This is a genomic window from Bradyrhizobium sp. HKCCYLRH2047 (assembly GCF_051168175.1).
GTDB lineage: Bacteria > Pseudomonadota > Alphaproteobacteria > Rhizobiales > Xanthobacteraceae > Bradyrhizobium.
In genome coordinates, this window is the sequence record NZ_JBNPUM010000008.1 from 281,372 (window position 1) to 338,736 (window position 57,365).

At 66.7% G+C, this 57,365-nt stretch carries 46 protein-coding genes and 1 other RNA gene (1 of these 47 cut by a window edge); 31 read left to right on the forward strand and 16 right to left on the reverse strand.

Translation table 11 applies throughout. From position 1 onward, the window contains the following. Positions 1–336 carry the 3' end of an ABC transporter ATP-binding protein gene (locus ACQR1D_RS20685; RefSeq protein ID WP_316217733.1) on the forward strand. The gene continues 1,482 nt to the left of window position 1, outside the view, so 336 of the gene's 1,818 nt are visible here — the last part of the coding sequence; the start codon falls outside the window, past its left edge; its stop codon occupies positions 334–336. A gap of 48 nt (positions 337–384) precedes the next feature. On the opposite strand, the gene rnpB is transcribed toward ACQR1D_RS20685, so the two are convergent. Continuing rightward, positions 385–825, reverse strand: an RNA gene (rnpB, locus tag ACQR1D_RS20690) — RNase P RNA component class A. Positions 826–965: 140 nt separating this feature from the next. Between rnpB and ACQR1D_RS20695 the strand changes: the two genes are divergently transcribed. Continuing rightward, a complete protein-coding gene (locus ACQR1D_RS20695) occupies positions 966–1,319 on the forward strand; it encodes a YciI family protein (protein ID WP_315802106.1) in 354 nt (117 codons plus the stop codon). Between the two features lie 33 nt (positions 1,320–1,352). Continuing rightward, on the forward strand, positions 1,353–2,597 hold the full coding sequence (locus tag ACQR1D_RS20700; protein WP_316217732.1) for an RNA polymerase sigma factor: 1,245 nt from the start codon (positions 1,353–1,355) through the stop codon (positions 2,595–2,597). 4 nt (positions 2,598–2,601) lie between these two features. On the opposite strand, the gene ACQR1D_RS20705 is transcribed toward ACQR1D_RS20700, so the two are convergent. Beyond that, positions 2,602–3,453 (reverse strand): N-acetylmuramoyl-L-alanine amidase, encoded by an 852-nt coding sequence (locus ACQR1D_RS20705; RefSeq protein ID WP_315802108.1) that lies wholly within the window; start codon positions 3,451–3,453, stop codon positions 2,602–2,604. Positions 3,454–3,980: 527 nt separating this feature from the next. Here ACQR1D_RS20705 and rsmH point away from each other — a divergent pair. The 10 genes from rsmH (at position 3,981) to ACQR1D_RS20755 (ending at position 16,147) form a co-directional block, all read left to right on the forward strand. Then, the gene (gene rsmH, locus ACQR1D_RS20710) at positions 3,981–4,976 is read left to right on the forward strand and encodes a 16S rRNA (cytosine(1402)-N(4))-methyltransferase RsmH (RefSeq protein WP_315802109.1); all 996 of its coding nucleotides are present in this window, start codon (positions 3,981–3,983) and stop codon (positions 4,974–4,976) included. A 3-nt stretch (positions 4,977–4,979) separates the two neighbouring features. Next, positions 4,980–5,372 (forward strand): cell division protein FtsL, encoded by a 393-nt coding sequence (ftsL, locus tag ACQR1D_RS20715; protein ID WP_315713444.1) that lies wholly within the window; start codon positions 4,980–4,982, stop codon positions 5,370–5,372. Next, entirely contained in the window at positions 5,369–7,117 is a 1,749-nt protein-coding gene (locus ACQR1D_RS20720; RefSeq protein ID WP_315802110.1) for a peptidoglycan D,D-transpeptidase FtsI family protein, read from the forward strand. Before ftsL ends, ACQR1D_RS20720 begins: the two co-directional genes overlap by 4 nt. A 71-nt stretch (positions 7,118–7,188) precedes the next feature. Continuing rightward, positions 7,189–8,649, forward strand: a complete 1,461-nt coding sequence (locus ACQR1D_RS20725) for a UDP-N-acetylmuramoyl-L-alanyl-D-glutamate--2,6-diaminopimelate ligase (protein WP_315802111.1) — start codon at positions 7,189–7,191, stop codon at positions 8,647–8,649. Next, on the forward strand, positions 8,646–10,022 hold the full coding sequence (locus ACQR1D_RS20730; protein WP_434848480.1) for a UDP-N-acetylmuramoyl-tripeptide--D-alanyl-D-alanine ligase: 1,377 nt from the start codon (positions 8,646–8,648) through the stop codon (positions 10,020–10,022). Before ACQR1D_RS20725 ends, ACQR1D_RS20730 begins: the two co-directional genes overlap by 4 nt. Before the next feature lie 186 nt (positions 10,023–10,208). Beyond that, complete coding sequence (gene mraY / locus ACQR1D_RS20735) at positions 10,209–11,315, forward strand: phospho-N-acetylmuramoyl-pentapeptide-transferase (protein ID WP_315802113.1); 1,107 nt, start codon at positions 10,209–10,211, stop codon at positions 11,313–11,315. Between the two features lies 1 nt (position 11,316). Next, the gene (gene murD / locus ACQR1D_RS20740; protein ID WP_434893995.1) at positions 11,317–12,717 is read left to right on the forward strand and encodes a UDP-N-acetylmuramoyl-L-alanine--D-glutamate ligase; all 1,401 of its coding nucleotides are present in this window, start codon (positions 11,317–11,319) and stop codon (positions 12,715–12,717) included. A 243-nt stretch (positions 12,718–12,960) separates the two neighbouring features. Next, positions 12,961–14,112: a putative lipid II flippase FtsW gene (ftsW, locus tag ACQR1D_RS20745; protein WP_315802115.1), complete on the forward strand. Its 1,152-nt coding sequence runs from the start codon at positions 12,961–12,963 to the stop codon at positions 14,110–14,112. 47 nt (positions 14,113–14,159) lie between these two features. Continuing rightward, positions 14,160–15,263 (forward strand): undecaprenyldiphospho-muramoylpentapeptide beta-N-acetylglucosaminyltransferase, encoded by a 1,104-nt coding sequence (murG, locus tag ACQR1D_RS20750; protein ID WP_434845778.1) that lies wholly within the window; start codon positions 14,160–14,162, stop codon positions 15,261–15,263. 26 nt (positions 15,264–15,289) lie between these two features. Next, a complete protein-coding gene (locus ACQR1D_RS20755; RefSeq protein ID WP_434839308.1) occupies positions 15,290–16,147 on the forward strand; it encodes a helix-turn-helix domain-containing protein in 858 nt (285 codons plus the stop codon). Positions 16,148–16,152: 5 nt separating this feature from the next. Here ACQR1D_RS20755 and ACQR1D_RS20760 read toward each other — a convergent pair whose 3' ends face one another. After that, positions 16,153–16,890: a carbonic anhydrase gene (locus ACQR1D_RS20760; RefSeq protein ID WP_315802175.1), complete on the reverse strand. Its 738-nt coding sequence runs from the start codon at positions 16,888–16,890 to the stop codon at positions 16,153–16,155. Positions 16,891–17,250: 360 nt separating this feature from the next. Here ACQR1D_RS20760 and murC point away from each other — a divergent pair, with 360 nt between their 5' ends. The 10 genes from murC to ligA all read left to right on the forward strand — a co-directional run bounded on the left by murC (position 17,251) and on the right by ligA (position 32,091). Next, on the forward strand, positions 17,251–18,654 hold the full coding sequence (gene murC, locus ACQR1D_RS20765) for a UDP-N-acetylmuramate--L-alanine ligase (RefSeq protein ID WP_315802118.1): 1,404 nt from the start codon (positions 17,251–17,253) through the stop codon (positions 18,652–18,654). A 214-nt stretch (positions 18,655–18,868) separates the two neighbouring features. After that, positions 18,869–19,792 carry a UDP-N-acetylmuramate dehydrogenase gene (murB, locus tag ACQR1D_RS20770; RefSeq protein ID WP_315802119.1) on the forward strand — a complete coding sequence of 308 codons (924 nt, stop codon included), beginning with the start codon at positions 18,869–18,871 and terminating at the stop codon, positions 19,790–19,792. Between the two features lie 70 nt (positions 19,793–19,862). After that, positions 19,863–20,864: a D-alanine--D-alanine ligase family protein gene (locus ACQR1D_RS20775; RefSeq protein WP_434839307.1), complete on the forward strand. Its 1,002-nt coding sequence runs from the start codon at positions 19,863–19,865 to the stop codon at positions 20,862–20,864. Between the two features lie 297 nt (positions 20,865–21,161). Further along, entirely contained in the window at positions 21,162–22,208 is a 1,047-nt protein-coding gene (locus tag ACQR1D_RS20780; protein ID WP_315802121.1) for a cell division protein FtsQ/DivIB, read from the forward strand. Next, positions 22,205–23,524, forward strand: coding sequence for a cell division protein FtsA (ftsA, locus tag ACQR1D_RS20785; protein WP_008964399.1), 1,320 nt, complete (start codon positions 22,205–22,207; stop codon positions 23,522–23,524). The genes ACQR1D_RS20780 and ftsA overlap by 4 nt, the downstream gene beginning before the upstream one ends. 90 nt (positions 23,525–23,614) lie before the next feature. Then, entirely contained in the window at positions 23,615–25,450 is a 1,836-nt protein-coding gene (ftsZ, locus tag ACQR1D_RS20790) for a cell division protein FtsZ (protein WP_315802122.1), read from the forward strand. A 345-nt stretch (positions 25,451–25,795) separates the two neighbouring features. Next, positions 25,796–26,755 (forward strand): UDP-3-O-acyl-N-acetylglucosamine deacetylase, encoded by a 960-nt coding sequence (lpxC, locus tag ACQR1D_RS20795; RefSeq protein ID WP_315802123.1) that lies wholly within the window; start codon positions 25,796–25,798, stop codon positions 26,753–26,755. A gap of 393 nt (positions 26,756–27,148) precedes the next feature. Further along, positions 27,149–28,039 (forward strand): outer membrane protein assembly factor BamD, encoded by an 891-nt coding sequence (locus tag ACQR1D_RS20800; RefSeq protein WP_315802124.1) that lies wholly within the window; start codon positions 27,149–27,151, stop codon positions 28,037–28,039. A 125-nt stretch (positions 28,040–28,164) separates the two neighbouring features. After that, the gene (recN, locus tag ACQR1D_RS20805) at positions 28,165–29,838 is read left to right on the forward strand and encodes a DNA repair protein RecN (protein ID WP_316181723.1); all 1,674 of its coding nucleotides are present in this window, start codon (positions 28,165–28,167) and stop codon (positions 29,836–29,838) included. 105 nt (positions 29,839–29,943) lie between these two features. After that, on the forward strand, positions 29,944–32,091 hold the full coding sequence (gene ligA / locus ACQR1D_RS20810) for an NAD-dependent DNA ligase LigA (protein WP_434893996.1): 2,148 nt from the start codon (positions 29,944–29,946) through the stop codon (positions 32,089–32,091). Positions 32,092–32,277: 186 nt separating this feature from the next. Here ligA and ACQR1D_RS20815 read toward each other — a convergent pair whose 3' ends face one another. From ACQR1D_RS20815 to ACQR1D_RS20825, 3 genes are all read right to left on the reverse strand, one after another. Then, a complete protein-coding gene (locus tag ACQR1D_RS20815) occupies positions 32,278–33,555 on the reverse strand; it encodes a multidrug effflux MFS transporter (RefSeq protein WP_434839305.1) in 1,278 nt (425 codons plus the stop codon). A gap of 120 nt (positions 33,556–33,675) precedes the next feature. Beyond that, the gene (locus tag ACQR1D_RS20820; RefSeq protein ID WP_315802128.1) at positions 33,676–35,499 is read right to left on the reverse strand and encodes an aminopeptidase P family protein; all 1,824 of its coding nucleotides are present in this window, start codon (positions 35,497–35,499) and stop codon (positions 33,676–33,678) included. 475 nt (positions 35,500–35,974) lie between these two features. After that, positions 35,975–36,871: a 50S ribosomal protein L11 methyltransferase gene (locus tag ACQR1D_RS20825; RefSeq protein ID WP_315802176.1), complete on the reverse strand. Its 897-nt coding sequence runs from the start codon at positions 36,869–36,871 to the stop codon at positions 35,975–35,977. Between the two features lie 267 nt (positions 36,872–37,138). Here ACQR1D_RS20825 and ACQR1D_RS20830 point away from each other — a divergent pair, with 267 nt between their 5' ends. Continuing rightward, complete coding sequence (locus ACQR1D_RS20830) at positions 37,139–37,303, forward strand: Flp family type IVb pilin (RefSeq protein WP_315802129.1); 165 nt, start codon at positions 37,139–37,141, stop codon at positions 37,301–37,303. Positions 37,304–37,484: 181 nt separating this feature from the next. On the opposite strand, the gene ACQR1D_RS20835 is transcribed toward ACQR1D_RS20830, so the two are convergent. Continuing rightward, the gene (locus ACQR1D_RS20835; protein WP_316181732.1) at positions 37,485–39,086 is read right to left on the reverse strand and encodes a phytoene desaturase family protein; all 1,602 of its coding nucleotides are present in this window, start codon (positions 39,084–39,086) and stop codon (positions 37,485–37,487) included. 200 nt (positions 39,087–39,286) lie between these two features. Here ACQR1D_RS20835 and ACQR1D_RS20840 point away from each other — a divergent pair, with 200 nt between their 5' ends. From ACQR1D_RS20840 to ACQR1D_RS20855, 4 genes are all read left to right on the forward strand, one after another. Beyond that, positions 39,287–41,566 carry a spermidine synthase gene (locus tag ACQR1D_RS20840; RefSeq protein ID WP_434893997.1) on the forward strand — a complete coding sequence of 760 codons (2,280 nt, stop codon included), beginning with the start codon at positions 39,287–39,289 and terminating at the stop codon, positions 41,564–41,566. 514 nt (positions 41,567–42,080) lie between these two features. Continuing rightward, positions 42,081–43,034, forward strand: coding sequence for a sugar-binding protein (locus tag ACQR1D_RS20845; protein WP_410051968.1), 954 nt, complete (start codon positions 42,081–42,083; stop codon positions 43,032–43,034). A 13-nt stretch (positions 43,035–43,047) separates the two neighbouring features. Next, the gene (locus tag ACQR1D_RS20850) at positions 43,048–44,550 is read left to right on the forward strand and encodes a sugar ABC transporter ATP-binding protein (RefSeq protein ID WP_315802132.1); all 1,503 of its coding nucleotides are present in this window, start codon (positions 43,048–43,050) and stop codon (positions 44,548–44,550) included. Between the two features lie 12 nt (positions 44,551–44,562). Further along, positions 44,563–45,588 carry an ABC transporter permease gene (locus ACQR1D_RS20855; protein ID WP_315802133.1) on the forward strand — a complete coding sequence of 342 codons (1,026 nt, stop codon included), beginning with the start codon at positions 44,563–44,565 and terminating at the stop codon, positions 45,586–45,588. A 63-nt stretch (positions 45,589–45,651) separates the two neighbouring features. Here the strand turns inward: ACQR1D_RS20855 and ACQR1D_RS20860 are convergent, their stop codons facing one another. Then, positions 45,652–46,446: a L,D-transpeptidase gene (locus ACQR1D_RS20860; RefSeq protein ID WP_434893998.1), complete on the reverse strand. Its 795-nt coding sequence runs from the start codon at positions 46,444–46,446 to the stop codon at positions 45,652–45,654. 316 nt (positions 46,447–46,762) lie between these two features. On the opposite strand from ACQR1D_RS20860, the gene ACQR1D_RS20865 reads away from it, so the two are divergent. Continuing rightward, positions 46,763–47,113, forward strand: coding sequence for a hypothetical protein (locus tag ACQR1D_RS20865; protein WP_316181740.1), 351 nt, complete (start codon positions 46,763–46,765; stop codon positions 47,111–47,113). Positions 47,114–47,141: 28 nt separating this feature from the next. Here ACQR1D_RS20865 and ACQR1D_RS20870 read toward each other — a convergent pair whose 3' ends face one another. Next, on the reverse strand, positions 47,142–47,903 hold the full coding sequence (locus ACQR1D_RS20870; RefSeq protein WP_434893999.1) for an ABC transporter permease: 762 nt from the start codon (positions 47,901–47,903) through the stop codon (positions 47,142–47,144). Next, positions 47,900–48,820 (reverse strand): ABC transporter ATP-binding protein, encoded by a 921-nt coding sequence (locus tag ACQR1D_RS20875; RefSeq protein ID WP_315802137.1) that lies wholly within the window; start codon positions 48,818–48,820, stop codon positions 47,900–47,902. The genes ACQR1D_RS20870 and ACQR1D_RS20875 overlap by 4 nt, the downstream gene beginning before the upstream one ends. Before the next feature lie 282 nt (positions 48,821–49,102). On the opposite strand from ACQR1D_RS20875, the gene ACQR1D_RS20880 reads away from it, so the two are divergent. Then, positions 49,103–49,837 (forward strand): hypothetical protein, encoded by a 735-nt coding sequence (locus tag ACQR1D_RS20880; protein ID WP_434839304.1) that lies wholly within the window; start codon positions 49,103–49,105, stop codon positions 49,835–49,837. 122 nt (positions 49,838–49,959) lie between these two features. Then, positions 49,960–51,006, forward strand: coding sequence for an alpha/beta fold hydrolase (locus tag ACQR1D_RS20885; protein ID WP_315802139.1), 1,047 nt, complete (start codon positions 49,960–49,962; stop codon positions 51,004–51,006). Between the two features lie 6 nt (positions 51,007–51,012). Here ACQR1D_RS20885 and ACQR1D_RS20890 read toward each other — a convergent pair whose 3' ends face one another. The 6 genes from ACQR1D_RS20890 to ACQR1D_RS20915 form a co-directional block, all read right to left on the reverse strand. Continuing rightward, the gene (locus tag ACQR1D_RS20890; protein WP_434839303.1) at positions 51,013–51,636 is read right to left on the reverse strand and encodes a methyltransferase family protein; all 624 of its coding nucleotides are present in this window, start codon (positions 51,634–51,636) and stop codon (positions 51,013–51,015) included. A 41-nt stretch (positions 51,637–51,677) separates the two neighbouring features. Continuing rightward, a complete protein-coding gene (locus ACQR1D_RS20895) occupies positions 51,678–52,703 on the reverse strand; it encodes an NAD-dependent epimerase/dehydratase family protein (RefSeq protein ID WP_316181746.1) in 1,026 nt (341 codons plus the stop codon). Further along, positions 52,703–53,254: an Mpo1-like protein gene (locus tag ACQR1D_RS20900; RefSeq protein WP_434894000.1), complete on the reverse strand. Its 552-nt coding sequence runs from the start codon at positions 53,252–53,254 to the stop codon at positions 52,703–52,705. The genes ACQR1D_RS20895 and ACQR1D_RS20900 overlap by 1 nt, the downstream gene beginning before the upstream one ends. Before the next feature lie 242 nt (positions 53,255–53,496). Continuing rightward, positions 53,497–54,168, reverse strand: coding sequence for an OmpA family protein (locus ACQR1D_RS20905; RefSeq protein WP_434839301.1), 672 nt, complete (start codon positions 54,166–54,168; stop codon positions 53,497–53,499). Next, the gene (locus tag ACQR1D_RS20910) at positions 54,168–54,584 is read right to left on the reverse strand and encodes a hypothetical protein (protein ID WP_315802144.1); all 417 of its coding nucleotides are present in this window, start codon (positions 54,582–54,584) and stop codon (positions 54,168–54,170) included. The genes ACQR1D_RS20905 and ACQR1D_RS20910 overlap by 1 nt, the downstream gene beginning before the upstream one ends. Positions 54,585–54,659: 75 nt before the next feature. Further along, a complete protein-coding gene (locus tag ACQR1D_RS20915; RefSeq protein WP_315802145.1) occupies positions 54,660–57,242 on the reverse strand; it encodes an ATP-dependent helicase in 2,583 nt (860 codons plus the stop codon). Positions 57,243–57,365 lie beyond the last annotated feature (123 nt).

The following is a 57,365-nucleotide window of genomic DNA, read 5'->3' on the forward strand; positions in this document are numbered from 1 at the left end:
CTGTCGGGCGGCGAGCGGCAGCGGGTGGCGCTGGCGCGCGCGTTCCTGGCGGATGCGCGCGTGCTGATCCTGGACGAGGCGACCTCGAGCCTGGATTCGGAATCGGAGGCGCTGATCCAGGAGGCGATGGAGCGGCTGATGAAGGGCAGGACCGCGATCGTGATCGCGCATCGGCTGGCAACTGTGCGCAGCCTCGACCGCATCCTGGTGTTCGATCGTGGCCGCATCGTCGAGCAGGGCAGCCACGCCGCGCTGGTCGGCAAGCCTGGCGGACTCTATCGCAGCCTGTTCGAGCGGCAGGCCATCGAGTTCGGCCAGCTCTCGGCGGCGGGATAACACAAATGGTGAGGGGCCCGGCGCTGTCGGCGCCGAGCCCCTCATGAACATATCAGCCGGCCTGTAAGCCGGGTTCTGTAGGGCACCGCCACACTTGCGCATGACGATACGCGACGGCCATTCCTCTGGGATCGCGCTTGCGCGTGACCTCGGGCAACCTACCCGGACGGCGAGCCTGACATCGCTCCCGCGGACGTCATCGCCTGACACAAAGTGCCTGGGCGATTGTCTCCGCGTGGCCGTCCCTATTCGGTTTTGCTCCCGGTGGGGTTTACCATGCCGGTTCCGTTGCCGGCCCCGCGGTGCGCTCTTACCGCACCTTTTCACCCTTACTTGCCTCCCTCGCGGGAGGAAGCGGTTCGTTCTCTGTGGCACTGTCCCTGGGGTCGCCCCCGCCGGACGTTATCCGGCACCGCATGTCGATGGAGCCCGGACTTTCCTCCCCGGCGGCCTTTCGGCGCTTGCCGGAGCGGCCGTCCGGCCGACTGATGCGGCCTGAATGGGGCTTTCCGAGCAGCACGTCAAGCCATCGCCATGCCGGCGAAAAATATTATCCTTCGCGTGTCGTTCCATGTCGGCGCCGTTCGACTGGATGTCGGCGATCCAGCCGAACATGAGGAGCAAGTCCGATGCAGTATCTGTTGATGATCTATCTGAACGAGGTCGAATACGCGAAGATGGAGAAGGCGGCCGAAGGGAAGATGCTGGCGGAATATCAGGCCTTCACCCAGTCCATCATCTCGAGCGGCAACTACAAGGGCGGCGATCGGCTGCAGCCGACCACGACGTCGACCACCGTGCGGGTGCGGGACGGCAAGATCCTCACCACCGACGGTCCGTTCGCCGAGACCCGCGAGCAGCTCGGCGGCTACTACATGATCGAGGCCAAGAATCTCGACGAGGCGATCGGGATTGCCGCGCGGATTCCCGGCGCCCGGCTCGGCTCGATCGAGGTGCGGCCGGTCTGGCAATACAATCATTGAGACCGGTGCGGCTCGCTGCCGAGAAGGTCACCGATGACGCCCGATGCGATCGACAAGGTGTTCCGCGATGAGGCCGGCCGCGCACTCGCGACCTTGATCCGGCTCGTCGGTGACTTCGATCTGGCCGAGGACGTGCTGCAGGATGCGTTTGCTGCGGCGCTGCTCAAATGGCGGGGGTCCGACGCTCCCGCCAACCCGCGGGCGTGGCTGGTCAATGTCGCCCGCAACAAGGCCATCGATCGCATCCGGCGGCGGAGCAATTTTCGCGACAAGGAGGCGGAGATCGTTCATGCGATCGAGCGTGATGCCGCCAGCGACGACGCCGACGCGCCGGCCGATCTCGACGACGACATGCTGCGGCTGATCTTCATCTGCTGCCATCCGTCGTTCGCGCCGGAGGTCCAGGTCGCGCTGACGCTGCGCACGGTCTGCGGCCTCACCACCGCCGAGGTCGCCCGCGCTTTTGTCACCGGCGAGGAGGCGATGGCGCAGCGCCTGGTCCGCGCCAAGCAGAAGATCCGTCTCGCCGGCATTCCCTACGAGGTGCCGGGACGCGAGGCGCTCGAGGAGCGGCTGCGCGGCGTCCTGACCGTGATCTATCTGGTGTTCACCGAGGGCTATCTCGCGACCTCCGGCACGGAGCTGATTCGCGAGGATCTCGCGCGCGAGGCGATCCGGCTGGGTCGGCTGCTGCTTGGCTTGATGCCGGAGGCGCGCGACATCAAGGGCCTGCTCGCGTTGATGCTGCTGCACGATGCGCGGCGCGCCGGCCGAACCGATGCGGCGGGCGACATCGTCCTGCTGGAGGAGCAGGACCGCTCGCTGTGGAATCGCGAGCAGATCGCCGAAGGGCTGGGGCTGGTCGAACAGGCGCTGGGCATGAAGGGGCTGCCGCAGTCCTACACGGTCCAGGCGGCGATCGCCGCGCTTCATGCCCAGGCGTCCAGTTACGCTGAAACGGACTGGCGGCAGATCGTGGGCCTCTACGAGGTTCTGCTGCGGATCGCGCCTTCGCCTGTGATCGAGCTCAATCATGCAGCCGCTGTCTCGATGGTCGACGGCCCGGCGCGGGCGCTGGCGCTGGTCGATGCGCTGGCCGCCCGTGGCGGATTGAAGCAGTACGATCTGCTGCCGGCAGTGCGGGCGGACCTCCTGCGGCGGCTCGGCCGGCGCGACGAGGCAAGCGCAGCCTATCGCGAGGCGAGCGCAGCGACGCAGCTCGCGCCGCTCAGGCGTCTCTATGCACGCCGGCTCGGGGAGCTCGACGCGGAGGCCTGACGCGTCAGGCGCGCGGCGCCTGATCCTCGGCCGGAAGGCTCGTCAGCAGCGCATGCAGCGTCCACAAGGTCGAGCGGTCGGCGATGCCGTCGATCTTTTCGGGGCGGAAGTGTCGCTGGAACGCCGTGACCACATCCATGGTGATGCCGTCGAATTTGCCGGTGATCGGCACGCCATAGCCGTATTTGGCGAGCGCCTTCTGCAGGCCCTTGACGTCGTCGCCGATGCTGCCGAGCTTCAGCGTCTCGCCCTTGGTGATCGCCGCCGGCTGCACCCAATGGCCGACGCCGGAATTCGCCAGCGAATGCCACGGGAATTTCTCGCCCGGATCCTTCTTGCGCGCGGGCGCGACGTCGGAATGCCCGAGCACGCGATGCGCCGGGACGTTGCGGCGGAGCATGATGCCCCGGCACAGCGCGATCACCGCCGCGATCTGCCGCGGTGGGAAATCCGGATAGCCCCAATCGTGGCCGCGATTGACGATCTCGACGCCGATCGAGCAGGAATTGATGTCCTCCTCGCCGCCCCATGACGAGAGACCCGCGTGCCATGCGCGCAAGGCCTCCGGCACGCACTGGACGATGCGTCCGTCCTCGAGCACGACGTAATGCGCGGAGACCTCGCTGCCGGCGGTACACAGCTTGGTGATCGCCCCTTCGACATCCGGCATGCCGGTGTAGTGCAGAATGATCATGTCCGGCTGGCGCCCGCCCTTGCGCTCGCCGAAATTGGCCGACGGGATGACGTCGGAGGCGACCGACGAGTCCGGCGTAAAGACCGGCAGGTCGGCAACGCCTTTGGGGATCGGCAGCGCACGAGAACGCTTCGATTCCGGCTTGTCGGAGGGATTGGGCATGAACGACTCGAAGCGGACGGCGGCGGCGATGGCTCAAACCGGATATGGGCAGGCACTACTCTTTTACATGTCCCAGCCGCAATCGAAATCGCATGCGAGCCCTCGATATTGAGCCGACCGTTGTATCGCGACGGCACGTCCGCCGACCGGCGCGCCGGCTCTGCTTCGCACTCCAAGTGCCTAACATCCGCCATAGACCGTCAACGGTTTGTTAACGCTAAACGCCGTTACTGAGTGGTGAAGAGCCAAGCCGGCTTTCGGGACGGCAAGCCGCCACGATGCAAGGTCCTGCACGGCAGATTACGATCGAAACCGGTTCCGGGGCGCTCCGGCGCCGTGCGATCGCTGTCGGATCGAGGGTCTCGACGTGGCCGGATCGTGCTGCTGATGTCGTGACGGCTCCACGGATGACGGAGCGTCCCGAGAGATGGCTTGGCGAGTTGACGGGGCGCGAGGATCGAAGGCGCGATGGGCTCGCTGCCGACCAAAATCAGTCTGAAGCAACGGCGCGCTCGCGGAGCGGCCGCGTGAGTACGGCTGACCAGCGACACGTCCCGGTGCTCGGCCCCGAAGCGGTCGAGATGCTGGCGCCGCGCGACGGCGGAACCTACGTCGATGCGACCTTTGGCGCCGGCGGCTATACGCGCCTGATCCTGGCGACGGCGGGAACACGGGTCATAGGGATCGATCGCGACAGCACTGCAATCGCCGGCGGCGCTGGTCTCCTCGCCGAAGCGGGCGATCGCCTGAAACTGGTCGAGAACCGCTTCTCGGCATTGGCCGACATCTGTGCATCGCAAGGCCTCACGCATGTCGACGGCGTCGTGATGGATGTCGGCGTCTCCTCGATGCAGCTCGACTCCGCCGCGCGCGGCTTCTCGTTCAGGTTCGACGGCCCGCTCGACATGCGGATGGGCGGCACGGGACCGACGGCCGCCGATGTCGTCGCCCACGCTGCCGAGCGCGCTCTGGCCGACGTCATCTATATCTTTGGCGAAGAGCGGCACTCGCGCGCCGTGGCGCGGGCCATCGTGGCCGCGCGCAAGGAACAGCCGATCACGACGACGCGGCAGCTTGCCGACATCGTCGCGCGCGTGGTGAGATCCAAGCCTGGCGACATCCATCCGGCGACGCGCACGTTCCAGGCGTTGCGCATTCTCGTCAACGAGGAGCTGGACGAGCTCGAACAGGCGCTGTCGGCCGCGGAGCGCGTGTTGGCACCGGGCGGCCGGCTGGCGGTCGTCTCGTTCCATTCGCTCGAGGACCGCATCGTCAAGACGTTCCTCGCCGAGCGCAGCAGAACCGGCGGCGGCTCGCGCCATTTGCCCGAGATCGCGCAGGAGGCACCGAGCTTCCAGCTGCTCAACCGCAAGCCGGTCGTGGCCGCGGAAGCCGAGACCGAAGCCAATCCGCGGGCGCGGTCCGCCAAGCTGCGCGGTGCCGAGCGTACGGCCGCGCCGGCGCACGCTTCGGCATCTTCTTCGCCCTGGCCGCGCCTGGCCGATGTCCTGCGAGGAGGCTGACCGATGCGCCTCCTGCACCTCGTCGTGATTTGCTCGCTGATCTTCGCGGCGGCCTATGTCTATCGCATCAAGATGGACTCCACGGCACGGGTCGAGCGCGTGCTGCAATTGCGCGCCGAGATCCGCGAGCAGCGCGAGGCCATCGCAGTGTTGCGCGCGGAATGGGCCAAGCTCGACGCGCCGCTGCGGCTGCAAGGGCTGGTCGAGCGGCATCTGCCGCTGAAGCCGCTCAACGCCACGCAATACGACAGCCTGAAGAATCTGCCGGAGCGGCCCCCGCGATTTGCGCGACCGGACAATCCGGATCCGATCGGATCGATGATCGATGCGATCGACGCGATCAACGAAGAGCCCCCCGTGACCGGGTCAGTGCGTCGCCCGGAGGATCAGCAATGACCGATCAGCTTCGGCCCGACGTCAAGCCGCAGGAACCCTGGCGGCAACGTCTGGTGCGCACGCTGCTGTATGGGCGCGATGTCGATCGGACTGCCAAGGCGCGCGCGCGCGTCGGCCTCGCGATCATTGCCTTTGCCGCCGTCTACGCGGTGATCGGCGGCCGCCTCGTGATGTTCGCGATCGGCTCGGATGGTCCGAGCGCGCGGCGCGCCGCGCAGCAGGACGCCATCGCCACCGCGCGCCCCGATATCGTCGACCGCAACGGCGCCGTTCTCGCCACCGACGTGAAGACGCCGAGCCTGTTCGCCGAGCCGCGTCGCCTCATCGACAAGGACGAGGCGATCGAGCTACTGACGGCGACCTTGCCGGATCTCGATACGGGCGAGGTCCGCGACCGACTGATGTCGCGCAAGGGCTTCGTCTGGTTGAAGCGCGAGATGACGCCGAAGCAGCAGCAGGACATTCATCGCCTCGGCCTGCCGGGCATCGGCTTCCTGCGCGAGAACAAGCGTGTCTATCCGACCGGCAACGAGGTGGCGCATCTGATCGGCCTGGTGAACATCGACAACCAGGGCATCGCCGGCATGGAGAAGTGGCTCGACAATCAGGGCCTCGCCGACCTGCATCGCGCCGGCTTCGCCACCGACCGACTGCAGCGGCCGGTTGAACTGTCGGTCGACCTACGCGTCGAGCATGCGCTGCGCGACGAACTGCTCAAGGCCAAGGAGAAGTTCAAGACCAAGGCGGCCTCCGGTCTCGTCGTCAATGTCAGGACCGGCGAGATCATCGCCATGGTGTCGCTGCCGGATTTCGATCCCAACAACCCGAAGGAAGCGCACGATCCAGACCGGATCAACCGCCTCACCACGGGTGTCTACGAGATGGGCTCGACCTTCAAGGCGTTCACCCTCGCGATGGCGCTCGACACCGGCAAGTATGATCTCAACTCGCTGTGGGATGCGCGCGGGCCGCTGCACTACGGCAAGTTCGCCATTCACGACGACGAGCCGAAGGGCCGCTTCCTTACCATGAAGGAGGTGTTCACCTTCTCCTCCAACGTCGGCGCCGCCAGGATCGCTTTGACTCAGGGCGTCGAGGGCCACAAGGCATTCCTGCGCAAGATGGGCCAGTTCGACCGGTTGCGCACCGAGTTGCCGGAGAGTGCCTCGCCGATCCTGCCCAAGCGCTGGAGCGAATTGAACACGATCACGATCGCGTTTGGTCACGGCATGGCGGTGGCGCCGCTGCAGGGCGTGATGGGCGTCAGCGCGCTGGTCAATGGCGGCTATCTGATCCCGCCGACCTTCATGAAGCGCACCGAGGCGGAGGCGATGCAGGTCGCCAAGCGCGTGATCAAGCCGGAGACCTCCGAAAAGATGCGCTATCTGATGCGTCTGAACGCCGAGATCGGCACCGCGCGCAAGGCTGACGTGAAGGGCTACTACATCGGTGGCAAGACCGGCACCGCCGAGAAGGTGATCAACGGCCGCTACGCCAAGAAGAAGGTGCTGACCCTCTTCACCGCAGTGATCCCGGCGGACAAGCCAAAATACCAGCTGCTGATCATGCTGGACGAGCCGCAGCCGTTGAAGGAAACCTATGGCTTCATCACCTCGGGCTGGAACGCGGTGCCGACCGCCGGCAACGTGATCTCCCGGATCGGGCCGCTGCTGGGAATCGAGCCCCGGTTCGACCTGCCGCCGTCCGACCGCCAAATTCTTGCGGCATCGCGGCTGACACAGTAAGCCGTCGTCGAATCGCAGGCTTTGGAGCTGCCGCCATCCCCGGGCGGGGCCAGGACTGGCACGGAACCAGGATGAAACTTCACGACCTCCTGGGCGATCAGGCGACGCTCGACGCTCCCATCGCCGCAGTCGAGATATCCGGCCTCGCCGTCGACAGCCGCGCCGTGCGGCCCGGCGACCTGTTTTTTGCACTCTCCGGCACCAAGACCGATGGTTCCCGCTTCATCGCGGCGGCGATCGCGGCCGGCGCGGTTGCCGTAGCCGGTGGGGCGGGTCCTGGAACAGAGCTGGCCGTTCCATTCATCGCGCTGCCGAACCCGCGGCGGGCGCTCGCGCTGGCTGCGTCGCGGTTCTATCCGCGCCAGCCGGCAACGATTGCCGCCGTCACCGGCACCAGCGGCAAGACGTCGGTCGCCGCCTTCACGCGGCAGATCTGGCAGAAGCTCGGCCACAGCTCGGCCAGCATCGGGACCGTCGGGCTGGTGTCGGACAAGCGCACCGTCTACGGCTCGCTGACGACGCCCGATCCGATCGCGCTGCATCGGCAGATCGACGAGATCACGCAGGACGGCGTCACCCATCTGGCGTTCGAGGCCTCGTCGCACGGGCTCGATCAGTTCAGGCTCGACGGTGTCAGGGTCTCGGCCGGCGGGTTCACGAACCTGTCGCGCGACCACATGGACTATCATCCGGATATCACGCACTACCTCAACGCCAAGCTCAGGCTGTTCCGCGATCTCGTTCCGCCGGGCGGGCCTGCGGTGATCTCGGCCGATCATGAGTGCTCGCCGGAGGTCATCGCTGCGGCGCAGACGCGCGGTCTTCGCCTGATGACGGTGGGGACCCATGGCGATGGCGCGGGCGAGGGCATCCGTCTCGTGGCCGCTGCAATCGACGGCTTTGCGCAGCAGCTCCAGATCCAGCATTGCGGCCGCATGCATGCGGTCCGGCTGCCGCTGGTCGGCGCGTTTCAGATCGAGAATGCGCTGGTCGCAGCGGGCCTTGCGATCGGCACCGGCAGCGATCCGCAGGCCGTGTTCGAAGCGCTCGAGCAGCTCGAGGGCGCCAAGGGCCGGCTTGAGCTGGTCGGCGAGCACAATGGTGCGCCCATCTTCATCGACTACGCGCACAAGCCGGACGCGCTCGCCAAGGCGCTGCATGCACTGCGGCCCTATGCCGCCCGAAAACTCGTCGTCGTGTTCGGCGCCGGCGGCGACCGTGACACCGGCAAGCGTCCCTTGATGGGCGCGATCGCCGCCGAAGAGGCCGACAGCGTCATCATCACCGATGACAATCCGCGCAGCGAGGATCCGGCTGCGATCCGCGCCGCGATCCTGGCGGCCGTACCCGGGGCGCGCGAGATCGGCGACCGGGCGGAGGCGATCCGGGTCGCCATCGGCGAGCTGCAGCTCGGCGATGCGCTCGTGATCGCCGGCAAGGGCCATGAGACCGGACAGATCATCGGCAGCAATATTCTGCATTTCAGCGATCATGAAGCGGTCGCGGACGCGTTGGCATCGAGGACATCATGACGAAGGCGCTGTGGACCGTGGCAGAGGCGGCGCGCGCGCTCGGCCTCACCGGCGACTATCCGGAGACTCGAATCGACTTCGTCACGCAGGACAGCCGCGCGGTGAAGCCCGGCAGCCTGTTCGTGGCGCTGAGCGGCACGCCGAGTGGCGGCTTCGTGTCGAGCTTTGCCTCCAGCCGCGATGGCTGGGAGTTTGCGGCGAACGCCGAAGCGGCTGGCGCGGTGGCGATGATCGTGCCGCACAGGATCGATGGCGTCACCGTGCCGCAGCTCGTGGTGCCGGACACGCTGATCGATGGGCTGTGGGCGCTGGCGCGCGCCGCGCGGGCGCGCTTCCACGGCCCGGTGATCGGGTTGACCGGCAGCGCCGGCAAGACCTCGACCAAGGAATTCATCGCCGCCTATCCCGGCGCGTCCGCGAGTCCGTCCAGCTTCAACAATTTCTGGGGCGTGCCGCTGACGCTGTGCAACGCCGATCCCTCCGCTTCGGTCTGGGTCGTCGAGATGGGCATGAACCAGACAGGCGAGATCGCGCGGTTGACGGAGCTGTCGCAGCCGACGGTGGCGCTGGTCGTCAACGTCCAGCCGGTGCATCTGGAGAAGCTCGGCAGCCTGGAAGCGATCAGGAAAGAGAAGGTCTCGATCGCGCGCGGTCTGCCAGCCGATGGCGTCCTCGTGCTTCCCTCAGATCTCGCGGCGCCGGAATGGACGGGCAAACTGATCCGCTTCGGCGGCGATGCGGAGGTGCGCGAGCTCTCGCACAACTCGCGCGGCGAAGCCTGGGATGTGATCGCCGATGTCGCCGGTCGTCGCGTCGCATTCGCGCTGACGCCCGGTGCGCCGCATCGCCTGCACAATGCGCTGGCGGCGCTGGCCTCGATCGCAGCGGCCGGGCTCGATCCGGCGCTGCTCGCGCCGACGCTCGGCCATGTCGGCATCATGACGGGCCGTGGCGTCGAGCAGACCGTCGGCGACATCGTTCTCATCGACGACAGCTTCAACGGCAATCCGGCCAGCATGGCGGCAGCGCTCGACAGTCTGCAGGCGCGACCGGTGCGGGGGCGGCGCATCGCCGTGATTGGCGACATGCTCGAGCTCGGCGCCGAGGCGCCGGCCTATCATCAGGGGATGGTGGCTCATCTCGCCGGGGTCGATGGCGTCTATTGCGTCGGTCCGCTGATGCGTCACCTGTTCGACAGCCTGCCGCACGCAAAGCGGCTCGGCTGGCACGAGGATCCGGTGACGCTGGATCCCGGCCGGGTCGCGGCGCTGCTGGCGCCGGGCGACGTCGTCGTCATCAAGGGCAGCAAGAAGATCTTCTGGGTCAACAAGTTCGTGTCGAAGCTCGCCGCGGCGCTGCAGCGGCCCGCTTGAAAATCGGGCGATATCGCGGCGCGGCAGAACGATATTTTCCACTGGCGGTCGAAGCGATCGTGCCGGACGGGTCTTTCCGCCGGCCTATGATTCGCACCCGGCCCCGATCATGGTTAAAAGAGGCTGGACCGGATTCGCGAGCGAATCCGTGTTCGCGGTCTCGGTGAGGCGGCATAGGCGGGTTGGATGTTCTACTGGTTGATCGAGCTGACGAATACGTTTCCGAGCCTGTCCGTGTTTCGCGGATTGCTGAACGTGTTCCGCTACATCACGTTCCGTACGGGCGGCGCGGTCGTCACCGGGGCGCTGTTCGTGTTCCTGTTCGGGCCGTGGATCATCGATCATCTGCGCCTGCGCCAGGGCAAGGGCCAGCCGATCCGCACCGACGGCCCGCAATCGCACATCATCAGCAAGAAGGGCACGCCCACGATGGGCGGCCTGATGATCCTGTCGGGCCTCGTCGTCTCCACCGTGCTGTGGGCCAATCCGCTCAACCCCTACGTCTGGATCGTGCTCGCGGTGACGCTCGGCTTCGGCTTCGTCGGCTTCTATGACGACTATCTGAAGGTGACCAAACAGTCGCATTCCGGCTTTGCCGGCAGACTGCGTCTGCTGATCGAGGCTGCGATCGCGCTGGTCGCCTGTTATGCGCTGGTGCGGCTCGGGCGCGATCCGTCCGCGACCGGGCTTGCCATTCCGTTCTTCAAGGAACTCGTCATCAAGTTCGGCTGGCTCTACGTCATCTTCGGCGCGTTCGTCATCGTCGGCGCCGGCAATGCCGTCAACCTGACCGATGGACTCGACGGCCTGGCCATTGTCCCGGTGATGATCGCCTCCGCCAGCTTCGGTCTGATCGCCTATCTCGCCGGCAACGCGGTGTTTTCCGATTACCTGCAGATCCATTATGTCGCGGGCACTGGCGAGCTTGCCGTGCTGTGCGGCGCGGTGCTCGGCGCGGGCCTCGGCTTCCTCTGGTTCAACGCCCCGCCGGCGTCGATCTTCATGGGTGACACCGGCTCGCTGGCCCTCGGCGGCATGCTCGGATCGATCGCGGTCGCGGTGAAGCACGAGATCGTGCTGGCGGTCATCGGCGGCCTGTTCGTGCTGGAGGCCGTGTCGGTGATCGTGCAGGTGGCCTCGTTCAAGCTGACCGGCAAGCGCATCTTCAAGATGGCGCCGATCCACCATCATTTCGAGCAGCTCGGCTGGACCGAGCCGCAGATCGTGATCCGGTTCTGGATCATCTCGGTGATGCTGGCCCTGGTCGGTCTCTCGACCTTGAAGCTGCGCTGACATGATCCCCGTTACCTCATTTGCCGGCAAGACCGTCGCCGTCTTCGGGCTCGGCGGCTCGGGGCTGGCCTCCTGTCATGCTCTGCGGGCCGGCGGGGCCGAAGTGATCGCGGCCGACGACGGCGCCGATCGGATGACGGAAGCGGCGAAGGCAGGCTTCATCACCGCCGATCTGCGCACCGTCTCCTGGGCGAACTTCGCCGCGCTGGTGCTGGCGCCCGGCGTGCCGCTGACCCATCCGGTCCCGCATTGGAGCGTGTTGAAGGCGCGCGAGGCCGGGGTCGAGGTGATCGGCGACATCGAGCTGTTCTGCCGCGAGCGCAGGCGGCACGCGCCGGATGCGCCATTCGTCGCGATCACCGGTACCAATGGCAAGTCGACCACGACGGCGCTGATCGCGCATCTGATGCGCGTCGCCGGCTACGATACCCAGATGGGCGGCAATATCGGCACCGCGATCCTGTCGCTGGAGCCGCCGCGGATGGGCCGCGTCCACGTGATCGAGATGTCGTCCTACCAGATCGATCTGACGCCGTCGCTCGATCCGAGCGTCGGCATCCTGCTCAATGTCAGCGAGGACCATATCGACCGCCACGGCACGATCGAGAACTATGCGGCGGTGAAGGAGCGGCTGGTGGCGGGTGTCCAGTCCAAAGGCACTGCGATCGTCGGTGTCGACGACGGTTTTTCGCGGGCGATCGCCGATCGGCTCGACCGGGGCGGCAAGCGCGTCGTGCGCATCTCGGTGAAGAACCCGCTGGCGGATGGGCTGTACGTCGAGCACGAGACGATCGTGCGCAGCGCGGGTGGCGCGCGCAGCGAGGTCGCACGTCTCGGTGGCATCGGCTCGCTGCGCGGTCAACACAACGCCCAGAACGCCGCCTGCGCCGCCGCTGCCGCGCTCGCGATCGGGGTCAGGGAGGATGTGCTGCAGCAGGGGCTGCGCAGCTTCCCAGGTCTGGCGCACCGCATGGAGCAGGTCGGCCGCCGCGGCAACGTGCTGTTCGTGAACGACTCCAAGGGCACCAACGCAGATGCGACCGCGCATGCGCTGTCGTCCTTTGCCGACATCTTCTGGATCGCCGGGGGCAAGCCCAAGGCGGGCGGCATCACCAGCCTCGCCGGCTTCTTCCCGCGCATTCGCAAGGCCTATCTGATCGGCGAGGCGGCTTCCGAGTTCGCCGGAACGCTTGGCGACAAGGTGCCGCACGAGATGTCCGGCACGCTGGAGGTCGCGGTCGCGCAGGCTGCCGCCGATGCGGAGGCCTCGGGATTAAAGGATGCCGTCGTGCTGCTGTCGCCGGCCTGCGCTTCCTTCGATCAGTTCCGCAACTTCGAAATCCGCGGCACGCATTTCCGCGACCTGGTGCAGGCGCTGCCGGGTGTGGAGCGGGTTGTCTAGGCCGCAAACACCGCTGTCGTCCCGGCGAACGCCGGGACCCATACCCGCAGGGAGCAGCTTGAGGCACGCCGGCCATTGGCTCTTTGCCCATCACGACGGCTACGGCGTATGGGTCCCGGATCGGCGCCGCGACGCGCTGGCGCGCGCCACGGCTTGTCCGGGACAACAGTTGAGAGGCCCTTAACCCTTCGATAACCATCCTGGGCGCCAATGGGCCGATGTCTCGGCTCAGGTGGACGCCCGATGCTCTCCCGTGAAGAACGCAATCCGCTGTCCGACTGGTGGTGGACGGTCGACAAGCCGCTGCTCGGCTCCATCCTCGCGCTGATGCTGTGCGGGGTGATCCTGTCGCTCGCGGCCAGCCCGCCGGTGGCGACCCGGATCGGGCTCGATCCGTTCCACTTCTTCAACCGACACGTCCTGTTCCTGTTGCCGTCGTTCATCGTGCTGATCGGCGTGTCCTTCCTGTCGCCGCGCCAGATCCGGCGCAGCGCGCTGGTGGTGTTCACGATCGCCATCGTGCTGATCGTGCTGACGCTCGCGATCGGCCCGGAGGTGAAGGGCTCGCGGCGCTGGATCACGCTGATCGGCGTCAACATCCAGGCGTCCGAGGCGGCGAAGCCGGCCTTCGTCGTGGTGTCCGCCTGGTTGTTCTCGGAATCCGCGCGGCGGCCCGACATGCCGGCGACCACCATGGCGCTGGTGCTGCTGCTGATGCTGGTGTCGCTGTTGGTGATGGAGCCGGATTTCGGCCAGACCATGCTGATCCTGATGGTCTGGGGCTCGCTGTTCTTCATCGCCGGCATGCGCATGATCTGGGTCGCGGGTCTCGCGGGCGCCGCCGCCGCCGGCCTGTTCGGCGCCTATCTCCTGGTCCCGCACGTCGCCGGCCGCATCAAGCGCTTCATGAACCCGGCCTCGGGCGACACCTTCCAGGTCGACACCGCGATGGAGGCGTTCTCGAACGGCGGCTGGTTCGGCCTTGGGCCGGGCGAGGGCATCGCCAAGCGCAGCCTGCCGGACAGTCACACCGATTTCGTGTTCGCGGTCGCCGCCGAGGAGTTCGGCATCATCCTGTGCCTGGCGCTGGTCGCGCTGTTTGCGTTCATCGTGATCCGCACGCTGTCGCGCGCCTATGCGACCGAGGACAGCTTCGCGCGCTTCGCAGCGTCGGGCCTCGCGATCCTGTTCGGCATCCAGGCGGCCATCAACATCTCCGTCAACCTGCAGCTGATCCCGGCCAAGGGCATGACCTTGCCCTTCATCTCCTACGGCGGTTCCTCGATCGTGTCGCTCGCCTATGGCGTCGGCATGATGCTGGCGCTGACCCGGCAGCGGCCGCGGATGGAGGTCGAGGCAGGCGACGCAGCCGGCGCGGTGCGCAATTACGCTTGAGGTCGCCTTGCTCGCAATGACGACACATTGCCTGTAAACAAGCCCGCATGACCTCAACCGCGCCTCTCATTCTGCTCGCGGCCGGCGGCACCGGCGGCCATCTGTTTCCTGCTGAAGCGCTCGGCGTCGAGCTGATCAGGCGCGGCTATCGCGTCCGTCTCGTCACCGATGCGCGCGCGCTGCGCTACAGTGGCCTGTTCACCAAGGACATGATCGACGTGGTGCCGAGCGAGACGGTGCGCAGCCGCTCGCCGGTCGCACTCGCGCGGACCGCGCTGCTGCTCGGCACCGGCACCATCGCGGCCTTCAACCTGATGCGGCGGCTCAAGCCCGCGGCCGTGATCGGCTTCGGCGGCTATCCGACCGTGCCGCCGCTGCTGGCGGCACGCCTCGCCGGCGTGCCCAGCCTGATCCACGACGCCAATGCCGTGCTCGGCCGCGCCAACCGCTTCCTGTCCGCGCATGTGAAGGCGATCGCGACCTCGTTGCCGGGTGTGCTCGACCGCGATCCCGCGCTGTCGGCCAAGACGACCACGGTCGGCACCCCGATGCGACCTGCCATCCTCGAAGCCGCGGGCGTGCCCTATGTCCCGCCGGAGACCGCCGGGCCGCTGCGGCTGCTCGTGGTCGGCGGCAGCCAGGGCGCGCGCATCATGAGCGACATCGTGCCCGGCGCGATCGAGCGGCTGGAGCCGGCGCTCTGGGGCCGGCTGATGCTGACCCAGCAGGTGCGCCAGGAGGACATGGCGCGGGTGCGCGCGGTCTACGACCGGCTGAAGATCAACGCCGAGCTGCAGCCGTTCTTCACCGACCTGCCGGCGCGGCTCGCCGCCAATCATCTCGTGATCTCGCGCTCAGGCGCCGGTACCGTGGCCGAGCTCGCCGCGATCGGCCGGCCCTCGATCCTGGTGCCGCTGCCCGGCGCCATCGACCAGGACCAGTTCGCCAATGCCGGCGTGCTGTCGGATGCTAGCGCCGCGATCCGGATCGTGCAGACCGAATTCACCTCCGACAGGCTGGCCTCCGAGATCTCGGCGCTCGCCGCCGAGCCCGCGCGCCTCGCCGCCATGGCGCAGGCCGCGCGCGCGGCCGGCCGGCTCGATGCCGCGGAACGTCTGGCCGATCTCGTGATCAGGACGGCGGCGCTCTAGTCGCGCGAGCGCACGGTGATCCCAAGATGAACCGGAGCTCCGACGATGGCGGCATCCTGCCCGACGATCGTCCGATGCGCTTGCGGCGGCATCCGTCCTTCGTGCCTGTGCTCGTGGAATTCTGCGACCGGCTGATTGCGCCGCTGCGCGGCCAGCGCCTGATGATCAAGCTGTTCGGTCAGCGCGCTCCGACGGAAATCGCTGCGCATATCGTGATGATGCATATGTCGGCGCGCAAGCCGGTCGAGCGGCCGACACTGACGCGTCTGCAGATGCGGCTGCCGGGTCCGCGGCAGACGGCGGCGTTCGTCGCGGTGTTGCGCGGTCTGTCGCTGGTGACCGTCGAGCGAGATCCCGAGGACGCTCGTATCCGCTATCTGGTGCCTGGCCCCGTCATCCTCGAGGGACTGCGAGGCTGGCTTGCCATGCACCTGGATTGCCACGCGCGGTTGACGCAGTCCGATGGACTGAGCCTTCGTCTGCAGGACGACGCCGCGTTATTTGCGGAGACGATCCGGCAATGTGCGGGCTGGCTCTGCCGCGACAACCGGCCGCTGACGGGCTTTCCCGATCTCGCCTGGATCGACGAGCACGACAGCGGCATCCATCTGGCCCTGACGCTCGTCGCCCGGTCCGCGGTTGGGCGCGAGGCCATCGCGATTTCGACGGCGGAGCTTGCGACCTCGCTCGGCGTCTCGCGCTCCCATATCCGCAATCTGCTGGCGACCATGGAGGGCCGTGGTCTGCTGCGCTTCGGCGACGGGCGCCGGCATCTGACGCTGACGCCGGGTTTCGTGGCTTCCGTGGAAGCTTGGTTCTGCCACCAGGTTTGCTGGCTCGCGGCCGCAGCCGCACGTGCGGATCGCGTGCTGCGGCCGGCTTGAGGGCGTCAGATCATCGTGACCCGGCCGGTGCCGATGTCATAGATGCCGCCCACGATCTTCACCTTGCCCTCGGCGACCATGCGGCCGACGATCGGCTTGGCAGTCGAGAGGCGCCGGACATTGTTGCGGACGTTCTCCGCGGTGGCTTCGGCCAGCAGATCCTGCGGCTTCTTCGCGATCGCTGCCTCGACGCCGGGTTTGAGCGCATTGATCAATGCGGGCAGGTGGCCTGGCAGTTTGGTGCCGTCCTTGAGCACCTTGATCGTCGCATCGATGGCGCCGCAGCCGCTGTGACCGAGCACCAGCACGAGAGGCGTGCCGAGGAACTTGACGCCGTATTCGAGGCTGGCGAGGCCGTCGTCATTGACGAAATTGCCGGCGACGCGGACCACGAACAGCTCACCGGGCGCCTGATCGAACACCAGCTCGGGCGCGACCCGGGAATCTGCGCAGCTCACGATCGCGGCGATCGGGTATTGGGCCGCGGCGCGCGCCGCCCGGCCGGCCGAAAAATCCTTGTTGTCGAGATTGCCGGCGACGTAGCGCGCATTGCCATCGACGATGCGTTTCATCGCGTCATCCGGAGAGATGGCGTTGGGCGGCATTGCGCTGTCGTTCGCCTGCTTGGCTTCCTTGGCAAACGCCGGAAGTGCGCCGACCGCCGCGGCAGCCAGCACTGCGCCGCCGCCGAGCAGCCGGCGGCGGGACAATACGGGAGGGTGCGTTTCACACAGCGAGCACATCGGCGAGGGTTCTCCATCAAAGATTGAAATATGCGTGCCCGGCACGCCGGCCGCACGGCTACTCATGCCACGCGAACTGACGCAGTGAGCGCGCAAAAATTGCAGGTATCCCGTTGGGAGGGGGCGGCATGTGATCGCGCTTAATAATTCGTGAAGGGAGGGATCGAGCGGGAACTCCTGGCCGATCGCCGCCGGCCGGGCTGCCAAAATCGGCTAAAACCGGGCGAACGCCTGCGAATTTGGCACTTCTTACTGCCCGGGCGGACTTGTCCAGGTCGGCCATGTCTTGCAAGAAGGGCTGATGATTCGCGGCCGCTCCCTCCGGTGGGGACGCCCGGAACCCTTGAGACGAGACGCCCCATGAGACTGCCGCGCGAGATCGGACCCATCCACTTCGTCGGGATCGGCGGCATCGGCATGAGCGGCATCGCCGAGGTGCTGTGCAATCTCGGCTACACGGTGCAGGGCTCCGACGCCTCCGACAACGCCAATGTCGCGCGGCTGCGCGAGAAGGGCATCACCGTCAGCGTCGGGCACAAGGCCGAGAATGTCGCGGGCGCCGACGTCGTGGTGGTCTCGACCGCGATCAAGCGCGACAATCCGGAGCTGATGGCCGCGCGCGCCCAGCGCATCCCGGTCGTGCGGCGTGCCGAGATGCTGGCCGAGCTGATGCGGCTGAAGAGCTGTGTCGCGATCGCCGGCACCCATGGCAAGACCACGACGACATCGATGGTTGCGGCGCTGCTCGATGCCGGCGGCCTCGATCCGACCGTCATCAATGGCGGCATCATCAATGCCTACGGCACCAATGCGCGGCTCGGCGCCGGCGAATGGATGGTGGTCGAGGCCGACGAGAGCGACGGCACCTTCCTGAAGCTGCCGGCGGATGTCGCCATCGTCACCAATGTCGATCCCGAGCATCTCGATCACTTCAAGACCTTCGAGGCCGTGCAGGACGCGTTCCGCGCCTTCGTCGAGAACGTGCCGTTCTACGGCTTCGCGGTGATGTGCATCGATCATCCGGTGGTGCAGGCGCTGGTCGGCAAGATCGAGGACCGCCGCATCATCACCTATGGCGTGAACCCGCAGGCCGATGTCCGGCTCGTCGACCTCGCGCCGATGGGCGGCGGCTCGTCGTTCAAGGTCGTGTTCCGCGACCGCAAGAGCGGTGAGACGCACGAGATTGCCGACATCGCGCTGCCGATGCCAGGCCGGCACAATGCCTCGAACGCAACGGCGGCCATCGCGGTCGCGCGCGAGCTCGGCCTGTCCGACGAGGCCATCCGCAAGGCGATTGCCGGCTTCGGCGGCGTCAAGCGCCGCTTCACCCGCACCGGCGAGTGGAACGGCGTCACCGTGATCGACGACTACGGGCATCACCCCGTCGAGATCGCCGCCGTGCTGAAGGCGGCGCGCGAATCCACCAACGGCAAGGTCGTCGCCGTGGTGCAGCCGCATCGCTACACCCGGCTGCAGTCGCTGTTCGAGGAGTTCTGCACCTGCTTCAACGACGCGGACGCGGTCGTCGTCGCCGACGTCTATCCGGCGGGTGAGGCGCCGATCGAGGGCATCGATCGCGACCACTTCGTCCTGGGCCTGCGCGCCCACGGCCATCGCGACGTGGTGCCGCTGCCGAAGGCCGCCGATCTCGCTCGTATCGTCAAGGACCTCGCCAAGCCCGGTGACCTCGTCGTGTGCCTCGGCGCCGGCAACATCACGCAATGGGCCTACGCGCTGCCCGGCGAGTTGAAGGCACTGGGGTGAGGGCGGTGTTGAACCAGCCGTTCACCGAGAAAGTCAGGCCACTCGACGTAGCCTCTCCGTTCCCTCCCCCCTTGTGGGGGAGGGGCAGGGAGGGGGGTGAGCCGCAGACTCCGGAGTGCGTGGTCCCCCCCTCCCTAGCCCTCCCCCACAAGGGGGGAGGGAACGGAGCGTGCTACGTCGCAACGACGTCGGCCCAAACGAGGCAGGCCGCCGCATGACCTTTCCCGACATCACCCCCGATCTCAAAACGGCCATGCCGGAGCTGCGTGGGCGGCTGCTCGCCAATGAGAGTCTCGCGCCGCTGACCTGGTTTCGTGTCGGCGGACCGGCGCAGGTACTGTTCACGCCGGCGGATGCCGACGACCTCGCCTATTTCCTGAAGCACCTCCCAACGGATATCCCGCTCTATGTCATCGGCGTCGGCTCCAACCTGATCGTGCGTGATGGTGGCGTCCCCGGTGTCGTGATCCGGCTGGCGCCGCGCGCGTTCGGCGAGGTCAAGGCGGAAGGCGACATCGTCACGGCCGGCACCGCCGCGCTCGACAAGCGCGTCGCGGAGGTCGCCGCGTCGGCCAACCTCGCGGGCCTGGAATTCCTGTTCGGCATTCCCGGCACCATCGGCGGGGCGCTGCGGATGAATGCCGGCGCCAATGGCGGCGAGACCAAAGACATTCTCATTGAAGCGATCGCTGTCGACCGAAACGGCGAGACGCACCGCTTCAACAATGCCGAGATGAAGTTCACCTATCGCGCGAGCGGCGTCGATCCGGCGCTGATCTTCACGGCCGCGCGCTTCCGCGGCACGCCCTCGGCGCCGGAGGCGATCCGGGCGCGCATGGCGGAGGTGCAGGCGCATCGCGAGACGGCGCAGCCGATCCGCGAGAAGACGGGCGGCTCGACCTTCAAGAATCCGCCGGGACATTCCGCCTGGAAGCTGGTCGATGCCGCCGGCTGTCGTGGACTCAGGGTCGGCGGCGCCCAGGTCTCGGAAATGCACTGCAACTTCCTGATCAACACCGGCAGCGCTAGCGCCGACGACATCGAGACGCTCGGCGAGACCGTGCGTGAGCGGGTCAAGGCGAGCTCGGGCATCGAGCTGCAGTGGGAGATCAAGCGGATCGGAATCAAGGCGAGCTGATCGAGCCGCAGGCTTACGTGACGTCAGCGCAATCGCGACCGCGATTGTGAGATCAATCGAGAAGACATTGATGCGCACCACGATTTTGTTCGGCGGCTCCAACAAGGAGCGCCTCGTCTCGGTCGCGAGCGCGAAAGCCCTGCACGCCGCGTTGCCTGAGGCTGAGCTGTGGTTCTGGGACGTCGATGACACCGTGCATCAGGCCAGCGGCCAAGCGCTGGCCGCGCATGCCAAGCCGTTCGAGGAGCCGTTCACCGCCGATGGCGCCAGGATCGGCACGCTCAGCGAGGCTATCGATCGCGCCGGGGCCGAAGATCGGGTCCTGGTGCTCGGCCTGCATGGCGGCCGGGCGGAAAATGGCGAGCTTCAACTGATGTGCGAGCTTCGTGGTGTGCCGTTCACCGGCTCGAGCTCGGCGGCCTCGCACCTCGCCTTCGACAAGGTTGCCGCCAAGCGCTTCGCCGTGCTCGGCGGTGTCACGGCGGCCGAGGGTGTCGCGCTGGATGATGCCGAGGCTGCGCTCGCGCGCTACGGCCGGCTGATCGCGAAGCCCGTGAAGGACGGCTCGAGCTTCGGCCTCATCTTCGTCAACGCCAGCCAGGACCTCGTCGCCGTCAAGGCAGCGGCCGCGACCGAGGAGTATCTGATCGAGCCGTTCGTCATCGGGACCGAGGCGACCTGCGGCGTGCTCGAGCAGGCCGACGGCTCGCTGATCGCGCTGCCGCCGATCGAGATCCTCCCCGCCGACGGTGCCTTCAACTATTTCGCGAAGTACCTCGCGGCGGCGACGAAGGAAATCTGTCCGGGCCGCTTCAGTCCGGAGATCACTGCGGCGCTCCAGGCTGAGGCGATCAAGGCGCATCGCGCGCTGTCCTGCGGCGGCTACTCGCGCACCGACTTCATCGTCGCGGCCAACGGTCCGGTTTATCTGGAGACCAATACCCTGCCGGGCCTGACGGCCGCCTCGCTCTACCCGAAGGCTCTGGCGGCCCAGGGCATCGCCATTGTCGATTTCCTCAATCAGCAGATCGCCCTGGCCGAGAGGCGCAGCCGCCGATCCGGCGTGCGATAGGCGCACCGGAAGAACCCGGCCCGGCGTCCCCCGGTGGTTCCTGTAACCCGTAAAATGCTTAAGAATTCCGGGCAAGGTCCTCATAAATCGGAGAAAAAATTCGTCTCCTCGGACCGATTTTACTTTTTGTTTACCAGGACGTCCGAAGGTTAACGCTGGCGCCTCAGTGGTGCTCGGCTGCCAGGTCGGGCCGTCGTGACGAACCGCGTCGCGATGGTCGGAAGGGATCCGGTCGGCCGGGACCGTGGGCGTGGGTCCGCGAGTATCTGCGGGCGCAACAGTTGATGAGCTCGTGCAATGGATGGTGCAGGACGCCTCGCTCGATCGCAGAGGCCTCAAGCTGACCTGAAAGCCGCTGCCCTTGGCGCGGCAATCCTGCTGCGCGAGTATGTCTCGGCCCGTCTTCCGCGTGTCCGCTTTGCGCGAGGCACGAAGCAAGGCAGGCGATCCATCCGACGAGACCTTGCGCCGGCGCAGGCCGCGCTCGCGCCGATGGTCGAGCGCGAGGCGCCGCCGCGCGTGGTCGAACTCGTCGAGCGCTATCTGCCGCGCCGGCTCGGCACCGTGGCGACGGTGGTCCTCTTGTTCGGCAGTGTCTGGCTCGGCATCGTCAAGGGCGGCCATGCGCAGGACGTCAGTGTGGCGTTGTCCGACACCCGCAACGCGCTCGCCAATGCGGCCGGGTTCCGCATCACGGCTGTTGCGATCAACGGCCGGAAGCAGCTTACCCAGGACGAGATCCTCGCGGTCGGCGGCGTTACCGGCCGCTCCTCGTTGCTGTTCCTGGATGCCGCCGCAGTGCGTGACAGGCTCAAAGCCAACCCCTGGATCGCCGACGCCACGGTGCAGAAGTTCTTTCCGAACCAGCTGCAGATCGATGTCGTCGAGCGCAAGGCGTTCGCGCTCTGGCAGCAGGACGGTCGCCTCTCGGTCATCGCCGAGGACGGCGCCGTGCTCGAGCAATATGTCTCGCGCCGCTTCCTGACGCTGCCGCTCGTGGTCGGCAAGGGAGCCGAGAGCCGCGCGCGCGATTTCCTGGCGCTGCTCGCCCGCTACCCGCAGGTGCGCGCGGTCACCAAGGCCGCCGTGTTCGTCGGCGAGCGGCGCTGGAACCTGCGGACCAAGGACGGCCTCGACATTCGCCTGCCCGAACATGATGTCGGCAACGCGCTCGCGACCCTGACCCAGCTCGATCAGGACGACAAGCTGTTCTCGCGCGACATCGTCGCCATCGACCTGCGGCTGCCGGACCGGCTGACGGTGCAGCTCTCCGAGGATGCGGGCAAGGCGCGCGACGAGCTGTTCAAGGACAAGAAGTCCAAGAAGAAGGCCGGTGACGCATGACCGGCTTCGATCGCCAGACTCCCAAGACGCGCCCGATGGGCCAGAAGCGCACCGCGCTCGTGGCCTCGCTCGACGTCGGCACCAGCAAGATCGCCTGCATGATCGCGCGGCTGAAGCCGGCGCCGCCGAGCGACGCGCTGCGCGGCCGCACCCACGCCGTCGAGCTGATCGGCTACAGCCAGATCCAGTCGCGCGGCGTCAAGGCCGGCGCCGTCGTCGATCCCGTCGAATGCGAGCAGGCGGTGCGGCAGGCGGTCGCGCTGGCCGAGCGCATGGCGAAGGTGCGGGTCGAATCCGTGCTGCTGCCGGTCGCAGGCGGCCGCGTCATGGGCCACCTGATCGAGGCCACCTCGGACATCCGCGGCGGCGCCGTCACCCAGGCCGATGTCAGTCGCGTCACCTCGACCGGCATGCACCACGCCACCGGCGACGGGCGCGCGGTGCTGCATGCCTTGCCCGTCGGCTACACGCTCGACGGCGTGAAGGGCATCCGGGATCCCCGCGGCATGCTGGCGCGGCAGTTCGGCGTCGACATGAACGTCGTCACGACCGACGCCACCGTGGCCAAGAACCTGATGCTCGTGGTCGAGCGCTGCCACCTCAACGTCGAGGCGATGGCGGCAAGCCCGTATGTTGCCGGGTTGTCGGTGCTGACCGACGACGAGGCCGATCTCGGCGCCGCCGTGGTCGAGATGGGGGCGGGCACCACGACGATCGCGATCTATTCCGGCGGCCGCTTCGTCCATGCCTCCGGTTTTGCGCTCGGCGGGCATCACGTGACCATGGATCTTGCGCGCGGACTATCAGCGTGCATTGCAGATGCCGAGCGAATCAAGACGTTATATGGCACGGTGCTGACTGGCGGGTCCGACGCGCGTGAGTTGATGTCTGTTCCGACGGCCGGTGACAACGAGCGGGATGTTCCGCAGATCGTGTCCCGCGCCACCATCGCGAACATCGTCAGGCACCGCGCAGAGGAGATTTTTGAAATGGTCCGCGACCGGCTGAAGGATTCGCCCTTTGCGGCAGAACCCAAGGCGCGCGTCGTCCTCAGCGGAGGCGCCTCCCAGCTGACGGGGCTGGTCGAGCTTGCGACCCGGATCCTCGACCGCCCGGTGCGCGTCGGCCGCCCGCTCGGCTTCGGTCGTCTCCCCAACGAGGCCAAGAACGCCGCCTTCGCGGTGCCGACGGGGCTGCTGGTCTATCCGCAATACGCGCACCTCGAACACGTCGAACCGCGGCATACGCGGCAGGTCGGGACAGGAACCGACGGCTACTTCGGAAAGGTCGGACGATGGCTACGCGAGGGCTTCTGATGACCGGTTTCCACCCCATGCGATTTTCAACAACACCAACCGCGGCCGGCGGCCGGGGCGAACCCACCCGCGCGTGATCGAGAGGCAATCATGGCACTCACTATTACACCTCCTGATATCCACGAGCTGAAGCCCCGGATCACCGTGTTCGGTGTCGGCGGCGCGGGCGGCAATGCCGTCAACAACATGATCACGGCCGGCCTGCAGGGGGTCGACTTCGTCGTCGCCAATACCGACGCGCAGGCGCTGACCATGTCCAAGGCGCAGCGCATCATTCAGATGGGCACGCAGGTGACCCAGGGCCTCGGCGCCGGCTCGCAGCCGGACGTGGGAGCTGCCGCCGCGCAGGAGGTGATCGACGAGATCCGCGATCATCTCTCGGGCGCCAACATGGTGTTCGTGACCGCCGGCATGGGTGGCGGAACCGGCACCGGTGCAGCCCCGGTCATTGCCAAGACCGCGCGCGAGATGAACATCCTCACGGTGGGCGTCGTCACCAAGCCGTTCCACTTCGAAGGCGCGCGCCGCATGCGCACCGCGGAGTCCGGCATCTCCGAGCTGCACAAGGTCGTCGACACGCTGCTGATCATCCCGAACCAGAACCTGTTCCGGGTCGCCAACGAGAAGACCACCTTCGCCGACGCCTTCGCGATGGCCGACCAGGTGCTGTATTCCGGCGTCGCCTGCATCACCGACCTGATGGTGAAGGAAGGCCTGATCAACCTCGACTTCGCCGACGTCCGCGCCGTCATGCGCGAGATGGGCAAGGCGATGATGGGCACCGGTGAAGCCTCCGGCGACAAGCGCGCGCTGACCGCCGCCGAAGCGGCCATCGCCAACCCGCTGATCGACGATTCCTCGATGAAGGGCGCGCGCGGCCTGTTGATCTCGATCACCGGCGGCAAGGATCTCACGCTGTTCGAGGTCGACGAAGCTGCGACCCGCATCCGCGAGGAGGTCGACCAGGACGCCAACATCATCGTCGGCGCCACCTTCGACGAATCGCTCGACGGGCTGATCCGGGTCTCGGTGGTCGCCACCGGCATCGAGCAGGCGCAGTTCAACCGCGGCGTCACGACGACTGCACAGCCGGCGGCGGCTGTCGCTCCGATTGCCGCCGCCCCGACCGCTGCCGCGGGTCTCCCTGAAAGCCGCCTCGCCGATCTGACTGCGCGCCTGCGCGCCGACAATCAGCGCCTGGCTGAACGCGCCGCCAAGCTCGAGCAGCAGGCGTCGCAGGCTCCGGCCGTCGCCGCGCCCGCGCCGATGGCGCCTGCGCCGCGTCCGGCTCCCAACCTCGAGCGCGACACGCTGGCCGCCGTTGCCGCCGCAATGGCCAGCGAGCCCGCGCCCGCGTCGGCGCCGGTCCAGCCCGCCTCCTATGGCGATGTGACGGTGCGCCCGATCGCGCAGAAGCCGTCGCTGTTCCCGGAACCGGAGGCGCAGCGCGCGGCCCCGATCGAGCCGGCGGCCCCGCCGGAGACGTTCATCCCGCAGGCCGCGGAGCGGGTTCCGTCGCGCGCGCCGCGCATGCCGAAGTTCGAGGACCTGCCGATGCCGGCCCAGGCCGAGATCCGGCAGGCGCGCGGCGACGAGGGCGATGAGCATCCGCAGAAGACCCGGATGTCGCTGCTGCAGCGTCTCGCCAATGTCGGTCTCGGCCGCCGCGACGAGGATGCCGAGCCGCCGCTGCCGGTGCGGACCGCGGGTCCTGCCATGCCGCAGATGCCGCCGCTGCCGGAACGGAAGCCGCAGCGGAACGTTGCTCAGCAGGTTGCGAGCCACGAATCGCCTGTCTCGGAATATGCCCGCCGTCCCGCACCCCAGGGTCTGGACGTCCATGGCCGTCCCGCGCCTGTGTCCCCGGCGCCACAGGGAGACGACCATTTGGATATCCCGGCCTTCCTGCGCCGGCAGGCCACCTGAGAATTGTTACAGCCCTGATGGTGCTGAACAGGCCCGGCTCGCGAGAGCCGGGCCTTTTCCATGGCTGTCCGGGGCTCGTCGATCGCCGTTCAACTAACTGATTTTAAATGATTAATTATTCTTTCGGTGTTTAGATCGGGAACCAGGAGGGTTAAGGCCACGTTCCAGTTTGGTTAAGGGTTGGCGCGAATACGGCAGAGATGGGGTAACAATCCGTAAAGAAGCGTGAGTTGGCGCTCTTTGGGGCTCTCGTTAAGTTCTGCCGTGACTTGGGGATGCCTGAAACTGAGTCGGTTCGCGAGGGGCGGCCGATAAGGGATCAGGCGGGGTCTTGGGCGATCGTCGATGAAATTCAGCCGGCAAACAACGCTTCGTTCGCAAGCCACCGTCACCGGTGTAGGCGTCCACTCTGGTGCGCCTGTCAGCCTGACGATCGGGCCTGCGCCGATCGATGCGGGAATCGTGTTCCTCCGCACCGGCCTCGATGGCGCTGACCGCGAGGTCCAGGCGTCCTTCGGCTCGGTGATCGCCACCGAGTTGGCGACGGTGCTCGGTGACCGCCACGGTGCGCTGGTGTCCACTGCCGAGCATGTGCTCGCTGCGCTGCGCGGCATGGGTGTCGACAACGCCCTGATCGAGGTCGACGGCCCCGAGGTTCCGATCATGGACGGCAGCGCTGCGCCGTTCGTCGCTGCCATCGACCAGGCCGGAATCGTCAATCAGTCGGCCCCGCGGCGCTACCTTCAGGTGCTCAAGCCGGTCCAGGTGACCATGGGCGCCTCCACGGGCGAGCTGCGTCCGAACAGCTCCGGCTTCCGGGTCGAAGCTGAAATCGATTTCACCAACCCCGTGATCGGCCGCCAAGCCTATCATTTCGAGCTCAGCCCCGAGCGCTTCCGCCGCGAGATCGCCCGCGCCCGCACCTTCGGCTGCATGAGCGACGTGTCGCGGCTGTGGAGCGCCGGCTTCGCGCTCGGTTCCTCCTTCGACAACACGCTGGTGTTCGACGAGGACCGCCTGCTCAATCCCGAAGGTCTGCGCTACGCCGACGAATGCGCCCGCCACAAGGTGCTGGACGCGATCGGCGATCTGGCGCTGGCCGGCCTGCCGATGCTCGGAACCTATCGTTCGGTCCGTGGCGGTCACAAGCTCAACCATGCGGTGCTGACTGCTCTGATGGCCGATCGCACCGCTTGGCGGATCGTCGAAGGCGAGACCGTGCGTCGTCCCCGCGTGGCCGCGGAGGTCGTCGGCGGCATGGTCGGTGGCATGGTCGCCCCGGCCTACGGCCCGGACGTGTCCTGAGCGGCGGCGTCCCGATCGGCTGATTCCGTCGGCTGACCTACGCAACGCGCGACATCGCCGGGAGCTTTGCTTTCGGCGTGGTTCAGATTTTTCCGTCTGCTTTTTTGTCAATGTTTGTTGCCGGCCGCGTCCTTCTCAGCGGCTGGACCCTCGGCATTTCGATGTTTTCCAACGGCTTCTTCAGCGGTAACCATGATGCGTGGCGGCAGCCTCGGTGTTGCCTTAATCCGGGCGGATTGGCTTCCTATGCGGTTGGTTGATGAAGTGTTTTCGGCTAGAGAGGCCGGGGCCGCGTGATGCGTGCCACCGGCGGGGCTCTTCCCTCGCGGTCATGAAGCGACCTTCATGGTGCGCGGCGTAGATCAGATCACAGGCATCGGGTTCCAAAGAAGCATGTCGATACAGCGTCTCACGCGCGACCTCCGTCATCCCGCAGCAAGCATCGGCCGGCTTAGGCTCGCCGCATCGCTGATCCTGCTGGCGCTGCCTCTGAGCGGCTGCGGAACAGGCGGACTGTGGGACAAATTCCTGGCCAAGGACGACACCTTCGTCGATGAGCCCGCGGACAAGCTCTACAATGAGGGCTTGTACCTGATGAATGAGAAGAAAGACGTCAAAGGCGCGACCAAGAAGTTCGAGGAGGTCGATCGCCAGCATCCTTATTCCGACTGGGCCCGCAAATCGCTGCTGATGTCGGCTTACGCCTCCTATCAGGCCGGCGACTACGACGGCTGCATCGGCGCCGCCACCCGCTACGTGACCCTGCACCCGGGCAGCCCGGACGCGGCCTATGCGCAGTACCTGATCGCCGCCTCGCATTACGACCAGATCCCGGACATCAGCCGCGACCAGGGCCGCACCGAGAAGGCCATCGCCTCGCTCGAGGAGGTGGTGCGCAAATATCCGACCTCCGAATACGCCACCAATGCCAAGGCCAAGCTGGAGGGCGCCCGCGATCAGCTCGCCGGCAAGGAGATGGATGTCGGCCGCTATTACATGCAGAAGCGCGACTACACCGCCGCCATCAACCGCTTCAAGGCGGTGGTGACGCAGTACCAGACCACGCGGCACGTCGAGGAAGCGCTGTATCGCTTGACCGAGGCCTACATGACGATCGGTATCGTCGGCGAAGCGCAGACCGCGGCGGCCGTGCTCGGGCACAATTTCCCCGACAGCAAGTGGTACAAGGACGCCTATAATCTCGTGAAGTCGGGCGGCGTCGAGCCCGAGGAGAACAAGGGCTCCTACATCTCGCGCGCCTTCAAGAAGCTCGGCCTGGGCTGAGCGATCGGCCGGATCACTCGTCTGATCTTGCTTTGTTCTATATTCTTGTTTTGTTCTCTTTTTGCTGCTAGCATCGAGTCGTTCGCTCAGGGGCGATCCGCCCCGTTACGAAGGACTTCGGTTCCATGCTGGCGCGACTGTCGATCCGTGACATCGTCCTGATCGAACGACTCGATCTCGAATTCTCGAATGGACTTGCGGTGCTGACCGGCGAGACCGGTGCCGGCAAGTCGATCCTGCTCGATGCGTTTGCTCTGGCTCTCGGCGGTCGTGGCGACGCCAGCCTGGTGCGCCATGGCGCCGACCAGGGGCAGGTCACGGCCGTGTTCGAGATCGGCAAAGATCATCCGGCCGCCAGGATTCTCGCCGCCAACGGCCTGGATGCCGATGGCGAGATGATCCTGCGCCGCGTTCAGTTCGGCGATGGCCGCACCCGCGCCTTCATCAACGACCAGTCGGTCAGCGTGCAGACGCTGAAGGCGATCGGCGCCACACTGGTCGAAATCCACGGCCAGCATGACGAACGTGCGCTGGTCGACGCCGCCACCCACCGCCGGCTGCTGGATGCCTTTGCGGGCCTGGAGAAGGACGTCGCCGCGGTGGAAGCGCTGTGGGCAGCGCGCCGGACTGCGGTCACGGCGCTCGACGAGCATCGGGCGAGCATGGAGCGCGCGGCCCGCGAGGCCGATTATCTGCGGCATGCTTCGGACGAGCTGAAGAAGCTGGCGCCGAAGGAGGGCGAGGAGACGCAGCTCGCCGCCCGCCGCACGGCGATGATGCAGGGCGAGAAGATCGCGGGCGATCTGCGCGACGCGCAGGATGCCGTCAGCGGCCACCAGTCGCCGATCGCCGCGCTAGCCGCGGCGGTCCGCCGGTTGGAGCGCCGCGCGGTCAGCTCGCCCGCGCTGGTCGACCCGGCGGTCAAGGCGATCGATTCGGCGATCAACGCCCTGGAGGAGGCCGATCAGCATCTGACGGTGGCACTCGCGGCCACCGATTTCGATCCGCTGGAGCTGGAGCGCATCGAGGAGCGGTTGTTCGCGCTGCGCGCGGCCGCGCGCAAATATTCGACGCCGGTGGACGGTCTGGCTGCCTTGGCTGCCAAATATGCCGCCGACGTCGTCCTGATCGATGCCGGCGCCGAGCAGCTGAAGAAGCTGGAAGCAGCGGCGGCGGCAGCCGATGGGCGCTATGGCGCCGCGGCTGCCAAGCTGTCGGCAGCGCGGACCAAGTCGGCCGAGAAGCTGAACCGGGCCGTCCTTGCGGAACTCGGCCCGCTCAAGCTCGAGCGGGCCAAGTTCATGACCCAGGTCGACAGCGACGCCGAGGCGCCGGGGCCGGAAGGCATCGACCGTGTCGAGTTCTGGGTTCAGACCAACCCGGGCACGCGGCCGGGCCCGATGATGAAGGTCGCCTCGGGCGGCGAGCTGTCGCGGTTCCTACTGGCGCTCAAGGTCGTGCTGTCCGACCGCGGCTCGGCGCCGACCTTGGTGTTCGACGAGATCGACACCGGCGTCGGCGGCGCGGTCGCCGACGCCATCGGCGCCCGGCTGGCGCGGCTCGCGCACGGGGTTCAGGTGATGGCCGTGACCCACGCGCCGCAGGTCGCGGCCAGGGCGGACCAGCATCTGCTGATCTCCAAGGATGCGCTCGATCGCGGCAAGCGTGTCGTCACCCGGGTCAATACGCTGGCCACCCTGCACCGCCGCGAGGAAATCGCCCGCATGCTGGCCGGCGCCGAGGTCACCGCCGAAGCCCGCGCCGCCGCCGACCGCCTGCTGGAGGCCGCAGCGGCATAGCTGGAAACGGAGCAGCCGAACGCTTTGGCTCCGGGCGCGCATTGTGTACACCGTCGTTTCGGGACGGCCTCCGGGCGGTCCCGCCATGACGAGCAGATCATACGCATGCCCAAGACAGCAAAACCGAAGCAGCCCGTCGACGTTGCCGATCTCACCAAGGCCCAGGCCAAGGTGGAATGGAAGCGGCTGGCGCTGGAACTCGAGACCCACGACAGGCTCTATTATCAGGACGATGCGCCGAAGATCTCGGATGCCGCCTATGACGAGCTGCGTCGCCGCTTCAATGCGATCGAAAAGCGCTTCCCTGAGCTCGTCAGCAGCGAGTCGCCGTCGCAGAAGGTCGGCGCGGCGCCCTCCGGCCGGTTCAAGAAGGTGCGGCATGCGGTGCCGATGCTGTCGCTCGACAACGCCTTCGCCGAAGAGGACGTGCGCGACTTCGTCGGCCGCATTGCGCGCTTTCTCAAGCTCGCCGACGATCGCATCGATTTCTCCGCCGAGCCGAAAATCGATGGGCTGTCGATGTCGCTGCGCTACGAGGGCGGCGAACTGGTCACCGCCGCGACCCGCGGTGACGGCGCCGAGGGTGAGGACGTCACCGCCAACATCCGTACCTTGAAGGACGTACCGCACAGGCTGCACGGCCGCAACCTGCCCGACATCTGCGAGGTCCGCGGCGAGGTCTATATGACCAAGCAGGCCTTCCTCGCGCTCAACGAGCGCCAGAAGGAAGCGGGCGACACCATCTTCGCCAACCCGCGCAATTCCGCCGCCGGCTCGCTGCGGCAAAAGGATCCGACCATCACCGCCTCGCGTCCCCTGGGCTTCTTTGCCTACGCCTGGGGCGAGATGAGCGCGCTGCCGGCGGAGACGCAGAGCGGCATGATCAAATGGTTCGAACGCTGCGGCTTCACGACCAATCCGCTCACGAGGCTTTGCCACTCGGTGGAGGAACTGATCGCGTTCCATCGTCACATCGAGGAGCAGCGCGCCGAGCTCGACTACGACATCGACGGCGTCGTCTACAAGGTCGACCGCATCGACTGGCAGGAGCGGCTCGGCTTCGTGTCGCGCACGCCGCGCTGGGGCATTGCCCACAAGTTTCCGGCCGAGCGCGCCATGACCGTGCTCAAGGACATCGAGATCCAGGTCGGCCGCACCGGCTCGTTCACGCCGGTCGGCAAGCTGGAGCCGGTCGGCGTCGGCGGCGTCATCGTGCAGAATGTGACGCTGCACAATGAGGACTACATCAAGGGCATCGGCAACAAGGGCGAAGTGTTGCGCGAAGGCCGCGACATCCGGATCGGCGACACCGTGGTGATCCAGCGCGCCGGCGACGTCATCCCCCAGGTGGTCGACGTCCTCATCGACAAACGGCCGAAGCACGCCAAGGAATTCCATTTCCCGAAGACGTGCCCGTGCCCGCTGCATACCGACGTCGTGCGGGAGGAGATCGCGACCGGCGAGGAGGGCTCGCGCGCCCGCTGCACCGGCGAGTTCGCCTGTCCGTTCCAGAAGATCGAGCACCTCAAGCTGTTCGCCTCGCGCCGCGCTTTCGATATCGACGGTCTCGGCGAGAAGCAGATCCAGTTCTTCTTCGACCAGGGCTGGGTCAAGGAGCCCGCCGACATCTTCACGCTGGCCGCGCGCAACGCCAGGCTGAAGCTCGAGGAGGTCGAGGGCTATGGCGAGACCTCGGTGCGCAATCTCTTCAATGCCATCGACGCCCGGCGCGAGATCGCGCTGGAGCGTTTCATCTACGCGCTCGGCATGCGCCATGTCGGCGAGACCACGGCGCTGGCGCTCGCGCGCGGCTACGGCTCATGGGATGCGTTCCACGAAGCCTGTCTCAAGGTCGCCAGCGGCGACGAGGAGGCGATCGCGGAGATGGATGCGCTCGACCAGATCGGCGACACCGTGATCAAGAGCGTCGCCGCCTATTTCGGCGAGGACCACAATCGCGGCATCGTCGAGCGGCTGACGAAAGAGGTGAAGATCCTCGACGCGGAGAAGCCGAAGCGCAATTCGCCGATCGCGACCAAGACGGTGGTGTTCACCGGCACGCTGGAAAAGATGACGCGCGACGAGGCCAAGGCGACCGCCGAGCGGCTCGGTGCGAAAGTATCGGGCTCGGTGTCGAAGAAGACGGACTACGTCGTCGCCGGTCCCGGCGCGGGCTCAAAGCTGAAGGACGCACAGAAGCACGGCGTCCAGGTGCTGACCGAGGACGAGTGGCTGCAACTGATCGGGGAGTAGCTCGCGCGCCCGTCTGGTGCAGAAGGTGGTTGTGGCACCACAACTGTCATCATCCGCGAAAGCGGATGATCCAGTATTCCAAAGGCAGTTGTTATACGACCGATCCGTCTCGGCGTACTGGATACCCGCCTGCGCGGTATGACAGCGAAAGTGCCGTGCGTGCGTACAATCCCTGACATCCGCCCTTCACATCACCCCGGCCTCATCCTCTTCCGCCGTCTCGATCAGCTCCTTCGTCACCTTCATCTGCGTGCGCGGAACCAGAAAGATCATGCTGCAGGCGCAGGCCAGCGACAACATGAGCATCGCCGACGTCAGCGGCAGCGTCGTTGCGTAGTGGCCGCCGAGATAGGCGCCGAGCTGTGACGTCAGCGCGCCCACGCCCATCTGCAGGAACCCCATCGCGCCGGAGGCGGTGCCCGCCGCGCCCGGCCGGACGCTGATGGCGCCGGCTGCGGAATTCGCCATCACGGCGGCATTGGCGAACATCAAGAGCATCTGCGTGCCGAACAGTACCGAGGGCACCTGATTGAAGCCGAACAGGCTCCATGTGAAGTTCAGCGCGGCGCTGGTGAGCTGCAGCCCCAGGCCGAACCAGATCAGCCGATCGAGCGAATGGCGCGGCGCGTAGCGCACGCAGAACAGGTTGCCGACGAAATAGGCGAAGCCGGTGGTCGCAAACCACGCACCATACTCCGCCGAGGAGCGGCCCATCTGCACCTCGACGATATACGGCCCGCCGCCGGCGAAGGCGAAGATGATCTGCGACGCCAGCACCTGGCACAGTGTGTAGCCGAGGAAGGCGCGGCTCTTCACCAGCATCGCGACGTCGCGGCGGAAGCTCGCGCCCTCGATGCGGGCAGGGCGGGTCTCCGGCAGCGCCATGGTCACGGCGATCGCAATCACGATCGACAGCGCGGCGACGACATAGAAGATGGCATGCCAGCCGAGCGCGATCTCGATCAGGCCGCCGGTCAGCGGCGACAGCATCTGTGCGATCATCATGACCGCGACGACGAGGCTGATCATCGCCCCGATACGCTCGCGCGGATAGAGATCGCGGATGATGGCGCGGCTGATCACCATGCCGCTGGCGCCGCCGAGCGCCTGGAAAAACCGTGCCGCGATCAGTTGGGGCAGGGTGTCGGCGAAGATGCAGCTGACGCTCGCGACGATCGACAGCGCGAGCCCGGCGAGCATCACGGGGCGGCGGCCGAAGCGGTCCGACAGCGGCCCGAGCAGCAGTTGCGAGATCGCAATGCCGGCCATGTAGAACGACACCGTCATCTGCACGACGGAGGCGTCGCGGCCAAAGGTGGTCGCGAGCATCGGCAGCGCCGGTACCAGCAGGTACAGCGAGATCGGCGCCAGCCCGGTCATCACGACCAACAGGACCAGCATCGTGCGCGACGGAACGGCGCGCGGTGGCGCCGCTCCAGGCGGTCTGCTGATCATTCCATGCATGGTGCCGCTCAAATCAGGTGAACGCCCCGACTGTAGCGGCCTTCCATTTCGCGGAAATGCCTGTTTCGGCATGCGCCCATGCAGGCAGCGGGACGGCGCACAGCCGGACGGTACGGCTGACTACAGTGGCGCTGTCGCCTGATCGAGCCAGCGCTGGTCGCCGTCGTCGAGCGCCGCTCGGACGGCGTCCCTGACCCGGGCATGATAGGCGTCGAGCCACGCGCGTTCCTCGGCGCTCAGCATCGCGACCTCGATCAGGCGCCGGTCGATCGGCGCCAGGGTCAGCGCCTCGAAGCCGTTCATCGGCTTCTCCGCGCCCGCGACGTCCTTCGCCACCACCAGCTCGAGGTTCTCGATGCGGATGCCGAACGCGTCGGTCTTGTAGTAGCCGGGCTCGTTGGACAGGATCATGCCGCGCTTCAGCGGCGTGGTGCCGAGCTTCGAAATCCGCGCGGGTCCCTCGTGCACCGACAGATAGCTGCCGACGCCGTGGCCGGTGCCGTGCTCGAAATCGATGCCGGCCTGCCACAGGAACTGCCGCGCCAGGGTGTCGAGCTGGGCGCCGGTGGTGCCGTCGGGGAAGATCGCGCGCGCGATCGCAAGGTGGCCGCGCAGCACGCGGGTGAAGCGATCGCGCATCTCCTCGGTCGGCGCGCCCACGGCGATCGTGCGGGTGACGTCGGTGGTGCCGTCCTGATATTGCGCGCCGGAATCGATCAGCAGCAGATCGCCCGGCATGATGCGGCGGTTGCTCTTGCGGGTGACGCGATAGTGCACGATGGCGCCGTTGGGACCGGTGCCCGAGATGGTCGGGAACGACACATCCTTGAGCGCGCCGGTGTCGCGGCGAAAGCTCTCCAGCGCCTCGACCGCATCGATCTCGGTCAACGAGCCCTTCGGCGCCTCGCGATCGATGAAGGCGAGAAAGCGGGCCAGCGCGACCGCATCGCGCTGATGGGCGCGCCGCGTGCCGTCGATCTCGACCGCATTCTTGGCGGCCTTGAGCAGGCTGACCGGATCGGCGCCGCGCACCGCCTTGCCGCCGGCGCCCTGAATCAGGCGCGTCAGGGCATCGGCGGCCGTGGCGCTGTCGAGCGCGACGGCCGCGCCGGATTGCGCGAGCTCGGACAGGCGCGGTGTCAGCGCGTCCGGCTCCGCCACCTCGGCGCTCTGCTCGAGATGATCGCGCGTCAGGTTCGAGAGCTTGCGGGAATCGATGAAGATCGTCGGGCGTCCGGTCTTCGGCACCAACGCATAGGACAGCGGCAGCGGCGTGTGCGAGACGTCGGCGCCGCGGATGTTGAAGGTCCAGGCGACGTTGTGGGAATCGGACAGGACGAGCGCCTCGACGCCGAGGCGCTCGATCTCCTGGCGGATCCGGCCGAGCTTGTCGGCCTCGCTCTCGCCGGACAATTCCGCGCCGTGGATGGCGACGGCGCCGAGCGGCGGCAGCGGCCGTTCGGTCCAGATGCTGTCGACCGGGTTGCGCTCGACCGGAACCAGCTCCGCGCCGGCCTTGGCGCAGGCGGCGGCCAGTCGTTCGGCCGCGGCCGTTGTATGCAGCCACGGATCGAAGCCGACGCGGTCGCCGCTCTGCAAATGGCGCGTCAGCCAGCTCTCCGGCGGCGGCTCGATCAGTGATTCCACCATCCAGGCCTTGCCGTCGACCTGCTTGCCGGCCTGCAGCGTATAGCGGCCGTCGACGAAGATCGCGGCCGCCTGCGACAGCACGATCGCAAGGCCGGCCGAGCCGGTGAAGCCGGTCAGCCACGCCAGCCTCTCCTCCGAGGGTGGCACATATTCGTTCTGCTGCTGGTCGGCGCGCGGCACGATGAAGCCGGCGAGCTTGCGTCTGGCCAGCTCTTCGCGGAGCGCGGCGAGCCGCGCGGTCAGTGCCACGCCGGTTTCGGGTTCTTCGAACGTCTGGAACAGAGCTTCGAACATCGGTCTCATACTTTAGAAGTGAATCCTGCCGCGTCGGCGAATACTCCTTCAGCAGACAGTGCAGTGCACGAAGAATCTCCTTGCATTCGCCTGTGCAAAAAGATTTGCTGTCGCATGCCAGTCATCCGAAAGAGGTGCGGCGAGGAAACGTATGGACGTGACGACCACGATCGTAAAGATCATCCACGGTCGCATGATCCGGGGAGTGCCTCAACTCAACGGCGAGGGGATGCACGATGCCTGCTTTTACCTTCGAAAAATTATCGGCGCCCGCGCCGAGCGGACCGGCGTCCGCACCGGCCGAGAAGCCGCGCAGCGCGCTGGCGGATCTCGTCAATCGTCTCGTCGCGCCGCGCGGTCGACGTGCCCCGCGTAATCAGTCCGACTCCACCTCGCAGCAGAGCCAGCCGAAGACGTAATCGCGAACTTGCCGCACCCAGCGCGCAGGTTCGATCCATGCCGTGAGCTGATCCGCTCACTGCTGCTTCTGCAGCAACAGGCTGCTCCATCCCTCGATTCTCAAATGCCGGATCGGAACCAGGCCGCGGGCGCGATAGGCGGCGCGGACGGCGCGTGCCTGCGGGGTCAACAGGCCCGACAGGATCACGAAGGCTCCCGGCGCGAGGTGGCGCTGCATCGGCGCGGCGAGCTGGCGCAGCGGGTTGGCCAGGATATTCGCCAGCACCAGGTCGAACGGGCCGGCTTCGGCAAATTCCGCTGCGGCGAAGCCGGTGGCCCGGATCACCTGGACCAGGGGGCCTGCGCCGTTGAGACGGGCGTTCTCCCGCGCCACCATGACCGAGGGCGCATCAATGTCGCTCGCCAGCACGGACCGGCGCGTTGCCTTGGCGGCGGCAATCGCGAGCACGCCGGTTCCGGTGCCGAGATCCAGCACGCGCCGCGGCGCGCGCGTCTTGAGCACGTGATCGAGCAGCAGCAGGCAGCCTCGGGTGGTGCCGTGATGGCCGGTGCCGAAGGCGAGCGCCGCCTCGATCTCGATTCCGAGCTTGTTGCCGGGCACGCGGGCACGGTCGTGGCTGCCGTGGACCATGAAACGACCGGCCGGGACCGGAACGAGGTCGTCCAGGCTGGCCTTGACCCAGTCCTTGGCCTCGACGACCTCGAACGTCAGGGTCCGGGCCACGTCGGCGCCCGCCGCCCCGCCGACGAGCTCGCGCACCAGCGCCTGGTCGGGCGGATCGGCAAAATGCACCGTGACGTCCCAGCGCCCGTCCGGACGCTCGAACGCCGCAACCGCCGCGTCCCCCTCGAAGAACACCTCGGTCAGGACGTCGACCGCCGGGCGCGCGGTCGCTTCATCGGCAACCGTGAAGCTGGCCTTGTGGGTGGCGGGAGTGGTCGTTGAGGTCATCAAGGTGGATCCTGGCGAGATTTGACGGCGTGGTTAAGGGAATTGCCTGCCAACGCAAGCGATAGGACCGCAATTCTGCCGGATCTGCGCATCCAGCGGTTGTATAATGCCTTTCCTCATCCGAATAAAAGTTGAGGTTCAATTGCAGCGAAGAATCTCTGCAACTTGGCCTGGGGGGATTATCCCGACTTTAGGGTCTTGGCCCCTAATGTTCCCGCCATGGGAACCGGATGATCCTCGGTTCCTGGGTTGGGAAACGAGGTTCAGATGAAGTCCATTCTGTCGAAGTTCTTGCGTGATGAATCCGGCGCCACCGCCATCGAATACGGCCTGATCGCAGCCGGCATCTCGCTGGCGATCATCGCCGCCGTCAACGGCCTGGGCAGCTCGCTCAGCAGCAAGTTCGACTCGATCAACACGTCCCTGAAGTAATCCGCCCGACGCGGCGTTCTCGAAGAACCGGGCCCTGCGCCCGGTTTTTCTGCTTGAGGCCATATCAACCGCCGGGTCCACAGCATATCCACACGGCCGTGCACTGATTCTTTGGCAGTCGATCCACAGTGCGTCCTCAGCTTGTCCACACGGACGTCCGCCGCCTTTCCACCCCTTATCCTCAGCCGAACAGAGCGCGATGGTCCGCCAGGATCGCCTGGGCCGCATTGTGGCCGGGGGCACCGGTGACGCCGCCGCCGGGGTGGCTGCCCGAGCCGCAATGGTAGAGCCCCTTCAGCGGCGAGCGATAGTCGGCGTGACCGAGCATGGGGCGGGCCGAGAACAACTGGTTCAAGGTCAGCGCGCCGTGGAAGATGTCGCCACCGATCAGCCCGAACTGGCGCTCGAGATCGAGCGGTGACAGCACCTGCCGGCCGAGCACGCTGGCGGCAAAGCCCGGCGCATAGCGGTCCACGGTCGCGATCATGAGGTCGGCGACCTCGTCGCGGTGATTGTCCCATGAGCGGCCGTCCGGCAGCTCGGGCGCGACATGCTGGCAGAACAGGCTGGCGACGTGCCGGCCTGCCGGCGCCAGCGTCGGGTCGAGCGTGGACGGGATCAGCAGCTCGACCACGGGATCGCGGCTCCAGCCATGCGCCCGCGCATCGAGATAGGCCTGGTCCATGTAGCCGAGGCTCGGGCCGAGGATGATTCCGGCGGACAGATGGTCGCCGTCTCCCGGCAGTGCGCTGAACGAGGGCAGGCGGTCGAGCGCCACGTTCATGCGGAACGTGCCCGAACCGCAGCGCCAGTTCCGGATGCGGTTCAGGAACGGCTCGGGCACGGCGCCGGCCGGCACCAGGCGCGTGTAGAGCAGCTTCGGGTTCACGTTGGCGACGACGTGGCGGGCGCGGATGGTGCGGCCATCCTCGAGCACGACGCCGACCGCGCGGTCACGCTCGACGATCACCTCGCGCACGCCGGCCTCGAGCTCGACCAGCGTGCCCAGTTCCTTCAGGCACCCGGCCATCGCCTGCGTGATCGCCCCCATCCCGCCGATCGCATGGCCCCAGACGCCCTTCTTGCCGTTCACCTCGCCGAAGGCGTGATGCAGCATCACATAGGCCGAGCCGGCGGCGTAGGGACTGGCATAGTTGCCGACGATGGCATCGAAGCCGAACAGCGCCTTCACCAGGTCGGTCTCGAAGATCTCGTCGAGCATCTCGCCGGCCGAGCGCGTGAACAGGTCGAGCAGGTCGCGCTGCTGCTCCAGCGACAGCGCGCGCAACGTGTTGGCGGTGCCGAGCGCGTTGAACGCCTCGCGGATCGCCGATAGCCCGAACTGGGCGACCAGGTTCGGCGGCGCCCGCAGCACGAGGCTGCGCAGCACGTCCGCGATCGCCTCGAGCCGGGCCGAGAACGGGCCGATCGCGTCGGCGTCCCGCGGGCTCAGCCGCGCAACCGACGCCAGCGTGCGACCCTCGCCCGTCAGCAGATAGCGACCGTCCGGCGAGGGCAGGAAGTTCTGCGCCCGGCGCTCGACGATCTCGAGCCCGTGCTCATGCAGCTTCAGGTCGGAGACGACGCGCGGATTGAGCAGGCTCACCGTGTAGGACGCGACGGAGTTGCGGAAGCCCGGATGAAACTCCTCCGTCACCGCGGCGCCGCCGACCACCTTGCGGCGCTCGACCACATGCACGCGCAGGCCCGCCATGGCGAGATAGGCCGCACAGGTCAGGCCGTTGTGGCCAGCGCCGATGATGATGACGTCGGTTTCATTCATGTCAGCTTCAAAAAGCCCTGTTTAATCACCCGCACCGGGAACCTCGGCTGGTGCTGTCGCGCCGGAAGGCTGCGACGTCAAGGAAAACTCCATTTTGCCTCAGCTCCTCGCCATACCGCCCTGCGATCCGCTATGTCTCGTCTGCTCATCGCGGTCCGGCCTCGGCATCTGATGCCGGCCGCGCTGCTGCCGGAGTTGTCATGACCTCAATCGCCTCGCCCGCCGCCGTCGCTCAGCCCTCCGCCGCACGCAACCGGCTGGTGCTCGTCGTCTATACCGCCGCCATTTTCGTCAGCGCGCTGCTGCTGTTCTCGGTGCAGCCGCTGTTCACCAAGATGGTGCTGCCGCGGCTCGGCGGCTCGCCGGCGGTGTGGTCGGTGGCGATGGTGTTCTTCCAGACCCTGCTGCTGGCGGGCTACGCCTATGCGCATTTTCTCACCCAGTTGCCCAGCCGGGTGCTGCCGATCGCGATCCATCTGCTGCTGCTCGGTTTCGCTCTGCTGACGCTGCCGTTGTCGATCGCGAGCAGTTGGGGCAACCCGCCGACCTCGGGCTACGGGCTGTGGCTGCTCGGCCTGTTCACCGTGTCGATCGGCCTGCCGTTCTTCGCGCTCGCCGCCAACAATCCGCTGCTGCAGGCGTGGTTCGTACGCACGGGCCATCCAGCCGCGCCCGACCCGTACTTCCTCTATGCGTCGTCGAACATCGGCAGCTTCCTGGCGCTGCTGTCCTATCCGCTGCTGATCGAGCCGATCTTCAGCCTGCGCATGCAGAACCTGATCTGGACCGGCGGCTATGGCCTCCTGATCGCGCTGATCGCCGGCTGCGGCGTCCTGCTGCTGCGGTCGCCGGTGATCGTCGCGAGCCTGCTGCACACCGAGGACAGCCATGCCCCGGCGCCACGCTGGCTGCTGCGCCTGCGCTGGATATTCCTGGCCGCGGTGCCCTCGGGCCTGCTGATCGCGGTGACCGCGCACATCTCCACCGACGTCGCGGCCGCGCCCTTGCTGTGGGTGCTGCCGCTGTCGCTCTATCTGCTCACCTGGGTGCTGGTGTTCCAGTCGCGGCCGCTGCTGCCGCACAAATGGATGCTGGCGCTGCAGCCGCTGGCGATCGCCGGCGTGATCGTGCTGCTCGCCTTCGGCGGCGAACAGAATCTCGCGCTCACGCTCGGCGGTCATCAGCTCTGCTTCTTCATCATCGCCATGGCCTGCCATGGCGAGCTCGCGCGCACGCGCCCGCCGGCCAAGTATCTCACCGGGTTCTATGTCGCGCTGTCGTTCGGCGGCATGGTCGGTGGCCTGTTCGCCGGGCTGATCGCGCCGTTCACCTTCTCCTGGGTCGCCGAGTATCCGATCCTGCTGGCGCTGGCGGCGTTGTGCCGCCCGGCTGCCAATGAGCGCCTGCCCGGGCTCACGCGCTGGTACTGGCTCCTGCTCGCGGTCATTGCGGTCGCGCTGCTGGTGCCTTCAGGCATGACCGGCAAGGTCACGACCTATCTCGAGGACCACCGCGTCTATGTCGCGGGCGCCGTGGGCGTGCTCGCCGCGCTGCTCGCTCTGCTGCTGAACGGCGGCCGCTGGAAGGTGTTCGCGACGGCCGCACTCGCGCTCGTCCTGATCCGCGCCTATCCGGCCGATGACGGCCGCGTCGAAACGGTGCGCAGCTTCTTCGGCGTGCACAAGATCGTGGTGACATCGGACGGGCACTACCACGTGCTGATGCACGGCACGACCATCCACGGCGCGCAGAAATATCTCAACGCCGACGGCTCCAAGGTGACGGGGCGTCCCGAGCCGATCACCTACTATCACAAGGACGGCGGCATCGGCCGCGCCATCACCGCGATCCGGGAGCGCAAGGGCGCGCCGCTCAAGGTCGCCGTGATCGGCGTCGGCGCGGGCACGCTGACCTGCGCGGCCCAGCCCGGCGAGAGCTGGAATTACTTCGAGATCGACCAGACCATGGTCGACACCGCCAGCGATCCGAAATATTTCAGCTACATCAGGAGCTGCGCGCCGGACTTCAAGCCGGTCATCGGCGATGCCCGGCTGACCTTCGCCAAGGAGCCGGACGGCGTCTACGATCTGATCATTGTCGACGCCTATTCGTCTGATGCGATTCCGATCCACCTCGCGACGGAGGAGGCGATGGCGATCTACAAGGCGAAGCTGGCGCCGCAGGGCGCTGTCGTGATGCACGTCTCCAATCGCCATCTGGAGCTGGAGAGCGTCGTGGTCGGCATCGCCGACGCCAACGACCTGAAGAGCTGGGTCTACAATGAGGACTCCGGCCGCGACGACGAGTACATCTTCCCGACCGACGTCGTCGTCAGCGCGCGCGACGATGCCGATGTCGGCAAGCTCGCCTCCTCGGACAAGTGGACCGAGACCGAGCCGACCGACGGCGAGCGGGTCTGGACCGACGACTATTCGAATATTCTCGGCGCGGTGTATCGGCGGCTTCGCGACGGCGAGTAGGCGAGGGCGCACGCCGCGTTCCCGCCGGTTGGGCGGCCGTCAGGATTCGGGTGGCGCGCGCCATGCGGCATGCGCGTTCGGAAAGAGGTGCGCTCCTCGATTCCGAATCGGCGCCGGTTGCGTCGCGTCAAATGTTCGCCGCTTGGTTCATCGCGATGGAGCGATATTGCATCGCAGAACATAGCACGATCTGCTTTCTTCAGCGGCTTTGTTGCGGAGCTGTCACGATCATGCTACCTTGAGGTGCGTGCCTCATAAAAGTTCCACGACGATGAGGCTCTCGGGAGGAAAGCGGCGGCTCGGTACGCGGCGCGGTAAGTCTCACACGACATCTTCACGACTCGAGGGGTGACGTCGATTTTGGCGACGCCCGTGCGCCTCGGGTTTTGTCGAGTTCACGTCGAGACCTGCAGTGCCGTGCGGGTGCAGGCCTCGTCCCGGGCGCGGAACGTGTCTTCAATGAGTACAAAACGCCGGCCGCATCAAGCAGGCCGGCTGACATGGGAGGGGTTTGATGAAGCGTCTTTGGATGGTCGGCGCGTCTGCTCTGTTGGCGATGGCGCTCGGTGTGGGCTCGGCGGGAGCGGCCGACAAGAAGGTCCTCGCCTTCGTCGTCAACGGCGCGTCCGACTTCTGGAAGATCGCCGAGGCCGGCGTGAAGAAGGCGCAGGGCGAGCTGCCCAACTACAACCTGCAGCTCAAATATCCCGAGCAGGCGGCCGCCGCCGTGCAGCAGCGGATGCTGGATGACCTCGTCGCGGCCGGCGCCGCCGGAATCATGGTGAGCGCCGTCGATCCGAAGAACCAGACCGAGCACCTCAACAAGATCGCGGCACAGACGGTGCTCTTCACCACCGACAGCGACGCGCCGCAATCGAAGCGCATCGCCTATATCGGCTCCTCCAATACCGAGCTCGGCAAGGACGCCGGCAAGCTGATGCTGAAGGCGCTGCCGAACGGGGGCAAGTGCGTCGGCTTCGTCGGCCTGCTCGGCGCCGACAACGCCCGCGAGCGCATCGAGGGCGTGAAGGAGACCATCAAGGGCTCGAAGGTCGAGCTGGTCGACGTGCGCGGCGACGAGATCGACCAGACCCGGGCCAAGCGCAATGTCGAGGACATCCTGGCGGCGATGCCCGATGTGAGCTGCCTGGTCGGCTTCTACTCCTACAACACACCGCGCATCTACGAGGTGCTGAAGGAAGCCGGCAAGCTCGGCAAGATCAAGATCATCGGCTTCGACGAGGATCCGATCACGCTCGGCGGCGTGAAGGACGGCGCGATCGAGGGCACGGTGGTGCAGCAGCCGTTCGAATGGGGCTATCAGGGCATGAAGCTGATGGCGAAGGTCGTTGAGGGCGACAAGTCGGGTGTGCCGGCCAACGGCATCATCATCGTGCCCGGCAAGGTGATCGAGAAGTCGAACGTCGACGACTTCATGGCGCAGATGAAGCAGATGCTGAAGAAGTGACGCGACGGCCGGCGTGCGCGAGCCCTTCCTCGAGCTGATCGACATCGGCAAGACCTATCCTGGCGTGGTCGCGCTCGACCACGCCAGCCTGTCGGTCGCGCCCGGCGAGGTGATCGCCTTGGTCGGCGAGAACGGCGCCGGCAAGTCGACCCTGATGCGCGTGCTCGGCGGCGTGGTGGAGCCGAGCAGCGGCACGATCCGGATCGATGGCGTGGCGCGGGCCAGCTATGCGGTGGCGGACGCGATCGCGGCCGGCATCGCCTTCGTCCACCAGGAGCTGAACCTGTTCGACAATCTCGACGTCGCGGGCAACGTCTTCATCGGGCGCGAGCCGGTCTATGGCGGGCCGCTGCGGCTGATCGACCGCGCGACGCTGCGGACCAGGGTGCGCCCGCTGATCGCGCGTCTCGGGGCTGATTTCGAGCCGGATACGCCGCTTGCCGAACTGTCCCTGGCGCAGCGCCAGCTGGTCGAGATCATGAAGGCTTTGTCGCTCGATGCGCGCTGCGTCATCATGGACGAGCCGACCTCCAGCCTCACCTTGTCGGAAACCGAGCGGCTGATGCATGTCATCGCCGGCCTGAAGTCGGACGGGGTCAGCGTCATCTTCATCACGCATCGCCTGAACGAAGTGATGCAATGCGCCGATCGCGCCATCGTGCTGCGCGACGGTCGCATGGTTGGCGCGCTGACGCGAGACCAGCTCAATCCTGCAGCGATGATCCGGCTGATGATCGGCCGGGACCTGCGGTCGCTCTACGTGCCGCCGGCCGCGCCGCCTGGCGAGGCCGTGCTCGACGTCATGGAGGCCGTGACCGCGACCTATCCCAACCAGGCCGTCAGCCTGCAACTCCGGCGCGGCGAGATCCTCGGACTTGCCGGCCTCGTCGGCTCCGGCCGTACCGAGCTCGCGCGCGCCATCTTCGGCGTCGAGCCGCTGCTGGCCGGGGGCCTCAGCCTGGAGGGCGAGCCGATCCGCATCTCGACGCCGCGCGCGGCGATCGATCGCGGCATCTATCTCATTCCGGAAGACCGCAAGGCCTGCGGCCTCCTGCTCGACCTGTCGATCGCCGAGAACGTCTCGCTGCCGGATCTCGCCTCCTATCTGAGCTTCGGACTTGTCGACATCAGGCGCGAGGCCGAGAATGCCGATCGACAGCGCGAACGGCTCAAGATCCGGGCGTCCGACGTCAAGGTGTCGGTCGGCACCTTGTCGGGCGGCAATCAGCAGAAGGTCGTGCTCGCCAAATGGCTGTCGATGCGGCCGAAGGTCCTGATCTTCGACGAGCCGACCCGGGGCATCGATGTCGGCGCCAAGCAGGAGATCTACGACATGCTGCGGCGGCTGGCGGATTCCGGTGTCGCGATCCTGATGATCTCGAGCGACATGGAGGAGGTGATCGGGGTGAGCGACCGGATCGCCGTGATGCATGAAGGCATGATTTCAGGTTTCCTGGCGAGAGACGAGTTCAGCGAGCACAACGTGCTTCAGCTCGCCGTCGGCCATACCGTCTGAGCGAGGGCGCCCGTGCAGAAGAAAGATCTCAGCCTGCTGATCCTGATCCTGGTGGTCGGCGCCGTCGTGGCCTTCATCAACCCACGCTTCCTCTTGGTCGGCAACCTCTCCAATACCGCCAACCAGGTCGGCATGTTCGGCATCTTCTCGATCGCCGAGGCCTTTGTCATCATCGTCGGCGGCATCGAGCTTGCGGTGGGGTCGGTGATCGCGCTGCTCGGCGTGCTGTTCATCGACCTCATCGTCAACCGGGACGTCGACTGGGTCGCTGCCTTGTTCCTCATCCTCGCCGGCGGCATCGCCATCGGCTTGGTCCATGGCACGCTGGTCACCAAGATGCGCATCCAGCCCTTCGTGGTGACCCTGTGCGGACTTCTGATCTATCGCGGCGCGGCGCGCTACTACACCGAGGATGCCACGGCCGGCTTCGGCTATGGCGCGAGCTTCCCGGCGCTGGAATGGCTGGCCGCCGGCCGCACCGATGTCCTCGGCTTTCCGCTGCCGCACAGCGTCGTGGCGCTCGCGATCGTCGCCGGCATCGCCTGGCTGGTGCTGCACCGGTCGGTGTACGGCCGCTATTTCTACGCCGTCGGCAAGAACGAGGAGGCGGCGCGCTATTCCGGCATCCGGTCCGACCGGGTGACGATCGCGGCCTATGTGATCTGCGGGGCCCTGACCGCGCTCGCCGCGGTCCTGCTGGCGATGTATACCCGTTCGATCTCGCCGGCGGTGCACGGCTCGTTCTACGAGCTCTATGCGATCGCCGCCGCGGTGCTCGGCGGCTGCTCGCTGCGCGGCGGCGAAGGCTCGATCATCGGCGTCGTGCTCGGCACGGTCCTGCTGCAAGTGTTGCAGAACCTGGTCAACCTGCTGGGCATCCCCAGCTCGCTCAATTTCGCCGTGATGGGCACGGTGATCCTGATCGGCGTGCTGGCCGACCAGTATCTCGTGCAGCGGCGCAAGCGCATGCCGACGGCCCGCGGGCAGGCCAGCGCCGATCGCGCGTCGGCCTCGCTCGGGCGCGTCAACGCCGAGTGAGAAGATCGCAACGAACCGAGCGCCGCCTGGTGGCGACGCCCGGTTGCTGGGATCAGTGCGCGATCAGTCCTGATAGGTGTAATAGCCGCGCGGCTGGTAGTAGGAGCGCGGCCGGTAATAGCGCGGCTGGGCGTAGCTCGGATTGCCGTTGTCGTAATAGTACTGCTGCGGCTGCTGCTGCGGATAGGCCTGGGCGTCATAGACGCGGCGGGCCGTGCCGGGCGGTGCCGGATAGCGCGCACCGTTGTCGCTGCCGTCGGCGGGATAGATGTAGCCGTCATCGGGCCGCTGCTGCGGCACGACCGGGCGTCCCGGCAGCATCTGCGGCTGCGGCGTCAGCACGACCGGCTCGCCACTGTCGTCATACTGCTGCGGCGCCTCGCGCCGGGCAACAGCGGTGCCGCGGCGTGGATTGCGCGCCAGCGCCACCTCGGCCGATCCGGTCAGCGTCACCGTGGTGTTCAGCACGCCGTCTTTCTGTACCAGGTCATAGAGCGTCGTCGCGTTGGCCTTGGACAGCCGGACGCAGCCGTGGGACGCCGGGGTCCCGAGGCGGCTTTCCGAATCCGTGCCGTGAATCGCGTGACCGACCTTCGTGAAGAAGATCGAATGCGGCATCGGCGCGTCGTCGAATTCCTTGGAAAAATGATCGGCTTCCATGCGGAAGGCGCGGAACGAGCCATTCGGCGTTTCCCGTGAGGGAATGCCGGTCGAGACCGGCCAGCGATAGCGTTCGACGCCATCGACGGCGACCGTCATGATCTGGTTGTTCTTGTCGACGGTGATGTCGATCTTGGCCAGAGCCGGCGTGGCCGACAGAAAGGCGAAGCCGGCAACGGCAAAAAGGATGGTACGCATCTAACCTCTGGCCTCCAGGGCTCTCGACTGTGGAGAGACCTCAAAACGGGACGTCAACGCCCAGGTCATCGCCTCGGCCTGCACTATGTCGGAATTGCCGGATTTGTTCCAGCCGAGGGCACCCTCAACCTTAATGGCGGGCGGGGGCGGGACAAAGGCTCCCCGCGTTCATCGGCGCTGACATTTTCGCGACCGCGGACGGTCTTTCATTCCGGCGTTTGGGACTTCTCTAATCGGTCCAATTTGTCATGACCGCGCAACTTTTTGGCCGCATCCGCGTTTCAAGGATTCCTCCATGCGGTTCCCAGGACTCAAAATGTTGACGATGAAGGCCAAGACGGCGGTGCTCGACGATCGCGCGCCGCATAAGCTGACCTATCTGCTGGCTGCGCTCGCACTGTTCATCCTGGCGCTGGCCTGGCTGGCGCTGCCGCAATTTGCCCACGCCCAGGGCATCATCCGTGGCGCCCATGAAGGGGCGCACGAAGGCAACCGTATCGCCGGCCCGGTGGGCGGCGTCGTCGGCGGCGCGGTTGGTGCCGGTGTCGGCGGAGCCGTGGGCGCCGTCGAAGGCGTGCTCGGCGTTCCGCACCGCTCGTATTACCACCGGCACTATCGCTGCCGCGGATATCGCGACGGCTACGGCCGCTTTCACTGCTACCGCTGAGCTGCCACCACCAAGCTGAGGCGCCGGCTCAATGCTTGAGCCGGTAGCCGGTCTTGAAGATCCACCAGATGATCGCCATGCAGATCGCCAGGAACAGCAGCGTCACGCCGACGCTGATTTCCACCCTGACGTCGGCGATCTCATAGAAGCTCCAGCGAAAGCCGGAGATCAGGTAGACCACCGGGTTGAGCAGCGCGATCGAGTGCCAGGTCGGCGGCAGCATGTTGACCGAGTAGAAGCTGCCGCCGAGGAACGTGAGCGGCGTCACCACCAGCATCGGGACCATCTGCAGCTTCTCGAAGCCGTCGGCCCAGATGCCGATGATGAAGCCGAACAGGCTGAAGGTCACGGCCGTCAGCACCAGGAACGACAGCATCCACACCGGGTGCTGGACGTGCAGCGGCACGAACAGCCCGGCGGTGGCGAGGATGATCAGCCCGAGAATAATGGATTTCGTCGCGGCCGCGCCGACATAGCCGAGCACGATCTCGAAATGCGAGATCGGCGCCGACAGGATCTCGTAGATCGTGCCGATGAATTTCGGGAAGTAGATCCCGAACGAGGCGTTGGAGATGCTCTGGGTCAGCACCGACAGCATCACGAGGCCGGGCACGATGAAGGTGCCGTAGCTGACGCCCTCGACGTGGCTGATGCGCGAGCCGATCGCGGCGCCGAACACGACGAAGTAGAGCGACGTGGACACGACGGGCGACACGATGCTCTGCAGCAGCGTGCGCCAGGTGCGGGCCATCTCGAACTTGTAGATTGCGGCGACTGCGCGAAAATTCATTGCCGCACCAGGCTCACGAAGATGTCTTCAAGGGATGATTGCTTGGTCTCGAGATCGACGAAGCGGATGCCGGCAGTCCTGAGATCGCCGAGCAGGCTGGTGATTCCGGTGCGCTCGCCCTTGGTGTCGTAGTCGTAGGCGAGCCGCCAGCCGTCGTCGGACAGCGCGAGCTGATAGGGCGCGAGCGCCTCGGGGATGGTCTCGATCCGATGCTGCAGCTGCAGGCTCAGCCGCTTCCGGCCGAGCTTCGCCATCAGCTTGGCCTTGTCCTCGACCAGGACGATCTCGCCCTTGTTGATGACGCCGACGCGATCGGCCATCTCCTCGGCTTCCTCGATGTAATGCGTGGTGAGAATGATGGTGACGCCGGCGGCCTTGAGCTCGCGCACGACGTCCCACATGCCCTTGCGCAGCTCGACGTCGACGCCCGCGGTCGGCTCGTCCAGGAACAGCACCTGCGGCTCGTGCGACAGCGCTTTCGCAATCATCACGCGGCGCTTCATGCCGCCGGACAGCGTGATGATCTTGGCGTCCTTCTTGTCCCAGAGCGACAGGTCCTTGAGGATCTTCTCGATCAGCGCCGGGTTCTTCGGCTTGCCGAACAGCCCCCGGCTGAAGCTGACGGTGGCCCATACGGTCTCGAATGAATCGGTGTGCAGCTCCTGGGGCACCAGTCCGATCAGCGCCCGCGCGGCGCGATAGCCGCGGTTGATGTCGTGGCCGCCGACCGCGACCTTGCCCTTGGACGCATTGACGATGCCGCAGATGATGCTGATCAGCGTCGTCTTGCCGGCGCCGTTGGGCCCGAGCAGCGCGAAGATCTCGCCCCGCTCGATCGCGAGATCGACATTGTTGAGCGAGGTGAAGCCCGAGGAATAGGTCTTCGACAGGCCGGTAACGGAAATGACGGGAGCCATCACGGGGATTCGATGCGAGGGATTCGAAAAGAGCGGGGGAGCTGCGCGGAGGAGGGGCGCAGGCGAAGCGCTCAGATAGGAACGGGGGGGCGTTCGCGCAATCATGCGCGCGACCCTCGATCGTGTCGCTTGTTGGGCTTTTCCGTGGCCAATATGGTTAGGTGTTGCCGCTCAGCCACGGCTGGCGAGGATCGCCGCCTCGCGATGTCCGACAATGTTGCGTCCGCGAGCATCTTGGGTACGGTCGCGCCGTCTCGACATTTCCGCCGCGGAGAAGGACCGATGACGCCACGCGCCAGCACCGTTCGACCCACCTTCAAGCGCAGCCTGTCGGCGCGCTGCTTTGGCATGGTGGCCCTGGCCGTTGCGCTGGCTCTGCCGCTCGGCACCGGATCGGCCAGGGCGGCACCGAGCCCCGCGGCCGCAAGCACCGCCAGCACCACGCATGTCTATCTGCTGCGCGGCGTGCTCAACATCTTCTCGCTCGGGCTCGACGACATCGCCGCCAAGCTGGATTCGCAGGGCATTCCGAACACGGTCGCCAATTTCGTGTCGTGGTCGTCGCTTGCCGACGAGGCGGCGGCGGCCTACCGCGCCGGCCGGATCAAGACCATCATCCTGGTGGGGCATTCCTCGGGCGCGACCGCGCTGCCGGACATGATCAACAAGCTCGGCCAGCTCGGCGTGCCCGTGAAGCTCGCGATCGGTCTGGACTCGGTGTTCAAGACCAAGCTCGTCGGCGGCAACGCCGAGCGCTACATCAATTTCTACATCGCCAGCGGCGCCGGCGAGCCGGTCCGCCGCGACGACGGCTTCCGCGGCAAGCTCGAGAATGTCGACGTCCAATCGGTTCCCGGTGTTGGCCACGTCACGATCGAAAAGAACCAGATCATGCAGCAGAAGGTGATCGGTGCCATCGATGGCGTGGTGTTCGGCGGGCGGGGCCGCCCGGCGGCGGCGCCGCCGACCCGCATGGCCGCTCCGCAGCGCGCTGCGAACGTCGCCGGCTACCGGTAATCGACGACCGCGCCACTGGGCGCGCGCCCCAAAATGCTCCCATTCAGTGGCGACAAGCGGTATGGCAGGGGGGAGATGAGACCCTGCTCGATCTGAGCTTGTGAGCTTTCCCGGGAGCGCGAATGACCAGCGTGGCGCGAATCGCGAGACGGTGGCTCGGTCCAGCCAAGGCGGCTGCCGGCAGGAGACGGCTTGCGATCCTCCTCGCCGCACCTTTCCTCGCCGGACTTGCGGCGCCGAGCATCTCGCAGGCCGCCCAGCCCGGCGCTGCTTCCGCCCCTGCGCCGACCAGATCCGCGAAGGCATCCCCGGCAGTAACCCCCGCGGCGATCCGGGCCGTACCCGCTGCGCCGCCCGAGATCAGCCAGCCGCTGCCGCCGCCGCGGGTGTACCTGTTCCGCGGCGCGCTCGGTCCGCTGTTCTCGACCGGGATGGACCGTCTGGCCGAAAAGATCGAGGCGGCCGGCTACCGGGCCAGTGTCTATGAATTCACGCTGTGCGACCTGATCGCGCTCCAGGTGGCCAAGAACTACCGCCAGGAGCCGGGCCCGATCGTGCTGATCGGCCATTCGATGGGCGGGCTGTGCAGCGTGCGCATCGCGATCACGCTGCAGGAGCAGAACATCCCGGTCGCCCTCGTCGTCACCGTCGATCCGGCGCATGCGACCAAGAGCGTGCCGTCAAACGTGCAGCGCTTCATCAACCTGTTCCTGTCCGACAACATTCTCGGCGGCGGCGACGTCAAGCCGGAGCCCGGCTTTCGCGGTCACTACGCCAGCTTCGACATGAAGGATCATGACGAGGTCACGCACATCAACATCGACAAGATGGAGGACGTGCACGCCCAGTTGGTCACCATGATCAGCCAGTTGTCGCAGACCTCGGCTACTGCCGACGCGGATCCGGTGCCGCTGCGATATCTGGTGCCGCCGACAGCCTCCGTGGAGCTGTGGGACAGCGGCACTGCTCTGGCGGTGAGGCCGGGCGAGACCCTGGACCAGATCGCCGCCAACTATCACGTTCCGCTCTGGGCGCTCCAGCAATCCAACCGTGGCCTCGCCACCCAGCCGTTGGTCCCGGGCCAGCGCATCATCCTGCCGCGCCACCTGCTGCCGCAGGCGGCAAACCAAGCGCCGCAGCCGCCTTCGGCAGCCCAGGCTAGGCGCTGAGCGGCCTTAGCCCGGCGGCAGGAACGGAATGATCATCGGCACGCGCTGCCGGTAGGTGACGTAATCCGGCCCCAGCTCCTGAGCGAGGAAGACCTCTTCCATCTTCGCCTTCCAGGCCATGCCGAGCGAGATCAGAACGGCGCCGAGCACGGCGGTCACCGTGCCCACCGCGATGCCGGTGGCGATCATGCCGAGGATCAGTCCGGTATAGATGGGGTGACGGACCATGCCGTAGGGGCCGGTGTCGATGACCTTGTGGCCTTCCTTGTGGGTGATCGCGTTGGACCAGAAGCGGCCGAGATGGATGCGCGCCCACCAGGTGAAGGCGATGCCGGCCAGGGTCACGACGGTCAGCAGGTAGACGCCGGTCTCGCCGGGAGTCCAGAACGGCTTCTCGCCGAGCAGGCGCGAGGTCCACGGCGTGAACAGGATGCCGCCGAGCACGATCAGCGCGTGATAGCGGCTGGTCTTGATCACCGTCACATGCTTGCGGGTCTGCCCCGACCAGAATGAGGCGCCGACCCAGCTCGACAGCCAGATCAGCCAGATGATGGCCAGCAGCGAGGTGGGCCAGGTGGTGGTCCAACCGCTGAACGCAAACGACGAGATGGGGCTGGCATCGCCGGACATGTCTTGGAACCGTTATGAGACCTGGGACCGGCTGCTCTTAGCTATTCGGCCGCGGTGCGAAAAGGGTGTTGTTTACCGTCGAGCCGCTTTCCCGGCTCGGAACCGAGCAGGAAGGCGATGGTCTCGCGCAAGGTCGGCTCGATCGGGCGCGGGACGTAGCCGAGCTCGCGCTTGGCCCTGTCGATCGACAGATCCGAGGCCGCGCGGGCGATCCGCACCCCCTCGGCGGTGCCGGACGGGCAGCGCTTGGTGAGGTGATCGGAGACGAACTCCAGCATGCCCGCCGACAGCTCGGCCAGCCGGCCGGGCACGGCGACTGCGACATGCTTGCGGCCGCTGATCGCCGCCATGAGATCGAGGATGCGGCTGAGGCGCAGGCTCTCGCCGCCGAACACGTAGCGGCCACCGACCTTGCCGCGCTCCATCGCCAGGATCAGGCCGGCCGCGACGTCGCGGACGTCGACCAGGTTGACGATGAAGTCGAGATAGAGCTGGACCCGGCTGTCCAGGAAATGCCGCAGCATCTGCGACGGCGGTGTCAGATTGCTGTCATGCGGCCCGATCGGCATCGTCGGCGTGCCCACCACGACGGGGAAGCCCTCCGCGGCGGCTGTCATGGCGCGCGCCTCGGCCAGCGCCTTGGAGCGCGTATAGGCCCCGGGCATCGCCTCGGCTGGCGGTGCTGTTGGCGCCGATGCGGCACCGGTCGAGCGGGGATAGTCGAACAGGATGGATTCGGTCGAGCAGTGCAGGAACCGGCGCACCCGGTCGGCGCGTGCGGCCGCCAGCACCGTTTCCGTGCCGATGCAGTTGACGCGATAGAAGTCCTCGCGGTCAGGCATCCACATGCCGGGCAGTCCGGCGAGATGATAGACCTGATCGACGCCGGCGACCGCCTGCTTCACCAGGCCCGCATCGAGCACCGAGCCTTCGATGTACTCGACGTCAGCGATCATGTGGCTGGGGCAGCGAATATCGAGCACACGCACCTCGGCGCCCCGCGTCACGAGCGCAGAGACGAGGTGATGGCCGATGAAACCGCTGCCGCCGGTGACGAGGATTTTCATTAGGGACGCGAGTGCTGATCGCCTTGAAGCCGGTCCGATGCAAGCCGATCCGGCGACCAATTCGGCGCGATGAGGTCGGCCACCGAAGGCCGCAGACCCAACGCCGTGTACAATTTCGCCATCACGAACATCGGACCGAGAAAGAGATGCGCCGGATGATCCAGCAGAGACGGATTGTTGCGCTCGAACACCTTATGGCCCACGGCCTGCGAGACGAAGCCGAAGATGATGAGCGCGGCAAACAGCGCCCAGAAGGCGACACCATGGACGTGATCGGCGATCATCATGGCCGCAGCAAGGAACAGCACCGCGAAGGCCAGGATGCCGGCCCCGAGTGCGGCATCGAGCAGCAGCCAGTAGAGCAGGACGGGCAGCGCCAGCACGGCGCCGAGGCCGATCCGGATGCCGAACGCGTCGAAATGCCACAAGCTCAGCGGCAGCACGGCGCCCAGGAACAACAGGATGATCCCGAACACATGCATCAGGCCGTTGCGCGGATCGCGATGATATTCGACGTAGTCGACCATCTGGCGTCGGAACATGGCGTTCATGGCTGGCTCGCTCGTCAATGAGATCGACCGCCGCTCAATCGACGGCCGCAAAGAGGGGGCTATACCATCAAGCGGCTGTGTCGACAAACCCGGCAATCACGGCCCATCCGCATGGCCGCGCAACCCGACTTGAAAACCGGTTCCATTCGCGCCTGTCGGGAAGAGCGCATCGGTACCTGCTGAAACAACAGTCGCGCCCGCAGCGCTCCGGGTTCATGGCCTGCGCGCGGGTCCCAATTGCATCAATTGCGATGCTTGCGGGGGCCCTGCTTGCCGGGCGTCGTCGGAGCAGGGGGCGAAGGCGGCGCTGCGGCCTCTTCGACGGTTTTTGCGATCGGGATGATCTGGATCTGCTGATTGACGGCGGCGGTCGGCTTGGACGGGTCGAGCAACTGCTCCTCGCCAAGTCCGATCGATTGCAGCCGCTTGACCGAGATCTTGAAGGTGTTTGCCAGGATGTCGCGGATCGCGTCGGCGCGGCGCTGGCTCAGGATGACGTTGGACTCGCGCTTGCCGTTGGCTTCGACATGGCCGACGATCAGGAAGGTGTAGGGCAGCAGGTCGGAATACACCATCGCATCGGCGATCCGCCCGACGGTCTGGTAGGATTCCGGACGCACGATCGGCGTGTCCACGTCGAACTGGATGTCGACGTTGAAGGCCGGCAGATTCACCAGCTCCGGCGCGATCGGCGGGCGCTTCTGCGGCGGCGGCTCGTTGCGCCCGCGCGACCTGGAACGCTCCTGCGTCTGCTGCTTCAGCGCCGGAAGATCCAGCGCAGGCGCGGTTTCGAAGCGGCCGAGCTGGCGCACGATGTCCTCGCGACTCAGCTCCTGCGACCACGCGGGCGCGCTCGCGGCCACCAGCGAAGCAGCGATCAGCCCCGACAGCAGTGATCTCGCGGTCCGCCGCATCAGCGATACCCCGCTTCGCCCATCGCCTGCTGACACCGCGCGCTCACGCCATTGGCCGTCAACAGGCACGGGATCGATTTGCTCGTTTCCTTCGTGGAGCCGCCGCACAGCTTGACGATCTCGCGCTGGCAGGCATTGGCGACCGTGACCCGCGCCGCGATGCGCTTCTGGATCGCCTCGAACGCCTTGAAATAGGTCGCCTTGCACTGCGCGGAGACCACGTCCTGGTTGCGCGAGAGGCATTCCTTGAGGCGGTTGGAGTCGAGGTTGACGCCGCGGCAATTGGCGGTGATGTCTGCGCCGCAGCTCGAGGCGATCAGCCCCGCGGAATCGCCAAAGCTCATCGTCTGCGCCGCCGCCAGCGAGGGCACACACAGCGCGACCGCAACACTCAACAGAATGTATCCTCGGACCATGATTGCATCTCATACGATGCACGCTGCCATGGTCAAGGCCTAACCAAGGCGAAGTGCGGCGGCGTGGCCGCCGGGTCACGCCCGCTGCACGAAGCTGTCGACGACGTGTTTCTCGCCGGCCTTGTCGAACGCGATGGTCAGCTTGTTGCCGTCGATCTTGACGACGTGGCCATAGCCGAACTTCTGATGGAAGACGCGGTCGTCGAGGGCAAATTCCGACGTCGTGCCGGTGGATTTCGCCACCAGCTCGCCCTCGATGGTCATCGGTCCGCGCTTGCCGCGGCCGAAATTACCGCCGAAGCCGCTGCCGAACGGATCACGGCCCGAGAACGGCGACGGCTCTTCCTTGAAGCCGCTCTCCGACGAACCGCGTGCCGCGCCCGGCCGACGCGCCTGTGCGCGCTGCCAGCCCGGCGTGGAATAGCTCGATCCGAACGATTCGACGTTGTCGAAGCGCGACGGACCGTAGCCGCCAGCACCGCCCCAGCCCGAGCCGCCCTTCGATTCGGTGATCTCGACGCTCGCCGCGGGCAGCTCGTCGAGAAAGCGCGACGGAATGGTCGTGGTCCAGGTGCCGTGGATGCGGCGGTTGGTGGCGAAATAAATCTTGGCGCGACGCCGCGCGCGGGTCAGGCCGACATGGGCGAGGCGGCGCTCCTCTTCCAGCCCGGCGCGGCCCTGTTCGTCGAGCGTGCGCTGGCTCGGGAACAGGCCTTCCTCCCAGCCCGGCAGGAACACGTTGTCGAACTCCAGCCCCTTGGCCGAGTGCAACGTCATCAGCGACACCGCTTCCTCGTCGGCTGCGCCCTCGCGGTCCATCACCAGCGAGATGTGCTCGAGGAAGCCGTGCAGGTTCTCGAACTCCTCCATCGAGCGGACGAGCTCCTTGAGGTTGTCGAGGCGGCCGGCGGCATCGGCCGAGCGGTCCTTCTGCCACATCTCGGTGTAGCCGCTCTCGTCGAGCACGATCTCGGCGAGCTCGGTATGTGGCGTCACCTCGCGCTGGGCGCGCCAGCGCTCGAACTGCAGGATCAGCCCTCGCAGCGAGCCGCGTGCCTTCGGCTTCAGCTCGTCGGTCTCGACCACCGCGCGCGCCGCCTCGAACAGCGGGATGCGGCGCTTGCGGGCGTGGTCGTGCAGCATCTGCACGGTGGCATCGCCGAGCCCGCGCTTCGGCACGTTGACGATGCGCTCGAAGGCGAGATCGTCGGCCGGCGAGTTGATGACGCGCAGATAGGCCAGCGCATCGCGAATCTCGGCGCGCTCGTAGAAGCGCGGGCCGCCGATGACGCGATAGGGCAGGCCGAGCGTGACGAAGCGGTCCTCGAACTCGCGCATCTGGTAGGACGCGCGCACCAGGATCGCGATGTCGTTGAGATGCTCGCCCTTGCGCTGCAGCTCCTCGATCTCCTCACCGATGCCGCGCGCTTCCTCTTCCGAATCCCAGGCGCCGGTGACGGTGACCTTCTCGCCCTCGACGTCCTCGGTGTGCAAGGTCTTGCCGAGCCGGCCTTCGTTGTGCGTGATCAGATGCGAGGCGGCGGCGAGGATGTGCCCCGTGGAGCGGTAGTTGCGCTCGAGGCGAATGACCTTGGCGCCGGGAAAGTCGTGCTCGAAGCGCAGGATGTTGTCGACCTCGGCGCCGCGCCAGCCATAGATCGACTGGTCGTCGTCGCCGACGCAGCAGATGTTCTTGAGGGCGGGGGCGGAGCTAGGCGCGGCAACACTTCTGTCGTCATCGCCGGGCCGACGCGGAGCGTCGAGACCCGGTGATCCATCTTCTTCCGAAGACGTGATGGATTGCCGGGTCGAGCCCGGCAATGACGAGCCGGAGGACGACGGCGCCTGCGACAGCAGCCGCAGCCAGAGATATTGCGCCACGTTGGTGTCCTGATACTCGTCGACCAGGATGAACTTGAAGCGACTCTGATATTGCCTGAGCACGTCCGGGTTCTCGCGGAACAGCCGGATGCTCTCGAGCAGCAGGTCGCCGAAATCGGCGGCGTTGAGAATCTTCAGCCGCTCCTGATAGCTCGCATAGAGCTTGCCGCCCTTGCCGTTGGCGAACACCGCGGCCTCGCCCGAGGGCACCTGGGACGGCGCCAGGCCGCGATTCTTCCAGCCGTCGATCAGCCCGGCCAGCATGCGCGCCGGCCAGCGCTTGTCGTCGATGTTCTCGGCCTGCAGCAATTGCTTGAGCAGGCGGATCTGATCATCGACGTCGAGCACGGTGAAATTGGACTTGAGCTGCACCAGCTCGGCATGGCTGCGCAGGATGCGGCCGGAGATCGAGTGGAAGGTGCCGAGCCACGGCATGCCCTCGACCGCCTGTCCGAGCATCTCGGCCAGCCGCGTCTTCATCTCGCGCGCGGCCTTGTTGGTGAAGGTCACCGACAGAATCTCACTCGGCCTCGCGCGGCCCTGGCTCAGAATATGCGCGATGCGCGTGGTCAGCACCCGGGTCTTGCCGGTGCCGGCTCCCGCGAGCACCAGCACCGGGCCATCGAGCGTCTCGACCGCCTCGCGCTGCTCCGGATTGAGACCCGCCAGATAGCGTGCACCACCGGTCGCGGCGGCGCGGGCGCGCGCGGCAATGCCGCCGGCAACGGGCTGGTGGTCGGGCGCAGGAAAAGGGCTCACGCGGTTGGGCTCGGTCATCAGCGAATCAGTCTCGTCCCTCGGATGGCATCATATGACGGCATCGCGAGGTCTGCAGGAAGGAGCCCTCATAGCAGGGATTGACGGCTATATGGGGCCGGCGGCGGCGTTTTACAGCCCTAA

What these genes read in the sequence shown, in the direction of transcription:
- murD (WP_434893995.1), top strand. Translation starts at nt 11,317, where the DNA reads ATGATCCCCGTTACCTCATTTGCCGGCAAGACCGTCGCCGTCTTCGGG.
- ftsW (WP_315802115.1), top strand. Translation starts at nt 12,961, where the DNA reads ATGCTCTCCCGTGAAGAACGCAATCCGCTGTCCGACTGGTGGTGGACG.
- ligA (WP_434893996.1), top strand. Translation starts at nt 29,944, where the DNA reads ATGCCCAAGACAGCAAAACCGAAGCAGCCCGTCGACGTTGCCGATCTC.
- ftsL (WP_315713444.1), top strand. Translation starts at nt 4,980, where the DNA reads ATGCGCCTCCTGCACCTCGTCGTGATTTGCTCGCTGATCTTCGCGGCG.
- ACQR1D_RS20725 (WP_315802111.1), top strand. Translation starts at nt 7,189, where the DNA reads ATGAAACTTCACGACCTCCTGGGCGATCAGGCGACGCTCGACGCTCCC.
- ACQR1D_RS20875 (WP_315802137.1), bottom strand. Translation starts at nt 48,820, where the DNA reads ATGGCTCCCGTCATTTCCGTTACCGGCCTGTCGAAGACCTATTCCTCG.
- ACQR1D_RS20815 (WP_434839305.1), bottom strand. Translation starts at nt 33,555, where the DNA reads ATGCATGGAATGATCAGCAGACCGCCTGGAGCGGCGCCACCGCGCGCC.
- ACQR1D_RS20730 (WP_434848480.1), top strand. Translation starts at nt 8,646, where the DNA reads ATGACGAAGGCGCTGTGGACCGTGGCAGAGGCGGCGCGCGCGCTCGGC.
- ACQR1D_RS20755 (WP_434839308.1), top strand. Translation starts at nt 15,290, where the DNA reads ATGAACCGGAGCTCCGACGATGGCGGCATCCTGCCCGACGATCGTCCG.
- ACQR1D_RS20905 (WP_434839301.1), bottom strand. Translation starts at nt 54,168, where the DNA reads ATGCGGCGGACCGCGAGATCACTGCTGTCGGGGCTGATCGCTGCTTCG.
- ACQR1D_RS20870 (WP_434893999.1), bottom strand. Translation starts at nt 47,903, where the DNA reads ATGAATTTTCGCGCAGTCGCCGCAATCTACAAGTTCGAGATGGCCCGC.
- ACQR1D_RS20880 (WP_434839304.1), top strand. Translation starts at nt 49,103, where the DNA reads ATGACGCCACGCGCCAGCACCGTTCGACCCACCTTCAAGCGCAGCCTG.
- murG (WP_434845778.1), top strand. Translation starts at nt 14,160, where the DNA reads ATGACCTCAACCGCGCCTCTCATTCTGCTCGCGGCCGGCGGCACCGGC.
- ACQR1D_RS20705 (WP_315802108.1), bottom strand. Translation starts at nt 3,453, where the DNA reads ATGCCCAATCCCTCCGACAAGCCGGAATCGAAGCGTTCTCGTGCGCTG.
- ACQR1D_RS20845 (WP_410051968.1), top strand. Translation starts at nt 42,081, where the DNA reads ATGAAGCGTCTTTGGATGGTCGGCGCGTCTGCTCTGTTGGCGATGGCG.
- ACQR1D_RS20760 (WP_315802175.1), bottom strand. Translation starts at nt 16,890, where the DNA reads ATGTGCTCGCTGTGTGAAACGCACCCTCCCGTATTGTCCCGCCGCCGG.
- ACQR1D_RS20695 (WP_315802106.1), top strand. Translation starts at nt 966, where the DNA reads ATGCAGTATCTGTTGATGATCTATCTGAACGAGGTCGAATACGCGAAG.
- ACQR1D_RS20780 (WP_315802121.1), top strand. Translation starts at nt 21,162, where the DNA reads ATGGATGGTGCAGGACGCCTCGCTCGATCGCAGAGGCCTCAAGCTGAC.
- ACQR1D_RS20895 (WP_316181746.1), bottom strand. Translation starts at nt 52,703, where the DNA reads ATGAAAATCCTCGTCACCGGCGGCAGCGGTTTCATCGGCCATCACCTC.
- ftsA (WP_008964399.1), top strand. Translation starts at nt 22,205, where the DNA reads ATGACCGGCTTCGATCGCCAGACTCCCAAGACGCGCCCGATGGGCCAG.
- ACQR1D_RS20885 (WP_315802139.1), top strand. Translation starts at nt 49,960, where the DNA reads ATGACCAGCGTGGCGCGAATCGCGAGACGGTGGCTCGGTCCAGCCAAG.
- ACQR1D_RS20910 (WP_315802144.1), bottom strand. Translation starts at nt 54,584, where the DNA reads ATGGTCCGAGGATACATTCTGTTGAGTGTTGCGGTCGCGCTGTGTGTG.
- ACQR1D_RS20915 (WP_315802145.1), bottom strand. Translation starts at nt 57,242, where the DNA reads ATGACCGAGCCCAACCGCGTGAGCCCTTTTCCTGCGCCCGACCACCAG.
- ftsZ (WP_315802122.1), top strand. Translation starts at nt 23,615, where the DNA reads ATGGCACTCACTATTACACCTCCTGATATCCACGAGCTGAAGCCCCGG.
- ACQR1D_RS20720 (WP_315802110.1), top strand. Translation starts at nt 5,369, where the DNA reads ATGACCGATCAGCTTCGGCCCGACGTCAAGCCGCAGGAACCCTGGCGG.
- ACQR1D_RS20825 (WP_315802176.1), bottom strand. Translation starts at nt 36,871, where the DNA reads ATGACCTCAACGACCACTCCCGCCACCCACAAGGCCAGCTTCACGGTT.
- recN (WP_316181723.1), top strand. Translation starts at nt 28,165, where the DNA reads ATGCTGGCGCGACTGTCGATCCGTGACATCGTCCTGATCGAACGACTC.
- mraY (WP_315802113.1), top strand. Translation starts at nt 10,209, where the DNA reads ATGTTCTACTGGTTGATCGAGCTGACGAATACGTTTCCGAGCCTGTCC.
- ACQR1D_RS20820 (WP_315802128.1), bottom strand. Translation starts at nt 35,499, where the DNA reads ATGTTCGAAGCTCTGTTCCAGACGTTCGAAGAACCCGAAACCGGCGTG.
- ACQR1D_RS20830 (WP_315802129.1), top strand. Translation starts at nt 37,139, where the DNA reads ATGAAGTCCATTCTGTCGAAGTTCTTGCGTGATGAATCCGGCGCCACC.
- ACQR1D_RS20865 (WP_316181740.1), top strand. Translation starts at nt 46,763, where the DNA reads ATGTTGACGATGAAGGCCAAGACGGCGGTGCTCGACGATCGCGCGCCG.
- ACQR1D_RS20900 (WP_434894000.1), bottom strand. Translation starts at nt 53,254, where the DNA reads ATGAACGCCATGTTCCGACGCCAGATGGTCGACTACGTCGAATATCAT.
- ACQR1D_RS20860 (WP_434893998.1), bottom strand. Translation starts at nt 46,446, where the DNA reads ATGCGTACCATCCTTTTTGCCGTTGCCGGCTTCGCCTTTCTGTCGGCC.
- ACQR1D_RS20835 (WP_316181732.1), bottom strand. Translation starts at nt 39,086, where the DNA reads ATGAATGAAACCGACGTCATCATCATCGGCGCTGGCCACAACGGCCTG.
- ACQR1D_RS20800 (WP_315802124.1), top strand. Translation starts at nt 27,149, where the DNA reads ATGTCGATACAGCGTCTCACGCGCGACCTCCGTCATCCCGCAGCAAGC.
- ACQR1D_RS20775 (WP_434839307.1), top strand. Translation starts at nt 19,863, where the DNA reads ATGCGCACCACGATTTTGTTCGGCGGCTCCAACAAGGAGCGCCTCGTC.
- ACQR1D_RS20890 (WP_434839303.1), bottom strand. Translation starts at nt 51,636, where the DNA reads ATGTCCGGCGATGCCAGCCCCATCTCGTCGTTTGCGTTCAGCGGTTGG.
- murB (WP_315802119.1), top strand. Translation starts at nt 18,869, where the DNA reads ATGACCTTTCCCGACATCACCCCCGATCTCAAAACGGCCATGCCGGAG.
- lpxC (WP_315802123.1), top strand. Translation starts at nt 25,796, where the DNA reads ATGAAATTCAGCCGGCAAACAACGCTTCGTTCGCAAGCCACCGTCACC.
- ACQR1D_RS20840 (WP_434893997.1), top strand. Translation starts at nt 39,287, where the DNA reads ATGACCTCAATCGCCTCGCCCGCCGCCGTCGCTCAGCCCTCCGCCGCA.
- murC (WP_315802118.1), top strand. Translation starts at nt 17,251, where the DNA reads ATGAGACTGCCGCGCGAGATCGGACCCATCCACTTCGTCGGGATCGGC.
- ACQR1D_RS20700 (WP_316217732.1), top strand. Translation starts at nt 1,353, where the DNA reads ATGACGCCCGATGCGATCGACAAGGTGTTCCGCGATGAGGCCGGCCGC.